Origin of the sequence: Streptomyces sp. NPDC090445, assembly GCF_044769385.1 — a bacterium.
GTDB lineage: Bacteria > Actinomycetota > Actinomycetes > Streptomycetales > Streptomycetaceae > Streptomyces.
Genome location: NZ_JBIVXV010000002.1, coordinates 167,584 through 222,627 on the forward strand (window position 1 = coordinate 167,584; position 55,044 = coordinate 222,627).

Consider the following 55,044-nt stretch of genomic DNA (forward strand, 5'->3'; position numbering starts at 1 on the left):
GCGCGGGCCTCGTCGAAGCGGCGGGCGGTGCGCAGCTCGACGATCCGGTCGGCGTTCTCGACGCCGAAGAGGTCGGGGAAGATGCCGCGGGAGTGGTCGGCGTAGTCGAGGAAGAGGACGAGGTCACCGAGGCAGATCAGCGCGTCGGCGCCGTCCCCGGCGCGTGCGAGCGCCTCGGTGTTGCCGTGGACGTCGCTGACGACGTGGACGCGCGTACCGCTTTTCCTGCCACCTGTGCTGCCACCCATGGGGCCACCCTAGGGGGGCTGCAGGGGGGCGGGTAGAGGGGGTGCCGCCAGGGTCCCTACCTGCGGTTACTTCCGAGTCGTTGACTTGGTCGACTAATGTCGGCAGGGCAGTGCCGCGTCATGTGACGCACGGAACATCTGGCCGGTTCCCTCTATCGGGAACCCACTACCGGTGGGTAACGTCCGGTCGTCCACACGGTGGCGATGGCGCCCAGAGGAGCAGTTGTCTTGCGCGAGTTCAGCCTTCCGGCCCTGTACGAGGTCCCGTCGGACGGGAACCTGACGGATCTCATCCGCCGCAACGCAGCACAGCACCCCGACACCGCTGTCATGGGGCGCAAGGCCGGCGCCCGGTGGGAGGACGTCACGGCGAAGGAGTTCCTCGCCGAGGTCCGCGCCACGGCCAAGGGCCTGATCGCGGCCGGTGTCCGGCCGGGCGACCGGGTCGGTCTCATCTCCCGCACCCGCTACGAGTGGGTGCTGATCGACTTCGCGATCTGGACCGCGGGCGGCGTCACCGTCCCCGTGTACGAGACCAGCTCGCCGGAGCAGATCCAGTGGATCCTCGGCGACTCCGGGGCCGTCGCGGTCATCGTGGAGGGCCCGGGCCACAGCGAGGCCGTGGCCTCGCTGCGCGACCGCCTGCCGGAGCTGCGCGAGGTCTGGGAGATCGAGCAGGGCGCCGCCGAGGCGCTCAAGGCCGCGGGCACCAGGATCTCCGACGCCGAGGTCGACGAGCGCAGCTCGCTGGCGAACGCCGACGACCCGGCCACCATCGTCTACACCTCGGGCACCACCGGCCGCCCCAAGGGCTGTGTGCTGACCCACCGCAACTTCTTCGCCGAGTGCGGCAACGTGGTGGAGCGGCTGAGCCCGCTGTTCCGCACCGGCGAGTGCTCGGTGCTGCTGTTCCTGCCCGCCGCGCACGTCTTCGGGCGCCTGGTGGAGGTGGCGGCCGTACTGGCGCCGATCCGCCTGGGCTGCGTACCGGACATCAAGAACCTGACCGACGAGCTCCAGTCCTTCCGGCCGACGCTGATCCTCGGCGTGCCGCGCGTCTTCGAGAAGGTCTACAACTCGGCGCGCGCCAAGGCCCAGGCCGACGGCAAGGGGAAGATCTTCGACGCGGCGGCGGAGACGGCCATCGCGTACAGCCGGGCGCTGGACACCCCGGGCGGCCCGTCCTTCGGCCTGCGGCTGAAGCACAAGCTGTTCTCGAAGCTGGTCTACCGCAAGCTGCACGCGGTCCTCGGCGGCCGCGGCGAGTACGCGATCTCCGGCGGCGCCCCGCTGGGCGAGCGCCTCGGCCACTTCTTCCGCGGCATCGGCTTCACCGTGCTGGAGGGCTACGGCCTGACGGAGTCCTGCGCGGCGACGGCGTTCAACCCGTGGGACCGGCCGAAGATCGGCTCGGTCGGCCAGCCGCTGCCCGGCTCGGTGGTGCGGATCGCCGACGACGGCGAGGTGCTGCTGCACGGCGAGCAGATCTTCGCCGGCTACTGGCAGAACGAGGCGGCGACCGCCGAGGCGCTCACCGACGGCTGGTTCCACACCGGCGACGTCGGCACCCTCGACGAGGACGGCTACCTCACCATCACCGGCCGCAAGAAGGAGCTCATCGTCACGGCGGGCGGCAAGAACGTCGCCCCCGCGGTGATCGAGGACCGGATCCGGGCGCACGCGCTGGTCGCGGAGTGCATGGTGGTCGGCGACGCGCGGCCCTTCGTGGCGGCGCTGGTCACCATCGACGAGGAGTTCCTCGGCCGCTGGGCCGCGGAGAACGGCAAGCCGGCCGGCTCGACGGCGGCGGACCTGCGCGAGGACGCGGACCTCATCGCCGCCGTCCAGAAGGCCGTGGACGACGGCAATGCGGCGGTCTCCAAGGCGGAATCGGTGCGGAAATTCCGCATTCTGCCCTCCCAGTTCACGGAGGAGTCGGGCCACATCACGCCGTCGCTGAAGCTGAAGCGCAACGTGGTCGCGAAGGACTTCGCGGACGAGATCGAGGCGCTCTACACCTCCTGAGCCCTCGGCCCCGGCCCCGCACTCCGGCCCGGGTCCCCGCCGGTCCGCCCGCTGCGCGTCAGCGGGCGTCCTCGGCGAGGATCCGGGCCATGTTGCGTTCCGCGAGGGCGGTGATGGTGACGAACGGGTTCACGCCGAGCGACCCCGGGATCAGCGAGCCGTCGACGACGTACAGCCCCCGGTGGCCCCTGGCGCGGCCGTGGTCGTCGGTGGCCTCGCCGAGGACGCAGCCGCCGAGCGGGTGGTAGGTGAAGGTGTCGGCGAAGGGCGTGTTCCCGCCGAACAGGTCGTAGCGGTAGATGGTGACGTTGGTCCGGTTGATCCGGTCGAAGAGGCTCTTGGCGGCGGCGGGCGCGTTCTGCTCGCGCCGCCACTGGAGCCGGGCCGAGTCGGTGGCCGCGTCGTACGTGAAGTGGCCGCGCTCGGGGTTGCTGACTGCTGGCGAGTGACTGCGTATGGGTGTGTTCTGGCGCATACGTGTGAGTGTCCGGGCTGCTCAACGTCTGAATCCCTGGAGGGGAACAAGAGTTTCTGTGTCGAATGGGTGACCTTTGCCGGTGGTGGTCGTTGGGTGCGTGGAGGGGTTCTTCGACTGGCGCAGGGGGCGGGGATGGGCGGTCTGCGGGAGGTGGCGGCGCCGTTCGTCGTCCCGGGGCCGTCGGGTGTGGCGGTCCGCGACCGGCTCAAGGACCTGACCGCCGAGGACGAGAAGGTTCTCCGGCTGGTCGGTGCGCTGCTCGGCTCGCTCGCCTCCCGGGATCTGAAGGCGCGGTGCGCGGCGGGACTGGACCACGACACCGGGCAGTGGGCCGAGCGCAAGCGTGTGCTGACGGTGGAGTCCTCGTCGCGGTGGGCGGGGTCGATCACGAAGGCCTCTCACGATCAGTGGGCGCTGGCGCGCCGCTGCCAGCTCGCGCACATCCAGTCCCTGCAAGCGGGCGTGCGCACACTGACGGTCCGGCTGTCGAAGCAGATCGGGGAGAAAGGGACCAAGGGGGCGCCGGGCGGCTACCGCAGCAAGCCGGAGTGGTTCGCCAAGTCCCGCCGCCTGCACGTCCTCGCCGACCGGCTGGAGCGGGAGCAGGCGGACCGTGACGCGGGGCGCGTGCGTGTCGTGCGCGGCGGGAAGCGTCTGCTGAACGCCCGCCACCACCTCGACACCGCGCAGATGACCGAGAGCGCCTGGCGGCAGCGGTGGGAGGCGGAGCGCGGGTTCCTGGCCGCGGACGGCGAGAGCGGCAAGCGGTTCGGGAATGAGACCATCCGCGTCACCCCCGAGGGCGAGATCAGCATCAAACTGCCCGCACCCCTGGCCGGTCACGCGAACGCCGGGAGCGGCCGGTACACGCTCACCGGCCGTGTGCGGTTCCAGCACCGGGGCAGTGAGTGGGCCGACCGCGTCACCGCGCACCGGGCCGTCGCCTACCGCATCCACCACGATCCGGCCCGCGACCGCTGGTACCTCACCGCCGCCTGGCAGCGCCCCACCGTGCAGACGGTCCCGCTGGATGCGGCCCGCGCCCACGGCATGGTGGGGGTGGACACCAACGCCGACCACCTCGCCGCGTGGGAACTGGACCGGCACGGCAACCCCGTCGGCGATCCGCGCCGCTTCTTCTTCGACGCCACCGGTACCGCCGGTCACCGTGACGCCCAGGTCCGGCACGCCATCACCCGCCTGCTGCACTGGGCCAAGCGGCGCGGCACGGCCGCGATCGGCATCGAGGACCTCGACTTCCAGGCAGAGAAGACCCGCGAGAAACACGGACGTCGCAAGAAGTTCCGGCAGCTGATCTCCGGCATGCCCACCGGCAGGCTGAAAGCCCGCCTCGCCTCCATGGCCGCCGAACAGGGACTGGCCATCGTGGCCGTGGACCCCGCCTACACCAGCAAACGGGGCGCCCAGCACTGGCAGAAACCCCTCACCAGCACCAACCGCACCACCACCCGCCACGACGCAGCCGCCGTGGCGATCGGCAGGCGCGCCCTGGGGCACCCGATCCGGCGACGGACGGCACCGCCCCCTGCCCACCAGAGCGATGGGCAGGGGCATCGGACCGTCCAGGCCGCACCGGAAACCCCGGGGCGTGAGGAACCCCGCCCCCGCATCCCCGGACCACGGACACGATCCATGCGCGCCGGACGCGGAGCGAACGCGGGCAACCAGGACACCCAACACCGCTCGGGGCGTCCGGCTGAGCACGAGTCCTGGCACCAGGACCCACTCCCGCTCAGTCCTTAGGAACGGTCCATGCCCGCATGATGGTCGGAATCTGACCTTCCGCCCATGCCCCCCGCAGCCACGATCAACTGTCCCAGTCCCCTCTGTCGACGCCGCCGGTGCCGCTGCCGGTCCGCCACCCGTTCCCGGGGTGGGGGAAAGGCCCGCGCAGCGGCAGCCCGGGCAGGGCTACGGCGGGGTGCGGAACCGCGGGCAGCGGAATGGCTAGAGGAGGGTGCGGAGGCGGTCGGCCAGGAGGTCCCAGCGCCACCGCTCCTCGACCCAGGCGCGGCCCCGCTCCCCCATCCGGCTCCGCAGCTCCGGATCCTGCAGCAGGGCGACGATGCGGTCCGCCGCGTCCCCGGGGTCGCCGCCCCGGACCACCCACCCGGTCTCCCCGTCCAGCACCGCGTCCGGCGCCCCGCCGGAGTCCCCGGCGACCACCGGCAGCCCGGTCGCCGAAGCCTCCAGGTACACGATGCCGAGGCCTTCCACGTCCAGCCCGCCCCGCCGCGTCCGGCAGGGCATGGCGAAGACGTCGCCGGCGCCGTAGTGGGCCGGGAGTTCGGACCACGGGACCGCGCCCGTGAAGACCACCGAGTCCGCGACCCCCGTCTCGGCGGCCAGCTTCCGCAGGTCGGCCTCGTACGGCCCGCCGCCGACGATCAGCAGCACCGCGTCCGGCACGGCCGCGAGGATCCGCGGCATCGCCTCGATCAGGGTGTCCTGCCCCTTCCTCGGCACGAGCCGCGACACGCAGACCACCACCGGCCGGTCGGACAGGCCGAGCCGGGCCCGGATCTCGTCGCCGCCCGACCCGGGGTGGAAGGTCTTCTCGTCCACGCCCGGCGGGAGCTGCACCATCCGGTCCGCCGCCGCACCGGTCAGCGCCGAGGCGATGCGGGAGCGCGTGTACTCGCCCAGGTAGGTCAGGGTGTCGGTGCCTTCGCCGATCCGGCGCAGCAGTTGCCGCGCGGCGGGCAGCTGCGCCCAGCCGGCTTCGTGGCCGTGCGTGGTCGCCACGATCCGCCGCGCCCCGGCCCGCCGCAGGGCCGGCCCCATCAGGCCGAGGGGGGCGGCGGCCCCGAACCACACCGACTCGCAGCCGTGTTCGCGGAGCAGCCCCACCGCGCGGCGGGTGACCCGCGGCGTCGGCAGCAGCATGGTGGTCCGGTCGCGTACGACCTGGAACGGCTGCTCGGCGTCGAAGGCGGCGGTGGCCTCGCGGCCTTCCGCGCTGTGCTTCCAGGTGGAGGCGTAGACGACGATCCGGTCGGGGTCCAGGCGCAGTGCCATGTTGTGCAGGAAGGCCTGGATGCCGCCCGGGCGCGGCGGGAAGTCGTTGGTCACGATCAGCGTCTTGTGCATCGCCTGCCGACAGTACCGGACCGGCCCGCGGGCCCGGCCGCTGCCGTCGGTCAGGGCACCGGGCCGCTGCGCAGGGTGTCGCGCCAGGCCTCGGTCAGGGCGGCCTCGTCCGTGTCGAGGGCTTTCCGCAGGGCGACCGGGAGGGGTTCGCGGCCGGCGAGGGCGTACAGGTCGGCGAGGGCGGCGTCGCCCCACCGCCGTGCGACGAGGCGGCAGGCCAGCCAGGCGCCCTCGTACGCGCGGGCGAGCGCCTCGGGGTCGCCGCCGAAGGCGAAGTCCTCGTTCCGCGGTAGCCGCGCGGGCAGCTCCCCGCGCCGTACCGCCCGGCCGAGGGCGGGCGCGGCCCGGTCGGGGGCGGGGTCGGTGCCGCGGTACGCCGCCCAGTCGGCGAAGCCCTCCGACAGCCACAGCGGGGTCGTGGCCGAGGTCGCCGTGCGGGTGGCCACGTGGGTGGCTTCGTGGGTGAGGACGACGGCCCGGCCTTCCGGGGTGAGTTCGGCGTACCCTTGCGGGTTGACGACGATCCGGTCGGCGGGGGCCGGGCCGCCGCCGACGCTGCCCGTGGTCACCGCGGCCATGCTGCGGTATTCGGCGGCGGGCCGCCCGAGCAGTGCCGCCATGGCGTCGAGCGAGCCGGGCACCAGCACCACGAGCCGTCCGGCCCAGGGCCGCGGCCAGGCGGCGTTCACCGCGGGCACGGCCCGGTCGGCCTCGGCTGCGATCGCGGTCAGGGCGGGCCCGCCCTGACCGGAGCCGAGCACGAGGCTGTGCGCGCCCCGGGCGACGGCGACCGGCCCCTGGTCCCACAGCTGGGGCGGGGCTCCGGGGGCGGGGGCGTCGCCGGTGACCCGCCACTGCCCGCCGGTCAGGCTGAGCCGCACTTCGCGGGCGGAGCCGGCCGCGGCGGTGTCGTACCCGGAGAGCCGGTAGCGCAGTTCGGCGGCGGCGGTGGCGCGGGCCCCGTCCCGCCGGACGCCGGTGACCTCGTACGCCCAGCCGTCCAGGGGGATCCCGGCGAGCGCGGCGGGCGGCCGCTGGGCCCAGGCGGCGACGGCGGCGCGGACGTCCCGGTCGGCGGTGTCGGGCGGCGCGGGCGCGGTGCAGCCGGAGAGCAGCCCGCACACCAGCAGGCACACCACCAGCAGCGGCAGCGGCAGCGGCAGCGGCGAAGCGGCTCGACGGACCGGGGACATCCGCCGATCCTAAGCGGCCGTGCCGAAGCCGGCCGCGGTTCGGCAGCGCCCCGAAGGGGCGCGGGGAACTGCGCGGCCGGCGACAACGGGCCCGCAGGCGTCCGCCGGCCCGGCACCGCACCTCCCCGCGGAGCGCTTGGCTCCGTTCAGGGGCGGGTGACGGAGGACACCGGCATCATGCCGACGGGGTCGTAGCGGACCCGGGCCCCCGGGTGCGGGGCGTGGACCACCTGGCCGTTGCCGACGTACATGCCGACGTGGCTGGCGTCGGAGCGGTAGGTCACCAGGTCCCCCGGCCGGGCCTCGGACAGCGGGACCTGCCGGCCCGCGTGCCGCTGGGCCTGCGAGGTGCGCGGCAGGGAGACGCCGGCGTGCCGGTACGACCACACCATCAGCCCGGAGCAGTCGAAGCCGGAGGGGCCCGTGGCGCCCCAGATGTACGGTCGGCCCACGGCGGAGCGGGCGGCCCGGACGGCCGCCGCGGCGCGGCCCGAGGAAGGCCCGAACGAGGGGCCGAACGAGGGCCCGAACGAGCCGTCGGCGGGCGGGTCGGGCAGTGTGCCGTCGCGGCCGCCGGCGCGGGAGGCCCGTTCGAAGTCGGCCCGTTCCTGCGCGGACATCTCGTTCAGCAGCTGCCGGGCCGCGGCGAGCTTCGCGGTCACGACGCGCTTCTCCCGGGCCACGTCGGCCCGTACGGCCTCCAGTTCGGCGAGTTTCCGCGCGGCCTCGCTGCGCTCCTGGCCCAGCCGCCGCTGCTCTTTGCGCAGTTCGTCGAGCTGCCGGGCCTGGTGGTCGGTGAGCCGGCCGAGGGTGGCGGCCTTGTCGAGGTATTCGTCGGGGTCGTCGGACAGCAGCAGTTCGAAGGCGGGGTCGATGCCGCCGGAGCGGTACTGGGCTCCGGCGAAGGCGCCGAGGAGGCCGCGCATGGTGTTGATGCGGTCCTGGGCGCGGGCGAGCCGGTCCCGGGCGCGGTCGACGTCGGTGCGGAGCCGGTCGGCCCGCTCTCCTGCCTCGTTGTAGCGTTCGGTGGCCCGTTCGGCTTCCTCGAAGAGCCGGTCGACCTGGGCGCGGACGGTCGCCGAGGGCTCCTTCGGCAGGGCGGGTGCGGCGGCGGCGGGCACGACGGTGATGGCGGCGGCGGTGGCCGCTGCGGCGGCCGCGGTCAGCATGCCGACCTTGGTGTTCCGGTCGAGGCTGCCGGGTACGGACCGGCGGTGGGACGCCATGCGGAGCCGCTCCCTTCCGCTGCGCGGGACCGGGTCCGTCCCCCGTGGACGGCCGTGTGCCGGGTTGCGCGCTGGCAGACAGTAGCCGCGCGGCTACCCGCCGGCCAACGACCGCCGCGGGCCGCACATGCCGGCGCCCCGCCTCAGACGCAGGTCATGGGCGGGGCGCGAGGTCAGGGCGGGGCCGTGCAATTCGCCCGGACGGTCGACGCACGGCGCGCCCCGGCGTTCCGCCGGGAGCGGAGGGGGACATCCGGATGATTCGCCTCACGACGGGTCAGATGCGGACGCCGAACTGGGGCGACATGTAGCTGATCTTCTCGTACTTGATGCCGCCGCGCGGGTTCGAGGCGTGCAGGGTCATGCCGTTGCCCGCGTACAGGCCGACGTGGTGCAGGTCGGAGTAGAAGAACACCAGGTCGCCGGGCTGCAGCTCGCTGAGGGGGATGCGGGTGCCCTCCTCGGCCTGGGTCCAGGTGGTGCGGGTGATGCTCACGCCGGCCTGCTTGTACGCCCACTGCGTCAGGCCGGAGCAGTCGAAGGCGCTGGGGCCGGTGGCGCCGGAGACGTACGCGTAGCCCAGCTTGGTCTTGGCGGCCGCCAGGGCGGCGCCGGCCCGGCCGGAGGCCTTGACGCTGCCGAGGTCGGCGCGCTCGGCGTCGCTCCGGCTGGCGCGGCTGTCCTCGTCCTTGAGCTGCTGGCGCTCCTGCGCGGTCAGGGTGTTGAGGAGGGACTGGGCCTCGGCGAGCTTGCCCTGCGAGGCCTTCTTCTTCTCGCCGAGTTCCTTGCGGGTGGCGTCGAGGTCGGCGAGCTTGCCGGCGGCCTCCTGGCGCTGCTGCGCGAGGCTGCGCTGTTTCGCCTGGATCTTCTGGACGGCCTCGACCTGCCTGCCCGTCAGCTGCTGGAGGGTGGAGGCCTTGTCGAGGTAGGTCTCGGGGTCGCCGGAGAGGAAGAGGGCGACGGACTGGTCCATGCCGCCGGTGCGGTACTGGGCGCTGGCCATCGAACCGAGCGTGGAGCGGAGCTGGTTGAGCTCCTCCTGGCCGCGGGCGACCTGGTCCTGGAGGAGGCCGATCTCCTTCTCCAGTTTCTCCTGGCGCTCCTTGGCCTGGTTGGCCTTCTCGGTGGCGTGTTCCGCCTCCTCGTAGAGGGCGTCGACCTTGGCCTTGACCTCGTCCTTGCCCGGCTGGCCCGGCGCGGCGGAGGCGCTGTGCGCGGAGAGGGCGACGGCTGCGGCGGCCGTGGCGGTGAGCACGGTCACCCGTGCGCGGCCCGGCTGTTTGGGTCGACGGTGGGACGCCACGAGCCGGGCTCCTTTGCTTCGCTCCGCCGGCAGAAAGGGGCGCGTCAGGCGCGCACGGGCCGGCGACACCTCCGCCGACACCCCGAATGAGTGACCTACCGCACGAAGGTTTGAGCAGACCCTAGTGACCCCGTGTGATCACTTCAAACCCCCTCGGGAAAAAACCCGGCCCCCGACCAGGTTCTTTACATTCAGCGCACGCTGCGTGCCGACGAGTTGACGGTACGCTTCCCGACGGCATGGCGAAATGGGGCATTCCACCGAGGAGTTAAGAAACGCGCGAAAGCCGCTTCAGGAGCAAAGCGGACGTCACGGGTCGGGCTCCGGCCTTCGCCACCCCGTCGGCCACCTCGCGGTCCGTCGAGACGACGACCACCGGCCGGCCCGGCGGCTCCGCGCGCACCAGCTGGCGGATCAGCTCGTCCGCCGTGACACCCGGCTTGGAGAACAGCACCCGCACCCCGCGCGGCGGCGCGAGCAGCACCGGCGCGGCCAGCTCCGCCCCGTCGAAGACGCAGGTCATCTCCGCGCCGGTCTGGGCGGCCAGCATCGACAGCCCGCCCAGCAGCCGCAGCCGCTGCTTCTCCAGCGGCATCGTCGGATAGCCGGTCTTGGTCACGTTGTAGCCGTCGACGACCAGGTGCACCTGGGGCAGCGCCAGCAGCTGGTCCAGCAGCGCCGGGTCGGTCTCCGACAGCGCCCGCGCCGCGATGTCCTTCGGGCTCATCCGGCCCGGCTCCACCGCGTCCACGGTCTCGGCGGGCCGCGTCGACACCGGCGGCAGCGCCAGCTCCCGGCGCAGCCCCTGGGCCGCGTCCAGCACCGTGTCCAGCAGCAGCCGCAGCCGCATGTCCTCGACGCTGCGGCCCTCGCGGGCGGCCCGGCGGGAGGTCTCCAGTGCCGCCTCGGCCTCCGCCAGACGGGACTTGAGCCGGCGCGTCTCGCTCTCGGCGGACGCCACCTGTGCGGCCGCCTCGGCACGGATGCCCTCGATCTCGGCGGTGACCTTGCGCAGGGCCGCCTCGCCCCGCTTGATGTCGCTCAGGGCGCTGCGCAGCTTGCGCTGAAGCGATTCGGCTTCCTTCCGGGCCGCCTCCAGCTCGCCGCGCACCTGCTCGCCGCCGTGCCGTTGCAGGTCCCGTACGTGGGCCAGCTCCTCGCGGAGCCGGTCCACTTCGCGCCGGGCCTCCTCGTCCGCCCGCTCGGCGTCGGCGCGCTGCGCCTCCTCGCCCGCGGCGGCCACCAGCTTCACCCAGCCCGCCGGCCGCAGGATGTACGCGGCGGCGGCCACGTCCAGCGGGTCGGCGGCCGCGGGCGGGGCGCCGGACTCCAGCGCCCCGGCCAGCTCCGCCTGGGCCTCGCGCACCTTCTCGGCGACGCGCCCGCGGAAGACGGCGTCCGTCTCCACCGCCGCGGCCATGGCGTTGCCCGCGAACTTGGCGCGCCGGCTCGGGGTGAACCGGGCGTACTGGCGCAGCTGTCCCGGGAGGTCCGCGACCGTCAGCCCGCCGAAGGCGTCCGAGACGAGCGCGACGACCCGGCGCCGCACACCCTCCGGCAGCGGGCGGTCGAGCACCTCGGCGGCGTCGACGGCCGCATCGGCCGGGTCAGCGCCGCTTCCTGGCTCCACAATCCGTCACCCCTACCGTGTTCTTCTCGGTGGGGCGCGGCTCCGTCAGGAGTCCGCGCCCGGCCTGTCCACAAGTTCGATCCGGTCCACCGCGTTGCACCAGCGGCAGCGGACCGACTCGATGGTCTCACTGACCACCTCACGCTCCTCGACCTTGGGCTCCCCGGCAAGATCCAGGTGGACGTACTCCACGACCTTCGACGAACGAGTGACGTCGAAACGCGTGAGGTTGCCGCACAGGGTGCAGCGCCACCGGGTGCTGTCGGTCGGCAGGGGAACCGTCATCAGGCCGCACTCTCCTTCGTAGCTCTTTCAATTAAAGCCGCCGTCTGCAGGAATCGGCGGTCCGCAGCACGTAACCCTACGGCCTGCCGAGGCGTGGGAAGGGGCCGGTCGGGTCATGCTCAATCGCATGATCGTAAAGTGGCGGGCGGCCGTGCGCGAGGCCGCCCGGGGGCCGGTGGTCACCCACGCGCTGATCGCCGCCTGCTGCGCGGTGTTCCTGCTCGGTCCGGCCTCCGGCCTGAACCCGGCGTACGGAACCGGCGAGCGGCTGCTGGAGACGGGGACCGCGCACTTCCGGCACTGGGGGGTGGTCCCGGCCGAGCTCTTCGGCGGGTCCGCGCGGGCGCTGCTGACGCCGCTGACCGCCCTGTTCGTCCACGGCAGCTGGCTGCACCTGCTCGGCAACCTCCTCTTCCTCCACGTCTTCGGGGCGATGGCGGAGGAGCGGATGGGCCGCGCCGCCTTCCTCTGCTTCTACGTCTGCACGGGCTACCTGGCGCTGGCGGCGTACGCGGCGGCCAACGCCTCCTCCGGGGAGACGCTCGTCGGGGCGTCCGGCGCGATCTCGGCGGTACTGGGCGCGTTCCTGTACCTGTTCCCGCGGGCCCGGGTGACGAGCCTGTTCCCGTTCCTGTTCTTCCTGCCGCTGCGGTTCCCCGCGTGGCTCGTGCTGCTGTTCTGGTTCGGCCTGCAGTGGGTGGCGGCGCACCGGGCGGGGAGCGGCCCCGGGGTGGCGTACCTGGCGCACCTGGTGGGCTTCTCCCTCGGCTTCGTCCACGCATGGGTGCGCTACCGGCGTGCGACTAGAGTGAGGCGACCAGCGACGGCCACCGAGGGAGACAGCCAGCCATGATCACCGCGATCGTGCTCATCAAGACCAGCGTGGACCGCATCCCCGAGATCGCCGAGTCCATCGCCGCGCTGGAGAGCGTCAGCGAGGTCTACTCCGTCACGGGGACGTACGACCTCATCGCCCTGGTGCGCGTGAACCGCCACGACGACCTGGCGGACATCATCCCGGGCCGCATCAGCAAGATCCCCGGCGTGGAGGCGACGGACACCCACGTGGCGTTCCGCACCTACTCCCAGCACGACCTGGAAGCCGCCTTCGCCATCGGCCTGGACGCCTGAGCGCTCCGCGGGGAGCCCGGTCATGACACCGCGGGCCGGTGGGAGCTGATCGCGCAGTTCCCCGTGCCCGTGCGGGGCGCGGCCGCTCAGCAGCCGGGCCCGGCGCCGGTCATACGGCCGGGACGCAGCGGCCCTCCTGCGTGCGGTACTGCCACTGCGCGCCCTCGGTGACGAGCTCCCGGACCGCGCGGACGAACCGCTCCACGTGCTCGTCGGGGGTCCCGGCGCCGAAGCTCACCCGGATCGCGTTCAGCGACCTCTCTCCCGGCGCCTCCGGGGCCCCGCACGCGCCGGGCTCCTGCGGGGCGCTGCCGAGCAGGGTGCGCACCAGCGGGTGGGCGCAGAACAGGCCGTCGCGGACCCCGATGCCGTACTCGGCCGACAGGGCGGCGGCGAAGTGGGAGCTGTTCCAGCCTTCCACCACGAAGGAGAGGACGCCGACGCGCGGGGCGTCGTCCCCGAACAGGGAGAGGATCCGGACCTCCGGGATGCCGGCGAGGCCCGCGCGGACCTGTGCGGTCAGCTCGTGCTCGCGGGCGACGAGCCGGTCGAAGCCCGCCTCGGTCAGGGCGCGGCAGGCGGAGGCGATGGCGTACACGCCGATGACGTTGGGGGATCCGGCCTCGTGGCGGGCGGCCGTGGTGTGCCACTCGACGTCGACGCCGCCGTCCTCGCGGCGGGCGACGGTCCGCGAGGCGCCGCCGCCGGCCAGGTACGGCTTCGCCTGCTGCAGCCAGTCGGCCCGCCCGGCCAGCACGCCGGAGCCGAAGGGCGCGTACAGCTTGTGCCCGGAGAAGGCCACCCAGTCCACGTCGAGGTCCCGGACGGAGACGGGGTGGTGCGGGGCCAGCTGGGCGGCGTCGAGGACGATCCGGGCGCCGTGGGCGTGCGCGGCGGCGGCGAGCTCCTTCACCGGCCACAGTTCACCGGTGACGTTGGAGGCCCCGGTCACGCAGACCAGCGCCGCGCCGTGGGGGTCCCGTTCGGCCAGGGCCCGCTCCAGGGTGGCCACGGCCTCGTCCGGCGTGCGCGGCGCGTCGAGGTACGTGACCTGCGCGCCGTCCCACGGCAGCAGCGAGGCGTGGTGCTCGGTCTCGAAGACGAAGACCCGGCAGTCGGCGGGGAGGGCGGCGGCGAGCAGGTTGAGGGAGTCGGTGGTGGACCGGGTGAAGACCACCTGGTCGGAGGGGCGGCAGTCCAGGAACGCGGCGACCGCGGCCCGGCTCTGCTCGAAGAGGTCGGTGGAGAGCTGCGAGAGGTGGCCCGCCCCGCGGTGCACGCTGCCGTAGTAGGGGGCGTACGCGGCCACGTCGTCCCAGACGCGCTGGAGGGCGGGGGCGCTGGCGGCGTAGTCGAGGGCCGCGTAGGTGACCTCGCCGCCGGTGACGAGCGGCACGGTGACGTCCCGGCCGAGGACCGGGAGCGGCCCGGCACAGGCGGCGCCGTCGGCATCGGCCGCACAGGCGGCAGAGACAGCAGAGGCGGCAGAGGCAGAGGCAGAGGCAGTGGCGACGGGGGCGGGGGCGGGGGCGGCGACAGCGGTGGCGACGGTGGCGGCGTTCAGGAATGCGGACATGGCGGTATCTCCCGGCGGGCAGGCGGAATCGGCTTCGGATGTCACCCGTCTGCGGGTACGGCGCTGCGGCCGGCCGGGGGACGGGGAAATGCCTCGGAGCACGGGCCGGGGGCGTACGGGGGTGTCCGGGTACGCACGGGGAAGGGGCCTGGTCCGAGGGGTGGAGAAGGGGCGGAGCCGCCCTATCGCATTCGCTTGCTCACGGAAAAAAGCTCCTCGAAGACCAGGACCCCTGGTGTCGAGGGATCCGCGCTTGCCGCGGACCTCGCTGCCCGCGGCCTGGTCATCACCCGGGGCACCCCGCCACGGAAGGAGGGTTGCCGGACAGCAAGCCGGGGCCAAAACGCTGTCACTCGTGACCTTGGTCAGTCATCCTGCCACAGGATGCCGCACGCACAAGACCCCGGTCCGTATGCCGGACCGGGGCCATGGCCGAAAACGATCAGTCAGGTCAGGCGTTGCTGGCGGCCACCCACCGCTCCAGGGCGGCCCGTGCCGCACCCGAGTCGATGGCTTCCGCGGCCCGCTCGATGCCCGCCCGGATCTGCTCCTCCAGGGAGCCGCTGCCCGGGTCCACGGCGACCAGGGCGGCCGCCGAGTTCAGCAGCACCGCGTCCCGCACCGGGCCGGTCTCCCCGGCCAGCAGCCGCCGGGCGACGTCCGCGTTGTACGAGGCGTCGGCGCCCGCCAGCTCCTTGACGTCCACCAGGCCGATGCCCACGTCGCGCGGGTCGAAAGCCTGCTCCTGCACCCGCCCGTCGCGCACCCACCAGACCCGGGAGGTGGCGGTGGTGGTCAGTTCGTCCAGGCCGTCGTCCCCGCGGAACACCAGGGCCGAGGAGCCGCGCTCCGCCAGCACGCCCGCGACGATGGGCGCCATCCGGGGGTCGGCGACGCCGGTGGCCTGCGCCCGGACCCGTGCCGGGTTGGTCAGCGGGCCGAGGATGTTGAAGGTGGTGCGGATGCCGAGCTCGCGGCGGGCCGGGGCCACGTGCCGCAGCGCGGGGTGGAACTTCACGGCGAAGCAGAAGGTGATGCCGGCCTCCTCGGCCACCCGGACCACCCCGGCCGGGGTCAGGTCGAGGTTGACGCCGAGCTTCTCCAGCACGTCGGAGGCCCCGCTCGCCGAGGACGCGGCCCGGTTGCCGTGCTTGACCACCTTGGCGCCGGTGCCGGCGACCACGATGGAGGACATGGTCGAGATGTTCACGGTCTTGGCGCCGTCGCCGCCGGTGCCGACGATGTCCACGGTCCGGCCGGGCACCTCGATCAGGTTGGCGTGCCCGTACATGGCCCGCACCAGGCCGTTGATCTCTGCGACCGTCTCCCCCTTGGCCCGCAGGGCGACCACGAAGCCGGCGATCTGGGCGTCGGTGGCCTCGCCGCGCATGATCCGGTCCATGGCCCACGCCGTGTCGTCGGCGTGCAGGTCCCGGCCCGAGAGCAGCGCTTCCAGTACGGCCGGCCAGGACCGGTCCGCCACGCTGTCGCCGCCTGCCGGGGTCACAACGTTCATGGTCCGCTCCTGAGGGTCCACAGTCGAATGGGAAGGCCTTCAGCCTATCCAGGCCGGGCAGACGGCGAAGAGCCCCGTCCAGACGCTGGACGGGGCTCTTGCCGTGGGCGACACCGGGACTGACCGAAATCAGACCCTCACGCGGGATCAGTGGTGGCCGTGGCCGCTCTGGATCTCCTTGAACTCCTCCACCGTGGGCTTCGGAATCTGGTTGCCTTCGCCGTACATGCCCTGGCTGAGCTTGGCGCGGAGCTTCTCCGCCATCTTGACCTTGCGCTCGACGCCGTTCTCGTCGACCGTCGGGCCGATCTCCCGCGGCTTGTACTGCTCGTGCGCGGTGAGCGTGTGCAGCTTGGCCTGGTCGAGGGTCTCGTGGACCTCGATGAACTCACCGTGCGGGAGCCGCTTGATGACGCCGGTCTCGCGACCGTGCAGCACCTTGTCGTGGTCCCGGCGCTGCAGGCCGAGGCAGATGCGCTTGGTGATGATGAACGCGATCACCGGGACGGCGAAGAAGCCGATCCGCACGAACCAGGTGATGTTGTTGATCGAGAGGTGGAAGTACTGCGCGAACATGTCGTTGCCGCCGCCGATGAGGAGCACGATGTACTCCGCGATCCAGGCGACACCGAAGGCCGTGCGGGTCGGGGCGTTGCGCGGGCGGTCCAGGATGTGGTGCTCGCGCTTGTCGCCGGTGACCCAGGACTCGATGAACGGCCACACCGCGATCGCGCCGAGGACCAGCGGGAAGAGCACCAGCGGGATGAACACGCCCAGGACGAGCGTGTGGCCCCACAGGTTGATCTCCCAGCCGGGCATGGCACGGATCAGGCCTTCCGGCATACCCATGTACCAGTCGGGCTGCGCACCGGTGGACACGTGGTCCGGGCGGTACGGGCCGAGCGCCCAGATCGGGTTGATCGAGGCGATCGCCGCGATGGCCGCGATGACACCGAAGACCAGGAAGAAGAAGCCTCCGGCCTTGGCCATGTAGACCGGCAGCAGCGGCATGCCGACGACGTTGTTGTTCGTCTTGCCGGGACCCGCGAACTGGGTGTGCTTGTGGTAGAAGACCAGGATCAGGTGGGCGACCAGCAGGCCCATCATGATGCCGGGCAGCAGCAGGATGTGGATCGAGTAGAACCGGGCGACGAAGTCGCCGCCGGGGAACTCGCCGCCGAAGAGGAAGAACGAGATGTACGTGCCGACGACCGGCACGGACAGGATCGCGCCCTCCATGAAGCGGACACCGGTGCCCGAGAGCAGGTCGTCCGGCAGGGAGTAACCGGTGAAGCCGGTGAACATGCCGAGGACCAGCAGCAGGAAGCCGAAGACCCAGTTGACCTCACGCGGCTTGCGGAACGCGCCGGTGAAGAAGACGCGCATCATGTGCACGACCATGCCGGCGACGAAGATCAGCGCGGCCCAGTGGTGGATCTGCCGGATGAGCAGGCCACCGCGGACGTCGAAGCTGATCTCCAGCGTCGAGGCGAACGCCTCGGACATCCGGACGCCCTGCATCGGCACGTACGAGCCGTGGTACACGACCTCGTTCATGCTCGGGTGGAAGAACAGCGTCAGGTACACACCCGTGAGGATGATGATGATGAAGCTGTAGAGGCAGACCTCACCCAGCATGAAGGACCAGTGGTCCGGGAAGATCTTGCGCATGTTCGCCTTGGCGAGGCTGTAGATGCCCAGGCGGCCGTCCGCCCAGTCAGCCACGCGCTCGCCGGCGGGCGCCTTGCGCTGTGTGTCAGTGGCGGTACTCATCCGCGCTCCCAGAATGCAGGACCGACGGGCTCTTCGAAGTCGCCGAGCGCCTCAAGGAAGCCTTCGCGGTTCACGCCGATCCGCAGCTGCGGAAGCGCGTGGCCGGCGGGTCCGAAGACGACGCGACCGCCGTCGGAGAGGTCGAAGGTGGACTGGTGGCACGGGCAGAGCACGTGGTGCGTCTGCTGCTCGTACAGGCTGATCGGGCAGCCGACGTGGGTGCAGATCTTCGAGTAGGCGACGATGCCGTCGTGGGACCACTCGAGTTCCTGCTTGTCCTTGATGTCCTCCGGCTGAATGCGGACGATCATCAAGGCGGCCTTGGCGATCTCGTTGTTGAAGTCGTGCGCGTCCTCCTCCAGGCCCTCGGGCATGACGAAGGTGAGCGAACCGACCGGGACGTCCTCGGGACGCAGCGGCTCGAACGTGTTCTGGTTGATGAGCAGCTTGCCCTTGGCCCACAGGGTGTGGCGCAGCTTGTCCTCGGGCAGCGGGCCCAGGTCGCGCATGATCACGACGGCGGACAGCGGCAGCATGGCCAGCGCGCCGAGCATCGTGTTGCGCAGCAGCGGACGGCGGGCGATGCCCGACTCGTTCGCGCCGTCGGCGAAGTCCTGCATGACCTTCGCCTTGACCTCGGGCGAGGCCGCGATCTCGTGGCGGTCGTCGGCGACCTCCACGTCGGACATCAGGGTGCGGGCCCAGTGGACCGCACCGGCGCCGATGCAGAAGAGGGCCGCGCCCAGGCTCATGCCCAGGGCGAAGTTGAGCGCGCTGATCTTCCCGAGGGGGAAGATGAACACGATCTTGTCGACCGGGATGACCACGTACGCCACGATGAACGCGACGGTGGCCAGCATCGACACCGTGAACAGCATCGCCACGGTGCGCTCGGAGCGCCTCGCGGCCCGCTCGTCGATGTCCTGGATGCGCGGCTTGTGAACCGGCAGGCCCGGGTCGGCGAACGGGTCTTCCGCGACCGCCACACCGGCGTGCTGCTCGTCGCCCTGCTCGCTCGGCAGGTGCTTTTCTTCGGGAATGTCTTGGCTACTCATGACTTCTTGGCCTTAGCGGTGTGGGCCGCGACCCAGACGGCGACAGCGATCAGCGCACCCAGACCGAAGATCCAGCCGAACAGGCCCTCCGAGACGGGGCCGAGGCCGCCGAGCTTCAGGCCGCCGGGGTTGACCGACTTCTCGCCGTTCACGTTCTGGAGGTACGCGATGATGTCCTTCTTCTGCTTCTCCGGCATCGTCGTGTCGGGGAAGGAGGGCATGTTCTGCGGGCCGGTGAGCATGGCCTCGTAGATGTGCTTCGGCGAGACGTCCTCGAGGTTCGGGGCGTACTTGCCGTCGGTCAGCGCGCCGCCCTCGCCGGTGAAGTTGTGGCACTGCGCGCAGTTGTTGCGGAACAGCTCGCCACCCTTCGCGACGTCGGCGCCGGCCGGGTCGTACTGCTTCGCGGTCGGCGTGATCGGACCGGCGCCGAGGGAGGCGATGTACGCCGCCAGCTGGTCGATCTGCGCCTGGGTGTAGATGGTGGGCTTCTTCGGCACCTGGGCGCCGGGCTGCTGGGCGGGCATACGGCCCGTGCTCACCTGGAAGTCGACGGCCGCGGAGCCGACGCCGACCAGGCTGGGGCCGTCAGTGGTTCCCTGACCGCCGGTTCCGTGGCAGCTTGCGCAACCCACGGCGTAGAGCTTCTTGCCCTCCTCGATGGCGAGGGACTGGGCGGTTTCATCGGCCTGCGCCTTGCCCGCAGGGGCGAAGGCGGCGTACAGCCCCCCAGTGGCCGCCAGCGCGAGGAGTAGAACGACGACCGCCGCCAGCGGATGGCGTCGTCGTGCGGAGAGCTTTTTCACGGATTACCCCGGTGTCAGGATCTTCTGCGTCGGTGTTTCTGGATGTCGGTGCCGGGTCCGGCCCGGTGACGTGCTCGCTACTTGATCAGGTAGATCGTCGCGAAGAGGCCGATCCAGACGACATCGACGAAGTGCCAGTAGTAGGACACGACGATGGCCGACGTGGCCTGTTCGTGGGTGAACCTCTTCGCGGCGTACGTCCGGCCGAGGACCAGCAGGAAGGCGATGAGACCGCCCGTCACGTGCAGGCCGTGGAAGCCGGTGGTCAGGTAGAAGACCGAGCCGTACGGGCCGGACGAGAGCGACATGCCCTCGTGCTTGACCAGCTCGGTGTACTCGAACACCTGGCCGCCGATGAAGATCGCGCCCATGACGAACGTGATGATGAACCACGTACGGAGCTTCTTCACGTCACCGCGCTCCGCGGCGAAGACGCCGAGCTGGCACGTGAGAGAAGAGAGCACCAGGATCGTGGTGTTCGTTGCCGAGAAGGGCAGATTCAGGGCCGAAGCCTGCTCTGTCCAGTACTCGGTACCCGTCACCGATCGCAGGGTGAAGTACATCGCGAAGAGGGCCGCGAAGAACATCAGCTCGGAACTCAACCAGATGATGGTTCCGACGCTGACGAGGTTCGGTCGATTGACCGTCGGGTGCGCGTGCCCGGTATCTACTGTCGTTGCTGTCGCCACGACCGACATTATGTCGGTCGCTTATCCGGCCCTCACGCCGGGGGGTGCCGTTCGGAGTGTCCGGGCCCCGTGCAGGGCCCGAACGGCCCATCAGCCGACCGTGCGCGAGCGTGTGCGAACCGATGTTGACACCGGGTCGGGAGGAGTAGCATCCCGCGCAACATCAACGTGATTCACGGCACCGTGGAGGAACGAAATGCGGTCGACTGCACGGGTTCTGGTCTACAGCGACGACGCGAACACCCGGCAGCAGGTGCGCCTGGCGGCCGGACGCCGGCCGGCCGCGGACCTGCCGCCGGTGGAGTTCACCGAGTGCGCCACGCTGCCCGCCGTCCTGTCCGAGCTGGACGCGGGCGGGATCGACGTGTGCGTCCTGGACGGCGAGGCCGTTCCGGCCGGCGGCATGGGCGTGTGCCGGCAGATCAAGGACGAGGTCTTCCGCTGCCCGCCCGTGCTGCTGCTGATGGGCCGTCCGCAGGACGCCTGGCTGGCCACCTGGAGCCGCGCGGATGCGGCGGTGACGCTTCCGGTCGACCCGGTGGAGTTCGCGGACGCCCTGGCGCGCCTGCTGCGCGCACGGCTGTCCCTGGACGCGTAGCGGGCGCCGGCGGGCGCGGCAGGCGCGGCGTACGGAGCCGGCGGGTGCGCAGGGCCGCGTACGGGGCCTGCGCACCGGCCGCGGCCCGGCCGCACCGGGGCCGTAGCGGGCCGCCCGAGCCGGGGCCGCCCGAGCCGGGTGCGGGCCTCAGACCCGCGGGCGCAGGCGGGCCTGGTCGACGACACTGCGGCCGTCCTGGGTGTCCTTGAGCAGGGCGCTGCCCTGGCGCCAGTCCTTCCAGTTCATGTTCCAGTCGCCGTAGCCGTTGCCGAAGGCGGGCATGTCCTCGCCGATGCTGTTGACGACCTGCACGAGGTCGCCCTCGGTGATGTTCTCGTAGAACCAGGCCGCGTTGCCCGTGCTCATGCCGGTGCAGCCGTGGCTGACGTTCTCGTAGCCCTGGGAGCCGACGGACCACGGGGCGGCGTGGACGTATTCACCACTCCAGGTGACACGGGTGGCGTAGTAGACGGGCAGGTCGTAGTTCTCGCTGCCGCCGATGCCGACGGTGTCGCCGCGCATCCGGACGAAGTACTGCTTGCCGAGCACCACCTTGACCCCGTTGCGGGTGGAGAAGCCGGGCTTGCCGGTGGTGATCGGAATGGTGTTGATCACTTCTCCGTTGCGCTTGAACGTCATGTGGTGGGTGGCGGCGTCGGTGAGGACCTCGACGCGGTCCCCGATCTGCAGGGTGACCGGCTTGCTGGCGGCCCCGTGCATGTCCTTGGAGATCCTGACCCCCTCCAGATTGCTCCGTACGGAAACGGTGGAGTGGGCGGGCCAGTACTCCTTGGGCCTGAAATGCACGTGCTTGTCGTCCACCCAGTGCCAGGCGCCCTCGACGCCGGGCGGGGTGTCGACGACCAGGCCGCGCTCCACGACAGCGCGGGCGGCCCGGTCCTTGACGGCCTCGTCGAGTTCGGCGGTGATGGGCTGTCCGACGCCGTATTTGCCGTCCAGCGGGCCGAATGCGACCTTCAGGACCTTCTTGGCCGGAGTGGTCTCGAACGTCAGCCTGCGCTGCCCCGGAGCGCCCCGCGCGTTCTCCGTGTTCACGGTGACGGTGTAGCGGGTTCCGGCGGCCATGGCGGTGGTGCTGTGCCAGCGGTCGCCCTTGGCGGTGAGTTCGCCCGCGAGGCGGTGGCCGAGGCTGTCCACGGCGGTGACGTCGGTGATGCGGACGCCCCCGGCGGCCTTGGCGGTGACTTCGAGGGGGCGGTTGTGGTCGACCGGGCGGCCGCCCCGGACCTGGTTGAAAGCGACTTCGTCGCCCGCGTCGTAGGGGCGGGCGGACAGCGGGTTGTCGCCGGGCCCGCATGCGGTGGCGCCGGCACCGACGGACGCGGCCAGGAGGGAGCAGCCGACGACCGTCCAGAGACGCGGTGAGTGCTTCATGGGGCCAAGGCTATGAAAATCAGACAAATAAGGCGCGTGGTGTGACTGCAAAAGAGGGGCCCGGACTCCTCCGTTCGAGGAGTCCGGGCCCCGGACCACCGGCCTTCCGGCCGGGTACTGCAGATACCGCTACTGGTTCTGGTTCTCACCGCGGTAGTACTCGTACACCCAGCCCCACAGGCCGATCAGGATGATCGGGGCCGAGAAGTACATGAGCCACCAGCCGAAGATGACGCCCATGAAGGCGAGCGCACCACCGATGGCCAGCGAGAGCGGCTGCCAGCTGTGCGGGGCGAAGAACCCCAGCTCGCCGGCCTCGTCGGCGACTTCGGCCTCCAGGTTGTCCTGGGCCATCTCGTCGACACGCTTGGCCGTGAAGGCCAGGTAGTAGCCGATCATCACGCTCAGGCCGAAGGCCAGGAAGAGCGCGGTGGTTCCCACGGGCTCCTTCGACCACACGCCGTACACGACGGCCATGATCAGAATGAAGGCGGAGAGCCAGAGGAACATCTTGCCCTGGATCTTCACTTGCCTGCCTCCTTGGCACCGGTGACAGCCTTGGCGCCGTGGTCCTCGAGGTGGTCGAGGGCCGCGATCTCCGGGTGGTGGAGGTCGAAGGCGGGCGACTCACTGCGAATACGCGGCAGCGTGAGGAAGTTGTGCCGCGGCGGCGGGCAGGACGTCGCCCACTCGAGCGAACGGCCGTAGCCCCACGGGTCGTCGACCTCGATCTTCTTGCCGTACTTGGCGGTCTTCCACACGTTGTACATGAACGGCAGCATCGACAGGCCGAGCAGGAACGAGCTGATCGTCGAGATCATGTTCAGGCCGGTGAAGCCGTCGGCGGCGAGGTAGTCCGCGTAACGGCGCGGCATGCCCTCGGCACCCAGCCAGTGCTGCACCAGGAACGTGCCGTGGAAGCCCACGAACAGCGTCCAGAAGGTGATCTTGCCGAGGCGCTCGTCCAGCATCTTGCCCGTGAACTTCGGCCACCAGAAGTGGAAGCCGGAGAACATCGCGAAGACCACGGTGCCGAAGATGACGTAGTGGAAGTGCGCGACGACGAAGTACGAGTCGGAGACGTGGAAGTCCATCGGGGGCGAGGCCAGGATGACGCCGGTCAGACCACCGAAGGTGAAGGTGATCAGGAAGCCGACGGCCCAGAGCATCGGGGTCTCGAAGGACAGCGAGCCCTTCCACATGGTGCCGATCCAGTTGAAGAACTTCACACCGGTCGGTACCGCGATCAGGAAGGTCATGAAGGAGAAGAACGGCAGCAGCACACCGCCGGTGACGTACATGTGGTGCGCCCACACCGTCACGGAGAGGCCGGCGATCGCGATCGTCGCCGCGATCAGACCGATGTAACCGAACATCGGCTTGCGCGAGAAGACCGGGATGACCTCGGAAATGATGCCGAAGAACGGCAGGGCGATGATGTACACCTCTGGGTGTCCGAAGAACCAGAAGAGGTGCTGCCACAGCAGTGCGCCACCGTTGGCCGCGTCGAAGATGTGGCTGCCGAACTTGCGGTCGGACTCCAGCGCGAAGAGCGCGGCGGCCAGGACCGGGAAGGCGAGCAGGACCAGGACACCGGTCAGCAGCACGTTCCAGGTGAAGATCGGCATGCGGAACATCGTCATGCCCGGAGCGCGCATGCAGATGATCGTGGTGATGAAGTTGACCGAGCCGAGGATCGTACCGAAGCCGGAGAAGGCCAGACCCATGATCCACATGTCGGCGCCGATGCCCGGCGAGCGGACCGCGTCCGACAGCGGGGAGTAGGCGAACCAGCCGAAGTCGGCGGCGCCCTGCGGGGTGAGGAAGCCGGCGACCGCGATGGTCGAGCCGAAGAGGTACAGCCAGTACGCGAACATGTTCAGCCGCGGGAACGCCACGTCGGGCGCGCCGATCTGCAGCGGCATGATCCAGTTCGCGAAGCCGGCGAACAGCGGCGTGGCGAACATCAGCAGCATGATCGTGCCATGCATGGTGAACGCCTGGTTGAACTGCTCGTTCGACATGATCTGCGTGCCCGGACGGGCCAGCTCGGCGCGCATGAAGAGCGCCATCACGCCGCCGATCAGGAAGAACACGAACGACGTGACCAGGTACAGCGTACCGATGGTCTTGTGGTCGGTCGTGGTCAGCCATTTCACGACCACGCTGCCGGGCTGCCTGCGCCGCACCGGCAGCTCGTTTTCATACGAGTCGGCGGCGGCACCCTGGGATTCGTTGAGGATGCTCACAGTTTGTTCGTCTCCGCATTCCGGGCCGGGTCAGTCTGCTTGATGCCGGCCGGGAGGAAGCCGGTCTGCCCCTTCTCGGCCAGTTCCTTCAGGTGCGCCCGGTATTCCTCGGGCGAGACGACCTTGACGTTGAAGAGCATCCGGGAGTGGTCGACACCGCAGAGCTCGGCGCACTTGCCCATGAAGACGCCCTCCTGGGAAGGCGTGACCTCGAAGACGTTGGTGTGGCCCGGGATGACGTCCTGCTTGAAGAGGAACGGAACCACCCAGAAGGAGTGGATGACGTCGTTCGAGGACAGGATGAAGCGGACCTTCTCGCCCTTGGGGAGCCAGAGGGTCGGACCCGGGTTGCCCGTCTCCAGGTTCTTGTCGCCGGGGATGCCCTTGTCGTAGACGCCTTCGGCGCCCGCCGGGAAGTCCTTGGTGAAGCGGTCCGGAATGGAGGCCAGCTCCTTGGGAGCCTTGCCGCCCTTCGGGGTCGCCCCGTCGCCGTCGACGTTCTCGATGTAGTTGAAGCCCCAGCTCCACTGGAAACCGACCACGTTGATGGTGTGCGCCGGCTTCGAGAGGGCGAGGAGCTTGGACTCGTCACGCGCGGTGAAGTAGAACAGCACCGAGACGATGATGAGCGGGACCACGGTGTACAGCGCCTCGATGGGCATGTTGTACCGGGTCTGCGGGGGGACCTCCACCTTGGTCCGGCTGCGCCGGTGGAACATGACGCTCCACAGGATCAGGCCCCACACCAGGATGCCGGTGACAAGAGCAGCCGCCCAGGACCCCTGCCACAGGGAAAGGATGCGAGGCGCCTCCTCCGTGACGGGGTAGGGCATTCCGAGGCGGGGGAAGTCTTCCCAGTTGTACGAGCAACCAGTGGCGGTCGCCAGAACAACGCCCGCAGTCAGCGCCTGCAGCAGCTTCCGCCGCATCGGGCGCCGCGGCGAGCGGTCGGAGCCGTAGGGACTCACGTAGCGCCTTCCCGAGAGTCTCGGCCCGCGCGGCCGGCCGCGGCCGTGTTCGGGTCGGTCGCCGGCCCTGACGCAGGCAGGGGTTTGGATGTTTATGCGGACCAAACCCTACTGGACGCTATTTGGGGTCGCGCGGGGAGGGTGCCCAACGCGCCGCTACTGCCCCCGAAGGGATGGATCCGCCGTACGGGGGACGGCGCAACACCCGCTGAATGGCGGGCTCCGGGGCGTATCTGACGCCCCCTGACCTCCCCTTCCCGCGGGCTGACGTTAGCGTGACCGGATGCCGTACTTCGACACCGCGTCCGCCGCCCCGCTGCACCCCGTGGCCCGGCAGGCGCTGCAGGCCTCGCTGGACGAGGGCTGGGCGGACCCCGCCCGGCTGTACCGGGAGGGCCGGCGCGCGCGGCTCCTGCTGGACGCGGCGCGCGAGGCCGCCGCCGAGGCGGTGGGCTGCCGCCCCGACGAGCTCGTCTTCACCCCATCGGGGACGCATGCGGTTCACTCGGGCATTGCGGGCGCACTCGCCGGGCGCCGGCGCATCGGCCGGCATGCGGTCGTGTCGGCCGTCGAACACAGTTCCGTGCTCCACGCCGCCGAGGCGCACGAGGCGGCCGGCGGCACCGCGGCCCGGGTGGAGGTGGACCGGACCGGCGCGGTCTCGGCGGCGGGATACGCCTCCGCGCTGACCCCCTCGACCGCGCTGGCCTGCCTGCAGTCGGCCAACCACGAGGTGGGCACGGTGCAGCCGGTGGCGGAGGTGGCAGAGGTGTGCGCGGCGGCCGGGGTGCCGCTGTTCGTGGACGCCGCCCAGTCGCTGGGCTGGGGCCCGGTCGAGGGCGGCTGGTCGCTGCTGGCCGCGAGCGCCCACAAGTGGGGCGGCCCGGCGGGCGTCGGCCTGCTGGCCGTCCGCAAAGGTGTCCGGTTCTCGCCCCAAGGCCCCGCCGACGAGCGGGAGTCGGGCCGCTCCCCCGGCTTCACCAACCTCCCGGCGATCGTCGCGGCCGCCGCGTCGCTGCGGGCGGTGCGGGCCGAGGCGGAGGCGGAGGCGGCCCGGCTGCGGGTGCTGGTGGACCGGATCCGGCGGCGGGTGGCCCGGCTGGTGCCGGACGTGGAGGTGGTCGGCGACCCCGTACGGCGGCTGCCGCACCTGGTCACCTTCTCCTGCCTGTACGTCGACGGCGAGACCCTGCTGCACGAGCTGGACCGGGCGGGCTACTCGGTCTCCTCCGGCTCCTCCTGTACCAGCTCCACCCTGACCCCGAGTCATGTGCTGCGGGCGATGGGCGTGCTGTCGGAGGGCAACGTACGGGTCTCCCTGCCGCGGGGGACGACCGCCGAGGAGGTCAACGGCTTCCTGGACGTACTGCCGGGCCTGGTCGCCGGGGTGCGGGCCACGCTCGGCGTGGCCGAGCCGGAGCTGCAGGCCCCGGTCGCCAGGTCCTCGGACAGCGGCGCCCTGGAGATCGACGCCCTGGGCCTGCGCTGCCCGCAGCCGGTGATCGAGCTGGCCCGGGCCATCGGCACCGTCCCGGTCGGCGGGACGGTCACGGTCCTGTCGGACGACGAGGTGGCCCGGCTGGACATCCCGGCGTGGTGCTCGATGCGCGGCCACACCTACCTGGGCGAGTCCCCCCGCCCGGCGGGGACGGCGTACGCGGTCCGCCGGGAGCTGTGAACCGGGCGGGGCTCGGCGCCCCGCCCGGTCCAGGGTGGCCGACGGGCGGGTGGCCGACCGGTGGCCGGGCGGGTGGCCGGGCGGGTGGCCGGCCGGCCGGGTGGCCGGAACTACGCGGCCAGGTGCTCGCGGACCTCGGCGGCGGCGTCCTCGCCGTACGCCTTGGTGAAGCGCTCCATGAAGTGGGCGCGGGCCAGGGTGTACTCCTGGGTGCCCAGCGTCTCGATCACGAGGGTGGCCAGCATGCAGCCGACCTGCGCGGCGCGCTCCAGGCCGACGCCCCAGCCGAGGCCGGCCAGGAAGCCGGCGCGGAAGGCGTCGCCGACGCCGGTCGGGTCGACCTTGGCGGTCTCCTCCGGGCAGCCGACCGTGATGGTCTCCTCGCCGGCCCGCTCGATCCGGACGCCGCGGGAGCCGAGGGTGGTGACGCGGGTGCCGACCTTGGCGAGGATCTCCTCGTCGGTCCAGCCGGACTTCGTCTCGATGAGGCCCTTCTCGTACTCGTTGGAGAAGAGGAAGGTCGCACCGTCCATCAGGGTGCGGATGTTCTCGCCGTCCATGCGGGCGATCTGCTGGGAGAAGTCCGCGGCGAAGGGGATGCCGCGTGTACGGCACTCCTCGGTGTGGCGGAGCATCGCCTCGGGGTCGTCGGCGCCGATGAGGACGAGGTCGAGGCCGCCGATGCGGTCGGCGACGGCCTTCAGCTCGATGAGGCGGGCCTCGCTCATCGCGCCCGTGTAGAAGGAGCCGATCTGGTTGTGGTCGGCGTCCGTGGTGCAGACGAAGCGCGCGGTGTGCAGCATCTCGGAGATCCGCACGGAGGAGGTGTCGACGCCGTGCCGGTCCAGCCAGGCGCGGTACTCGTCGAAGTCCGAGCCGGCCGCGCCGACCAGGATCGGGCGGAGGCCGAGCTGGCCCATGCCGAAGCAGATGTTCGGGCCGACACCGCCCCGCCGGACGTCGAGGTTGTCGACGAGGAAGGAGAGGGAGACCGTGTGCAGCTGGTCCGCGACGAACTGGTCGGCGAAGCGGCCGGGGAAGGTCATGAGGTGGTCGGTGGCGATGGAGCCGGTGACTGCGATACGCACGGCGTGGATGCTCCTGCAAGGACGGCAAGGGTGACAGTCAACGCTACCCGCTAACGGCCCGGACGCCGACCGCACGAAACTACCCCGTAGTAGGCCTTTCTTCGCCCGGCAGCCCGCGCCTACCGTGCCCCCATGACCTCTACCGATGGATTCGGCTACGGAGAGTACGCATCCGACACGCGGCCGGGTTTTGCGCGGCTGCTCGGCGACTGCGCCAGGATGGCCCCGCACTGGGCGGTCCCCGCGGACCCGCGTCCGGCCAGGGTGGCGCCCTCGCAGATCCACGGGATCAGCGTTCCGCCCGCCTCGGCCCGGCTCATCGCCGCCACCGCCGAGTACGGCGATTAGGGCGCGGCGGAACCGGTTTCGCCTCTGTTCCGTCACACCCGCATCAGCCAGCCACGGCGGTACGGGCGAAGGAGCATGCGGTGACCACCGAACAACCCGACACATCACGCGGCACACGGCGGCGGCCGGCCTGGGCCATCGGCTCGATCGCGGCCGCCGTCCTGCTCGCGGGCGGCGGCACGGCGTACTGGGCGTCGACGGCGTACGGCGACGGCGGGCGGGGCGGCGGTACGGCGGACAGCACGGCCTCCGCGCCGCGCGTCGCGCCGAGCCCCTCCGGGCCGGGCATCGCCCCCGGGGAACCCGACCCGCGGGGCAGCGGAGTGACGTACCGGGCGGAGGGCGGGCTGCCGTCCGCCCCGGCGGCCGCACCCTCGTACGCCGCCACCGGCGAGGTCACCGCGGAGGAGGCGGCCCGGCTCGCGGCGGCCCTCGGCATCGCGGGCAGCCCGCAGCTCAGCGGTGAGACCTGGCAGGCCGGGGAGGGCGCCGACGGCTTCGGGCCGCGCCTCACGATCAGCCGGAAGGCGCCGGGCAGCTGGACCTTCACCCGCTTCCACTCGGGCGGCGGCGCGGGCGACGACTGCCGGCGCGGCAAGGACACCTGCGGACCCGCCACCCTCCCCCAGGGCGCGGACGGCGGCAGCGGCAAGCCCCCCGCCGGAGGCGGCGGCAACCCGGTGTCCGAGGAGGCCGCCAAGACCGCGGCCGCCCCGGTCCTGGCTGCGGTCGGCCAGAGCGGGGCCCGGCTGGACGCCCGCCTCACGCAGGGCTCCGTACGGGTGGTGACCGCCGACCCGGTGATCGGCGGGCTGCCCACCCAGGGCTGGGCCACCAAGGTCAGCGTGGGCGCGGACGGCCAGGTCGTGGCGGGCAGCGGCGAACTGAAGGAGCCGGTCCGCGCGGGCGAGCAGCCGGTGGTGAGTGCGTCCGAGGCCCTGGAGCGCCTGAACCGGGCTTCGGGCGGGGGCGGCGCGGACCGCGGCCCGAGCGGCTGCGCGACGTCCGTCCCGCTGACCCCGGACGTCCCCGGCCCGTCGGACCCGCTGCCCTGCAACCCCGAGCCGCGGCCCATCAAGCCGCCGCGGACGGAGACGGTGAAGGGCGCGGTGCTGGGGCTCGCCCCCGGGACCGTGAACGGGGCCCGCGGCCTGGTCCCGGCCTGGCACTTCGAGGTGGCGGGCAAGGACGGCGCGCCCGGCCACACGGTGGTCCAGCCGGCCGCGGCGAACGGCCCCGGCAACGACGCCCCGCCCCAGCCGGCCCCGACGACGGGCGCGGGCCGTACGGTGCCCGGGTTCTCGTACACGGAGGCCGACCGGAAGCTGACGGTGAACTTCTGGGGCGGGGTGTGCAGCACCTACGCACTGGAGGCCCGCGAGGAGGCGGGCTCGGTCATGGTCCGCATCACGGACACCCCGAACGACCCGGCCCGGGCCTGCATCATGATCGCCCAGGAGATGACGGTCACGGCAACCCTGAACCAGCCCCTGGGCACCCGCAAGGTAGTGGACGCCACCACAGGCAAGCCCCTCCCCCACCAGTAACCACGACGCATACGGCGAAGGCCCCCTGGCCCAACGGCGCTTGCCGGCCCCAGGGGGCCTTCGCACACCCGCCCCGTCCTCAGCCCTTCTCGCCCATGGCTGTCCGCAGCCAGTCCAGCGTGCCCTGGCCGAGCAGTTCCCCGGCCAGCCGCTTCCCGGTCTCCGTCGTGAGCCTGGCGCGGCTGTTGTCGATCCACCGTTGGGCGGCCTCGTATCCCTGGGCCTTGTACTCGATGCCCTGGAGCAGGCACTCCAGCTTGTCGGCGTCGCGGGCGCAGACCGCCTCGGGGGAGTCCTGGGCCTCGTACTCGGCGACCAGGTCCCGGATCGCCGACGCCAGCGCCTCGGGCATGCCCGCGGTCTGGTCGGCCGTGACGGCCCGCGGGTCGGCGCCGGCCGCGTACTTCTTCCCCAGGTGGTTGACGTCCCCGGTGCGGGTCTCCTGGGTGTCGTGCCAGACGGCGAGGAACGCCGCCCGCGCAGGGTCGGCGCCCTCCAGCTCGGCGATGACGGACGCGATGACCGAGGTGCGCCACGAGTGCTCGGCGACGCTCTCGGGGTCGTTGACGCCCGCCATCCACCAGCCCGTGCGGCGGGCGTGCTTGAGCGTCCCCGCTTCGTACAGGAAACGGGCCACCGCGGACAGGTCGTCAGCCACTGGTTCTCCTCCTCACACCCCGGCAAGGCGAATCACGTGCCGGCTTCGGTCCGGGCAGGCGGGATTGTGCGATCTGGATCACACGGATGAGGCCCTGCCCCCCACCCTGACATGACGAGCTGCGAGGAGAGGGGCAAGCCCGCCATGTCCACCGACGCTACCCCGGACCCGTACGCCGACCCGCTGGTGTTCGGCCAGAGAATGCAGATCCTCCGCCAACGCCGCGGGCTCACCCGGGAACAGCTCGGCGGTCTCGTGGCCCGGTCCGGGTCGTGGGTCAAGGCAGTCGAGACCGGCCGGCTGAAGACACCCGCCCTGCCGGTCATCCTGCGGATCGCCGAAGTGCTGCGCGTTCGGGACCTGTCCGACCTCACGGGGAACCAGTCCCTGCGCGCCGACCTCTTCACCGGCCCCGGGCACCCGCGGTTCGCGGCCGTCCGCGAGGCCTTGAACGCGTTCCCGGTTGCCGGTGGCCGGGAGGCGCCCCCCACCGCCCACCTTGAGGCGCGTCTCGCCCGGGCGTGGTCCGCCCGGCATTCGGCGCCGAACCACCGTGAGGTGGTGGGCGCGCTGCTGCCCGATCTGATCCGGGACGCGCAGGCAGCCGTCCGGCAGGCCGGGACGATCGCCGACCGGAAGGCCGCCCAGGCCCGACTGGCCGAGGTGTACGCCCTCGCGCAGTTCTTCTGCGCCTACCAGCCCGACGCGCCGCTCCTTTGGCGGGTCGCCGAGCGGGGCATGACGGCCGCCCAGGACTCCGAGGACCCGCATGCGCTGGGCCTGGCCGCCTGGCTCAGCACCCACGCCCACCGCGACAGCGGGGCGTACGACGCCGCGGACGCGATCACCCTGGAGACCCTCCGGTACCTGGAGCCGCTGCTCCCCGATGCCGGCACGGACGTACGGGCCGTGGCCGGCGCCCTGACCGTCGAGGCCGGCCTGACGGCCGCAAAGCGCGGGGAGACCGGCACGGCATGGCGGTACTGGGATGAGGCCCGCTCGCTCGCGGAGTCGCTGCCGGAGGCGTACTACCACCCGGTGACGTCGTTCTCGCGGGCGGTCATCGGCGCCCACGCCGTCACGGTGGCGGTCGAACTGCGCGCGGGCCGGGAGTCGGCCCGGCAGGCCGCCCGCGCAGAGGCCGCAGCGATTCCGTCCCGGCCGCGGCGGGCCCGCCACCGGATCGAGCAGGCGCGCGCCTACCACCTCGACGCCCAGCCCGACGAGGCGCTGGCCACGCTGGCGCAGGCCCACGAGACCGCCCCGGAGACCGTGCAGTACAACGGCTATGCCCGCCGCATCATCCTGGAAGAGGCCGAGGCGAAGAGCCCGTCCCGCCGCCGGGCGTCCGAACTGGCGCACCGCCTCGGTCTCCTGACGGCCTGAGGCAAGGGGGCGCAATCCGTGCCCCTGCGGTTACCCACCGCCGCCTACCGTCGTCGCACCACCACCCGCTGACGACGGCAGGGAGCACCGGCATGGGTATGCCGCAGGATCACGTGGACGCGACCGCTCTGATCGCCCGGGCGCTCGCCCCGTACGAGGAGCGGCCCGCCGCGGAGGGCGTCGCGGCGCTCATCGGCGACCTGATCGCCTGCGGGCAGAAGCTGCACGGCGCTCTGACCGGGACGCCTTCGCGGCAGCGCCCCGCCGGGGCGTTCGAGGCCCTCGCCGAATGGGAGTACTTCACGGCGGTCGGCCCGCTGGGGTCCGGCCCCCACGCGAACTGGAACCACGCCCGCGGCCTCGCCAGGATCATCCGACAGCTCATGCGCGCACTGGAGCACGCGGCCGAGGCGAGCACACCGTGACCCGGCCGTCGCACGTACCTGAGGCCCCAACCCCACCCCTCACCCGTGCGGGGCTGGGTTGGGCCCGGTCCTCCAGCGTCGGTGATGCAGCGGTCGTACGGGGGCGGTGCGGGGCGGTCGAGGTCAGGGGGCTGCGGCAGCAGTGCTTCGGTCGGCGGCTACTTCGAGGACCATCGCCTCGTAGAACGGGGCGCCCTCCCACGGATGGGACGTGCCGACCGCGTGGTACCCCCACGCGGCATAGGCCATCCGGGCGGGGGCGGCCTCGGGCTCGGGCCTCACGGTGAGCGTGACCCGCTCCACGTCGAGGCCGTCGAGCAGAGCGGCGTGCAAGGCCGCGGCGATGCCCCGGCGGCGCCACGGCTTGCGGACGGCCAGCTCCAGGATCACCCACGTACGGGCGCCGTCCTCGCGCGTGAAGTCTGCCGGCAGCTCCCTGTCCACGTTGCTCCACCACCCGGTGTCAGCGGGGAGCAGGTATCCGTACGTGAAGCCGATGACGTCCGCGCCGTCGCGGGCGACGATCAGACGCATCCCGGCCCGCTGGACGTGCCGGAGGTAGTGGTCGATGAACTGCGCGACGTCGGAAGGGCCCTCGCTGTACGGGAGCTCGGCGTAGACCTCTTCGTAGGCCGGGAGGAACACGTCGAGCGCGCCTGCGGCCTCCTGCCCGTCGAATCGCTCGTACGTCACATCGGACATCACGCAGCCCTCCTTGCCTGCACGTACTCGGCCAACTCTCCGGCGGCCTCCCGGGCGGAGGCGGCTTCCACGGTGCCGAGCGTGCCGGCCACTTCGGCCAGCCGCTTCGTGACGCGCCCGGACTCGACCTCTTCCAGGTGCTCCAGGCTGCCCACCGCATGCGCGGCCCCCTCGTCCACCTCACCCGCGGCGATGAGGTTCTTGGCCAGGGTGATCCTGTAGAGCGCGCGGTTGCGCCCGTACGTGGTCTCCTGGTGGGCGAGGGCCGCGCTGAGGAACCGGGTCGCCGCACGGTGATGTCCCAGTTCGCTGTAGAGCAGGCCTTGGGCGTATTCCAGTTCCGCCGACCCGTGGAACATGGCCCACTCGGGGGAGGGCCGGCCCTTGCGGTTCAGGAGCTTCAACGCCTCGCCGAGGCGGCGGTTGGCCGTCGTGCCGTCACCCATCAGGGCGAGGGCGCGCGTTTCCCGGGCGGCGATGAGCGACTGGAGTGTGGGCGAGCCGAGGTGCGTTGCGCGGTCCTGGGCGGCGCGAGCGAGGTCCAGGCCGTCCCGGGCACGGCCCTCGTGGCACGCCTGGAGGCTCATGGAGGAGAACACGAGGATCTCCAGGTTCACGTCCCTCAGCATCGTGGCCGTGGTGAGGGCCTCACCGAAGTAGCGCCGCGCACTCTCCTGGTCGTCGGCGTCGTAGTAGAGCCAGCCGCAGTGTTCGGCGATCTCGCCCGCGAGGAGCTGGAGCTGACGGCCGATCGTGTCCGGGTACCGGCCCGTGTTGATCACGCGGCGGACCCGGCTCAGGTGCCGGACGGCGAGGGAGCGGACGTCTCCGCCTCCGTACGCGTCGTCCAGGTGGATCAGCGAGCGGAGGCCGGCGCGCAGTTCCGTGAGGTGGGCGGTACCGACGGCTCCGGACGCCCCGAGCGGGGTCATCGGCCGGGTAGGGGCGGGCATGCCCAAGGCGGCTGTGACGCCGACGGAGTCAGCGAGGAAGGCGCGTCGGTGCACGGCCACGGGAATGCCTTTCTGTGCGGGGTGTGCTGCTACCCCCACGTTGGCACTCGGCGGCGGCCCCGGAAACCCCAGCTCGGTCGGGCAAAGGCCGAACATGGCGTGCAACGTCCGCCATGACTTCGCGCGTGGGGCCGGAGGGTTGGGCTGCCGCCATCGTCGGACCTGGCGGTCGGTCAGCGTGACCGGCTCGCCGAGGGTGTCCGCCGTCATCTGGAACGCCCGCAGGAAGTCCGCAGGCTTCTCCCAGCCGTGGACGATGCACGCGTGCGCAAAGGCTGTCGGATCGGGTTGCACCGTCACCTCCGGTGATCTGGATGTTCCTGACGGTAGCGACTTCCGGACGCGGAAGGCCTCTCGGGCTGAAAAGTCCGGCCAAAAGTCCGGCCGAAGGTCCGGCCGCCCCGGTCCAGGAGGAGTTGGCTCATACGTGAAGGAGCCGACGCGCGACGCCCGTCGGCCGCCTACCTACTGACGACGGCAGGGAGCACCGGCATGGGTATGCCGCAGGATCACGTGGACGCGACCGCTCTGATCGCCCGGGCGCTCGCCCCGTACGAGGAGCGGCCCGCCGCGGAGGGCGTCGCGGCGCTCATCGGCGACCTGATCGCCTGCGGGCAGAAGCTGCACGGCGCTCTGACCGGGACGCCTTCGCGGCAGCGCCCCGCCGGGGCGTTCGAGGCCCTCGCCGAATGGGAGTACTTCACGGCGGTCGGCCCGCTGGGGTCCGGCCCCCACGCGAACTGGAACCACGCCCGCGGCCTCGCCAGGATCATCCGACAGCTCGTGCGCGCACTGGAGCACGAGGACGGTTGCCGCCGGGCCGGGCCGTGGGACCCCGTCGCCGTCCGGCCGCGCCGGGAGGCCCCGTGACCGGTTCCGCGGCCGGCCAGGGAGGCCGGTCCGCTCGATCCGGTGGTGGTTGGAGCTCCTTTGCCCGGCGCGAGCTGGGTCAGGTCGTGCTGCCAGTTGTCGAGGTCCTGCTGGAACAGGTAGAGCTCAAGTCGGGCATCGACGAAGCTCGCGGAGACCAGGGCATCGGCTTCCAGAATGTCGTGGCCGGTGGGCTCTCCGGGCTTGTGGCGGCCGGTCACGCGGACGACGCAGCGGTTGCCGTCCGCGTGGTCTCGCTCTCTCCTGGTCGCCGATCGGGGTGCGGGGCGCGTCAAGCCGTCCCCCGGCGGCAGCCCGCATGCGCACGCCTGTATCCGCACATGGCGAAGGCTCCCGACACGGCACGGTGCCGGGAGCCTTTTGCTGCCGCCGCGCGGGTCCCCGGCCGGGCCGGGGCCGCCGCTCGGGCCGGGGTTTAGCTGAAGGAGTCGCCGCAGGCGCAGGAGCCCGTGGCGTTCGGGTTGTCGATGGTGAAGCCCTGCTTCTCGATGGTGTCGACGAAGTCGATCGAGGCGCCCTGGAGGTAGGGGGAGCTCATCCGGTCCGTGACGACCTTCACGCCGTCGAAGTCCTTGACGACGTCCCCGTCGAGGGAGCGCTCGTCGAAGAAGAGCTGGTAGCGCAGGCCGGAGCAGCCACCGGGCTGGACCGCGACGCGGAGCGCGAGGTCGTCGCGGCCCTCCTGCTCCAGCAGGGTCCTGACCTTCTCGGCGGCGGCGTCGGACAGGAGGATGCCGTCGCTCACGGTGGTCTTGTCGTCCTGTACGGACATCTGCATTCACTCCCGAAGTGGGGCGGCTCCCCGCCTCAGGCAGGGAAACGTCGGACTCTTGCCGTCGATGGCAACGAGCGGGGCCGCGGATTCATTCCGGACCCGACGCGTGTTTCAGTCATTCATGCTCGCACACCGGGGCGGACCGGAGGACCGGGCGCAGCGACGGGTTCGTCACGCGCGGATGTGTCGCGGCGAATGCGTCACATCGACACTATGGCCATCGTCAAAGTGACGTGAACCGGCTATCATAGATAGCGTCAAATAGACGAGAAGTCGAATCTGAAGTCTCGTAGTCGCAGAACAGAAAGGGTGCGTGTCGTGACCACCGCCCAGCCTTTGGACGTCCAGCCGACGCCCCTTGCCCTGCTGCTGCTCGGCCGCGAAGCCGACCCCAAGAGCGAGCGCGGGGTGGAGTGCCCCGGCGACCTGCCCTCGCCGTCGGACCCGGACCTGGTGGCACGCGCCCGCGCGGCCAAGGAGAAGCTCGGCGACAAGGTCTTCATCCTCGGCCACCACTACCAGCGGGACGAGGTCATCGAGTTCGCCGACGTCACCGGCGACTCCTTCAAGCTGGCCCGTGACGCGGCCGCCAAGCCGGAGGCCGAGTACATCGTCTTCTGCGGCGTCCACTTCATGGCCGAGTCCGCGGACATCCTGACCGGCGACGACCAGAAGGTCGTCCTGCCGGACCTGGCGGCGGGCTGCTCGATGGCCGACATGGCCACCGCCGAGCAGGTCGCCGAGTGCTGGGACGTGCTGGCCGAGGCGGGCATCGCCGACATGACGGTCCCCGTCTCCTACATGAACTCCTCCGCCGACATCAAGGCCTTCACCGGCAAGCACGGCGGCCTGATCTGCACCTCGTCCAACGCCAAGCGGGCCCTGGACTGGGCGTTCGAGCAGGGCGAGAAGGTGCTCTTCCTCCCGGACCAGCACCTGGGCCGCAACACCGCCGTCCGCGACATGGGCATGTCCCTGGACGACTGCGTGGTCTACAACCCGCACAAGCCGAACGGCGGCCTGACCGCCGAGGAGCTGCGCGGCGCGAAGATGATCCTGTGGCGCGGGCACTGCTCGGTCCACGGCCGTTTCTCGCTGGACTCGGTGAACGACGTCCGCGAGCGCATCCCGGGCGTGAACGTGCTGGTCCACCCCGAGTGCAAGCACGAGGTCGTGGCAGCCGCGGACTACGTCGGCTCGACGGAGTACATCATCAACACGCTGGAGGCGGCCCCGGCCGGCTCCAAGTGGGCCATCGGCACCGAGCTGAACCTGGTCAAGCGACTGGCGAATCGTTTCGGTCCGGAGGGCAAGGAGGTCGTCTTCCTCGACCGGACGGTCTGCTTCTGCTCGACGATGAACCGCATCGACCTGCCGCACCTGGTCTGGACCCTGGAGTCCCTCGCCGAGGGCACCCTGGTCAACCAGATCCAGGTCGACAAGGAGACGGAGAGCTTCGCCAAGCTCGCCCTGGAGCGGATGCTCGCCCTCCCGTAACCACCGCCCATCGCGGGACCCCGCGTACGTACGACCGAAGGGCCGCCCCTCCGTGAGGGGCGGCCCTTCGGCTTACCGCTTTACCGCTTTACCGCTGCACCGCTTCGGCGCGGTCGGTCAGACCCCCGCCGGGGTCTGCTCGTCGGCCTCGGCCTGCTGCGGGGCCGGGGCCGGGACGGCCTCACGGCGGGCCGCGCGCTTGGCGCGGCGGCGCTCCTTGCGCAGCTCGATCATCGTGTACAGGGTCGGCACGAGCAGCAGCGTCAGCAGGGTCGAGGAGACCAGGCCGCCGATCACGACGACCGCCAGCGGCTGCGAGATGAACCCGCCCTCGCCGGTGACGCCGAGCGCCATCGGGAGCAGCGCGAAGATCGTCGCCAGGGCCGTCATGAGGATCGGCCGCAGGCGGTGCCGGCCGCCCTCGACGACGGCTTCGATGACGCCCATGCCCTGGGCCCGGTACTGGTTGACCAGGTCGATCAGGACGATCGCGTTGGTGACGACGATGCCGATGAGCATCAGCATGCCGATCATCGCGGGGACGCCCATCGGGGTCCCGGTGGCCAGCAGCAGGCCCAGGGCGCCGGTCGCCGCGAACGGGATCGAGACGAGCAGGATCAGCGGCTGGATCAGCGACCGGAAGGTGGCCACCAGCAGCATGAACACGATCGCGATGGCCGCGAGCATGGCCAGGCCGAGCTGGGCGAAGGCCTCGCCCTGGTCCTCGGAGACGCCGCCGATGGTGGCGGTGGCGCCCTCGGGCAGCTTCAGCGCGCTGATCTTCGTCTGGAGCTCGGCGCCGATGGCGCCGGTGTTGTCGCCGACGGGCTTGGCGGTGACGGTCGCGGCGCGGGCGCCGTCGATGCGGGTCATCGACACCGGGCCGGGCACGACCTTGACCTCGGCGATGTCGCCGAGCCGGGCCGGGCCGACCGGGAGCGCCTGCAGCTGGGCCAGGGTGGTGGCCGGCTGCGCGGACTTGATGACGATGTCCCGCTCGGTGTTGTCCAGGACGGCCTTGCCGGCCGGGGTGCCGCGTACGGCCTGGGCGACGAGCCCGCCGAGCGCGGCCTGGTTCAGGCCGGCCTCGGCGGTCTTCGGGGTGGCGGTCACCGAGATGCGGGGCACGGACTGGGAGAGGTCGCTCTGGACGTCGGTGACGTCGTCGAGGGTGGCCATCTCGGCCCGGACCTGCTCGGCGGCCTTGGCGAGGACGCCGGCGTCGCCCGCCTTGACGACGACGCTGAGGTTCTGGCTGCCGAAGCCGCCGCCCGCGGATATGCCGGTGTCGCCGATGCCGTCGAGCTTGCCGAGGGCCTCCTCGATGCGCTTCTTGACGGCTTCGCTGTCGCCGGCGTCGTCCAGCACGACCTGGTAGGTGGCCTGGTTGGAGCCGGTGCCGCCGCCGAAGGCGGCCAGGAAGCCGGAGGAGCCGACGGTGACCTGGTAGTCCTTGACGCCCTTGACCCCGGTCAGGGCCTTCTCCACCGTGCGGCTCGCCGCGTCGGCGGCGGCCAGCGAGGCGCCGGCGGGGAGCTGCTGCTTGACGGTCAGGACGGCCTGCTCGCCCTGGTCGAAGAAGTTCGTCTTCAGCAGGGGGGTCATGCCGAGGGTGCCGACGAACAGCACGGCGGCCAGTACGAGGGTGGTCGCCCGGCGGCGGGTGACCACGCCGAGGGCCCGGACGTAGCCGCGCTGCATGCGGCTCTTCGCCTCCTTCTCCTCGGCCTCGCGGCGCGCCTTCTCGGCGCTCTCGGCGTCCCCGGCGGTGATGCCCTTCGGGGCCCGCAGGAACCAGTACGAGAGCACCGGCACGACCGTGAGGGACACCAGCAGCGAGGCCAGCAGGGCCGCGGCGACGGTGAGGGAGAACGGTCCGAAGAACTCGCCGACCATGCCGCCGACGAAGCCGATCGGCAGGAAGACGGCCACGGTGGTGAGCGTCGAGGAGGTGACCGCGCCGGAGACCTCCTTGACGGCGGTGAGGATGGCGGCCTCGCGCTCCTCGCCGTAGCCGAGGTGGCGCTTGATGTTCTCCAGGACCACGATCGAGTCGTCGACGACGCGGCCGATCGCGATGGTGAGGGCGCCCAGGGTCAGCATGTTGAGCGACAGGTCCTCGACCCACAGCACGATCAGCGCGAGGACGACGGACAGCGGGATGGAGACCGCGGTGACCAGCGTCGAGCGCAGCGAGGCGAGGAAGACCAGGATCACGATCACCGCGAAGAGCAGGCCGAGCATGCCCTCGGTGGTGAGGCTGGAGATGGACTTGGCGACCGGCGGGCCCTGGTCGGCGACGACGGTGAGCTCGGCGCCGGAGCCGAGCGCGGTGCGCAGCTCGGGCAGCTTGTCCTTGACCGTGTCCGAGATGGCGACGGCGCTGCCGTCCTTGTCCATGGTCAGGGCGAGGGAGAGGCTGGGCTTGCCGTTGGTGCGGGTGACCGAGACGGGCTTGGCGGCCTCCTGCTTGACGGCGGCCACGTCGCCGAGGCGGACGGCCTTCTTGCCGGGGCCGGGGCTCAGGCGGAGGTCCTCCAGCTGGGCGAGGGAGGTGTAGCCGGCGCCGACGCGGACGGTCCGGTTCTTGCCCTCCTCGTCGAAGGAGCCGGCGGGGACGGCCGCGCCGCCCGCCTGGAGGCCCTCGGCGAGGGCGGCGCCGTCGAGGCCGGCCGCGGCGAGCTTCGCGTCGTCCGGGGTGACGGTGACCTGGAGCTCCTGGGCGCCGTCGACGGTGACCCGGCCGACGCCCTTGATGTCCTCCAGGACGGGGACGACGGTGCGGTTCAGCTGGTCGGCGAGGGCCTGCTGGTCCTTGTCGGAGGTGACGGCGAGGACGACGGTGGGGATGTCGTCGGTGGAGCCGGCGATGACCTGCGGGTCGACCTCGGCGGGCAGCCGGACGCGGGCCCGGTTCACGGCCTGCTGGACGTCGGCGACGAGCTGCTTGGTGCTGCTGTCGCCGTAGTCGAACGTCGCCATGATCAGGGCATTGCCCTCGCTGGCGGTGGACGTGATGCCGGTGATGCCGTCCACGCCCTTGAGGTTGGCCTCGATCGGCTCGATGACCTGCTTCTCCACCACGTCGGGGGAAGCGCCCTGGTACGGGGCGAGCACGGAGACCATCGGAAGTTCGATGGACGGCAGCAGCTGCTGTTTGAGCTGCGGGATGGCCATGGCGCCGAAGAGCAGCGCGGTGATCGAGACGAGGCCGATCAGCGCTCTTTGGGCCAGGCTGAAGCGGGACAGCCAGGACATGGGCGTCGGTATCTCTCTGCAGTCGGTCTGGGCAGGGCCGGCCGAGAGGGCCGCGACAGCCGCGGCCGGCACCCAAGCCTCGCCCATGCCGGGAGGCCGATGCGTCGCCCCCAGGTCCCGTCCTTATCCGTGGCATACCGCGTCTGTAGTAGACCCGCCGGTACGAAGGAGTAGACCCGCCGGTACGAAGGTGTACGCCGGGCCGGGCCGGCCCGGTTTCGACGGCGGGTCGGCGCGCTACTCGGAGCGCGGCCGGACCAGCCCCGACTCGTAGGCGATGACGACGAGTTGGGCCCGGTCGCGGGCGCCGAGCTTGGCCATGGCCCGGTTCACGTGCGTTTTGACGGTGAGCGGGCTGACCTGGAGCAGCCCGGCGATCTGGTCGTTGGACAGGCCCCCGGCGACCTGGACGAGGACCTCGCGCTCCCGGCCGGTCAGCGCGGCGAGCCGGTCGGCGTCCTCCGCGGCCGGCCCGGCGGTGCCGGAGGAGCCGCCGCCCTGGGCGAGGAAGGTGGCGATGAGCCCCTTGGTGGCGGCCGGGGACAGCAGGGCCTCGCCGGCGGCGGCGACCCGGATGGCGTTGAGCAGCTCCTCGGGCTCGGCGCCCTTGCCGAGGAAGCCGGAGGCGCCGGCCCGCAGCGCGGCGGCCACGTACTCGTCGACCTCGAAGGTCGTCAGCATGACCACCCGGACCGCGGCGAGCGACGGGTCCTGGCCGATCGTGCGCGTGGCGGCGAGGCCGTCGGTGCCGGGCATCCGGATGTCCATGAGGACCACGTCGGGCAGGGTCCGCCGGGTGAGCTCGACGGCCTGCGCCCCGTCGCAGGCCTCGCCCACGACCTCCATGTCGGGCTCGGAGTCGACGAGCACCTTGAAGGCGCTGCGGAGCAGGGCCTGGTCGTCGGCGAGCAGCACCCTGATGGGCGTCGGCGTCTCTTCCGCGGCGATGGGCGTCGGCGTCTCTTCCACGGCCCGACCCTACGTGTCCCGGGCGGCCCGCCGGGCACCCGGGGCCGCTCAGCCCAGGGCGAGGACGATCAGCGCGGCGGCCGCGGAGGCCTCGGCCAGGGCGCCGAAGACGTCCCCCGTGACCCCGCCGAAGCGGCGCACGCAGCGGCGCAGCAGCAGCTCGGCCGCCGCCAGGGCCACCAGGACCGCGGCCGCCTGCCGGGCCGCGGCGAGCGGGCCCAGCGGCAGGGCGGCGGCCGCGGCCAGGACGGTGACGGCGGCGGCCGCCACCGCGGCCGCGGTCCGCGGGACCACCCCGGCGACCGCCGCGCCCAGCCCTTCGAGGCGGGCCGGCGGTACGCCGTCCCGGGAGGCCAGCGTCATGGCGAGCCGGGCGGTGACGGCCGCCACGACGGCGGCGGACGCGCCGCGGACCCAGCCGTCGGCGTAGGCGTCGGCCAGCGCCCCCACCTGGATCAGCAGCAGCAGGAGCAGGGCGACCACGCCGAAGGGGCCGATGTCGGACCGCTTCATGATGCGCAGGGCCTCGGCGGCCGGTTTGGCGCAGCCCAGCCCGTCGGCGGTGTCGGCGAGGCCGTCCAGGTGCAGGCCCCGGGTCAGGGCGGCCGGTACGGCCACGGTGACGGCGGCGGCCAGCAGCGGGCCCCCGCCGAGCAGCAGCAGGAGGGTGCCCGCGGCGGCGGCGAGCACGCCGACGACGAGTCCGGCGAGCGGCGCACAGGACATGCCGGTGCGGGCCGCGGGCCGGTCCCAGCGGGTGATGCGGGCGGGCAGCACGGTGAGCGTGCCGAAGGCGAAGCGGATCCCGTCGGGCAGCGAGGCCCGCTCCGCGGGCGGGACCAGGCGCGAGGGCGGGGGCTGGTCGTCGTACGTATCTGTCATCGGCGCGAACGCTACCTGTTCACCCGCCCCGGTAAATTTCCCGATACGGGGCAAACGGGACGCTGTCACGACGAAGCCGTCACAACGAAGCGGCCACAGCGAGGAGCCGGCGGTATGGGTCACTGGTGGTATCGGAACATCGTCGAGCCGGGGAAGCTCCCGCTGCTCCTCGCCCTGCTGTCGTTCGTGACGTCGTTCCTGGTCACCCGCGTCATCACCCGCCTGATCCGGGCCGGCCGGGGCCCGTTCAGGAACGTCACGCCGGGCGGCCTGCACGTCCACCACGTGGTGCCCGGGGTGGTCCTCGTGATCATCGGCGGGTTCGGCGCCGTCGCCAGCGGCGCGCACGGTGTCGGCTCGCTGATCTCCGCGGTGCTCTTCGGGCTGGGCGCGGGCCTGGTCCTGGACGAGTTCGCGCTGATCCTGCACCTCGACGACGTCTATTGGAGCGAGCAGGGCCGCAAGAGCGTCGAGATCGTGGTGCTGACGGCCGCGCTGGTGGCGCTGGTGCTGGGCGGGTTCCTGCCGTTCGGGGTCAACGACCTGACGGCGGACGAGCGGCAGAACCGCGGCCTGGTGGCGATGAACACCGCCCTGAACTTCTTCCTGGCCCTGGTCGCCCTGTGGAAGGGCAAGGCGCGGACCGCGCTCTTCGGGGTCGTCATCCCGTTCGTGGCGCTGATCGGCGCGATCCGGCTGGCCCGGCCGGGCTCCCCGTACGCGAAGCGCTTCTACGCGAACCGGCCGCAGGCCCGCGCCAAGGCGGGCCTGCGGGCCTTCCACCACGACCGGCGGTGGGCGGCCAAGCGCCGCCGGTTCGAGAACTTCATCGGGGGCACCCCCGACCCGGAGCGGACGGCGGCCCCGAAGGAACCGCCGCCGCACTGACCCCGTGCCGCCGTCGGCCCGGGACGAGCCCGGGCCAAGCCGCCGTCAGCCCGGGATGAGCCCGTCGTCGCTCAGCATCTCCCGGACCTCGGCGAGCGAGGCGTCGGGCGCGGGCAGGATCAGCTCGGACGGCTCCAGCGCGTCGTCGGGCAGCGGCACGCCGAGCCGCCGTACGGCGGCGAGCAGCGCGTGCAGCGTGCGCCGGAAGCCCGCCTCGTCGCCGCCCTCCATCTCCTGGAGCAGCTCGTCGTCCAGCGCGTTGAGCTCGGCGAAGTGGCTGTCGGCCACCGTCACCTGGCCTTCCCCCATGATGCGGACAATCATGACGGGCCCCGTCCTACTGCTTGTCGAAGCGGTGCTGGTTCTGCGGCTGCTGGGCGTTGCCGGGGGCGCCGCCCTCGATGGCCTGCTGCTGCGCGGACGGGCCGCCGGCCAGCTCGGCCTTCATCCGCTGGAGCTCCAGCTCCACGTCCGTACCGCCCGAGAGGCGGTCGAGCTCGGCCTGGATGTCGTCCTTGGCGCCGAGGCCGCTCTGGTCGTCGAGGGCGCCGGAGGCCAGCAGCTCGTCGATCGCGCCCGCGCGGGCCTGCAGCTGGGCGGTCTTGTCCTCAGCCCGCTGGATGGCCACGCCGACGTCGCTCATCTCCTCGGAGATGCCGGAGAACGACTCGGCGATCCGGGTCTGCGCCTGGGCGGCGGTGTAGGTGGCCTTGATGGTCTCCTTCTTCGTGCGGAAGGCGTCCACCTTGGCCTGGAGGCGCTGCGCGGCCAGGGTCAGCTTCTCCTCCTCGCCCTGCAGCGTCTCGTGCTGCACCTGCAGGTCGCTGACCTGCTGCTGGAGCGAGGCACGGCGGGACAGCGCCTCGCGCGCCAGGTCCTCGCGGCCGAGCGCCAGCGCCTTGCGGCCCTGGTCCTCCAGCTTCGCGGACTGGGTCTGCAGCTGGTTGAGCTGCAGCTCCAGGCGCTTGCGCGAGGTGGCGACGTCCGCGACGCCGCGGCGCACCTTCTGCAGCAGCTCCAGCTGCTTCTGGTACGAGTAGTCGAGGGTCTCGCGCGGGTCCTCGGCCCGGTCAAGGGCCTTGTTCGCCTTCGCGCGGAAGATCATCCCCATACGCTTCATGACACCGCTCATGGGCTTCGCGCGCCCCCTTCTGACGGACTTCGCTCCAGGTCACCAACGCTTGCGGTCCCCGGTTTCCCGAGTGACCGCCAACAGAACCCACAGTACGGGCCCTGTCTCCATTACCGCACTGTTCGTGAACGGATGCGCTCCTCCTCCAGGACGACTGTGCACCCGCCTCTGTCAGGCGCAAGGAGGAGACGGTTCCCCGACCCCACCCCGACGCCCTGCCACGAACCCTGCACAGGTTCCAGACGCCCGCCGTTGCCGGATCGTTCCCCGACGGGGTGGGGTACCGGTGCGCAACCACGTAGGCTTGGGTTTTGTGTTTGGTAGCCGCTCCTCCAAGGAAGAGAAGGCCGCAGCCACCGACAAGGTGAGCGCCGACCTCTCGAAGCCCCGTGACCCGCAGGCCCCCAAGGGCCGCCCGACGCCGAAGCGCGCCGTGGCCCAGTCGCAGCGCAAGGCTGCGGTGGTCTCCACCGGCGACCGCAAGGAGGACGCCAAGCGCGCCCGTGAGCGGCGCCGCGTCGAGCTGGCCAAGCAGCGCGAGGCGCTCGCCAGCGGTGACGAGCGCTACCTGCCGGCCCGCGACAAGGGCCCGGTGCGCCGCTTCGTCCGCGACTTCGTCGACTCCCGCTTCTCCGTCGCCGAGATGTTCCTGCCGCTGGCCGTGGTCATCCTCGTGCTGAGCATGATCCGGCAGCCGCAGATCCAGAACGCGGCCCTGCTGCTCTGGCTCGCCGTGATCGCCCTGATCATCCTCGACTCGGTCGCTCTGGCCTTCCGCCTGCGCAAGGCCCTGAACGAGCGCTTCGCCGACCAGCCGCGCCGCGGCGCCGTCGCGTACGGCCTGATGCGAACCCTCCAGATGCGCCGCCTGCGCCTGCCGAAGCCGCAGGTCAAGCGCGGGGAACGGCCCTGAGCGCAGACAGGCCCGGGGGGACGGGGGACGGATTCGCACAGGGCGCCAGGCTGTGGCTCGAAGGCCTGGGCGGTCTGCGCAACGCCGTCCGCCAAGAACTCGTGGGCCGGCAGGTCGATGAGCAGATCGCGCAGCGCTTCCCGGTCGGGCAGCGGCTGCGCGTCCTCGACGTGGGCATGGGCCAGGGCACCCAGGCGCTGCGGCTCGCCCGCGCCGGGCACCGGGTGACCGGGCTGGAGCAGGACCCGGGGATGCTGGCCGTGGCCCGCGCGGCGCTGGAGGCCGAGCCTCCCGGCATCCAGGACCGGGTCGAGCTGCTGGAGGGGGACGGGCGCGAGACCGGCGCCCACTTCACCCCGGGCAGCTTCGACATCGTGCTCTGCCACGGCGTACTGATGTACGTGTCCGAGCCGGACGGGATGCTGGCCGGGCTGGCCCGGATGCTCGCCCCGGGCGGGCTGCTGTCCCTGCTGGTGCGCAACGGCGACGCGCTCGCGATGCGGCCCGGGCTGGACGGCAACTGGCAGGGCGCGCTGGCCGCGTTCGAATCCGTCGACTACACGAACCGCCTGGGCCTTGAGGTACGGGCCGACCGGCTCTCCGACCTCACGGCCACGCTGTCCGGGATCGGCGCACCGCTGCACACCTGGTACGGCGTACGCGTCTTCACCGACGGCACCGAGGCCGGCGAGACCCTCCCCCCGGACGAGGACCTGGAGCGGCTCCTGGCCGCCGAGGACCGCGCCGGGCGGACCGACCCCTACCGCAGCGTGGCGGCCCTGCTGCACCTGTGCGGCGTCCGCGGCTGACCGTTCCCGGAGACAGAGGACGGTCGTCCTGGGCGACCTCGGCGCGGTCGAAGCCGCTGCCGGGCAGCCGGAGGCCGCCGCCGGGCCGGGGGGGCGGTGGTCAGCTCGCCCGCGTGTTGAACCCGGCGATCAAACCCGGCAGCTCGGCCGGCGATTCCCCCCGGAACGCCGGCAGCGTACGTGGGCCCGGACTGGCTCTGTTCACAGGCATACGCCGGCTCGATCGGCCGTATGACCCCCGAGGTAATCGACCGCTCCGCCCTCCACCGGCAGGATCAAGCACATCGACGCATCCCGTCGGGATCCGGCCGCAGTCACGAGGAGCGCCATGGCCATCAAGCCCCCCGCCATCACCACCGCGGGTTCCGTAGCCGAGGCCACCCGGGCCGTGGTGCAAGAGTTCCTTGCCGCCCGACTCGCCGGCGACACCGGGCGGCTCACCGCGCTCTTCGCGGACAAGGTCGACTGGCTGCTCGCCGAGAACCCCACCGTCCCGTGGATCCATCCGCGCTCCACCGCCGCCGAATGCGCCGGCCAGTTCACAGAGCTGATGGAACACACCGTGCCCGAGGACGCGCGCGCCTCCGTCGACACCTTCCTCGTCGACGGCACTGACGCCGTCCTGATGGGACACCTGTCGGGGACCGTACGCGCCACGGGAAAATCCTTCGAGGGCCCCTTCGCGCTGCGCCTCACCGTCGAGAACGGCCGGATCACCCGGCACCACCTCTACGAGAACAGCCTGTCGATAGCCGATGCCTGCGCCCCGTGAGGGCGGGGCCGGCGGATCTCGAAGGTTCGACAGAGAAGCCCGGCAGTCACCAGCAGCGCAGCCGCATCACAGAACTCGATCCAGAACCCCACCTCGTGCACGAAGCCACCGGACGCACGAAAACGCCTCCTCCCGGCCTGCTTGAGAGGCCGAGAGGAGGCGAGGCAAGCGCCCCCGTCGCGCTGCGGGGCGTGCGCGCCGGGCCGGGTCAGGCGTCCAGTGCCTCGCGCAGGCTCATCGCGTACAGCTCGGTGCCGCTGTCGTCGGACAGCTTCACCCGCTCGGTTCCGCCCTCCAGCAGTTCCTTCCAGTACTCACCGATCCAGGACTCCGCGTCGCCCTGCGTGGTGAACTCCTCCGGGGTGACCGCAGGGGTCGTCTCGCTGCCGTCGGCCGTCTCGAACCGCCACGTCCACGCCATGTCCGCCTCCGTTGCTCGTCCGCTGCTCGCCTTGAGTCTGCCCGCAGATTAGCCGGGCGCGCACCACTCCCGGCGACGCGGGAGGATCTTCTTGTGGAACTCACTCTGCTCGGCACCGGAACACCCGAAGGACTGCCCCGCCCCGGCTGTCCCTGCGCGGCCTGCGCGGTCTCCGTCGGCCCCCGGGCGCGCGCCGCGACGTCCCTGCTCGTCGACGGGGCCCTGCTGCTCGACCTGACCCCCGGGGCGGTCCTGGCCGGGGCCCGCGCCGGGCACTCGCTGGCCGGCGTACGGCAGGTCCTGCTGACCCACCCGCACGACGGGCCCTCGGTGGAGCTGCCGCCCGGGCTGCCCGCGGCCGTACGGGTCCCCGACGGGCGTGAGCTCGCGGTGATCAGCGGCCACCGGGTGCGGGCGGTGCCGATGGACGCGCCGGGCACCGGGTACGAGGTGACCGGCCCGGACGGCAGCCGGCTGCTGTACCTGCCGCCGGGCGCGGCGCCGGCCGGACAGGAGCCGGGCGGGCCCGGGTTCCCGCAGCGCCCGTACGACATGGTCCTCGCGGACGTGCTCGGCCGGCCGGAGGCGCTGGCCCGGCTCCGGGCCACGGGCGCGGCCGGGCCCACCACGGACGTGATCGCCGTGCACCTGGACCACGACACCCCGCCGGGGCGCGAGCTGGAGCGGCGGTGCGCGGCGGCCGGGGCGCGCGCGGTCCCGGACGGGACGACGGTGACGGTGGGCGAGTACCACGCGGTGCCGGACCTGCCGCGCCGGACGCTCGTGCTGGGTGGCGCCCGCTCGGGGAAGTCCCTGGAGGCGGAGCGGCGGCTGGCGGGCTTCCCGGAGGTCGTGTACGTGGCCACCTCCGGGACGCGCGAGGGCGACCCGGAGTGGGCGGTGCGGGTCGGGCTGCACCGGGATCGGCGGCCCGGCAGCTGGCGGACGGTGGAGACCTGCGAGCTGGCGCCGCTGCTCGCGGAGGGCGGGCCGCCGCTGCTGATCGACTGCCTGGCGCTGTGGCTGACGGACGCCATGGACCGGGTCGGCGCCTGGGACGACGCCGTCTGGGCGGGCCGGGGCCGCAAGGAGCTGCAGGAGCGGATGGCGGAGCTGGTGGCGGCCCTGCGGGCGACCCGCCGCACGGTGGTGGCCGTCAGCAACGAGGTCGGCTCGGGCATCGTCCCCGCGACGGCTTCGGGGCGCCGCTTCCGCGACGAACTCGGGCGGCTGAACAGCGCGGTGGCCGCCGAGTGCGAACACGTACTGCTGGTGGTCGCCGGCCAGGCCCTGGTCCTCAAGGAATGACCCCGGGCCCGCGATGCCCGGGCGAACCGGAACAGCCCCGAGGACGCGAACGGGGCCGCCTGGGCCGGACCGGAAACCGGGCTCGGACCGGGCCGCGAACCGGGCTGCGAACCGGGCCGCGGGGAGGTCTGGAGCGGGGCTTGGGGAGGGCCTTACCGGCTGTACGCTCTGGCAGATGACCACCCTGAATCTCGACGACTTCTCCGATCTGATCGAGCGCCCCGACGGCGGCGTCCGCCGCGATGCCGAGGAGCGCCGTGCGCGGCTGGCCGTGCCGGCCGGGGCGCTGGGGCGGCTCGACGAGCTCGCCGAGTGGCTGGCCGCCGCGCAGGGGCGGGTTCCGGTCAAGCCGATCGAGCGGCCCCGGGTCGTGCTGTTCGCCGCCGACCACGGGATCGCCACCGCCGGGGTCTCCGCGCGGGCCGCCGGCAGCGCGCACGAGCTGGTGCGCTCCGTGCTGGACGGGACCGGCCCCGTCTCGATCCTCGCCGGGCGGTTCGGGGCCTCGGTGCGGATCGTGGACGCCGGACTGGACTGCGAGCCCGGCCTGCTGCCCGAGGACGTGGTCCGGCACCGCGTGCGTCGCGGCAGCGGCCGGATCGACACCGGGGACGCCCTCACCCGCGAGGAGGCCGAGGAGGCGATCCGGCTCGGCATGCGGATCGCCGACGAGGAGGCCGACTCCGGCACCGACCTCGTCGTCCTCGGGGACCTGAGCGTCGGCGGCACCACCGTCGCCGCCGTGCTCGTCGCCGCCCTGTGCGGCACCGACGCCTCGGTGGTCACCGGGCGCGGCGGGCAGCCCATCGACGACCTGACCTGGATGCGCAAGTGCGCGGCGATCCGGGACGCGCTGCGCCGGGCCCGCCCGGTCCTCGGCGACCAGGTGGCCCTGCTCGCGGCGGTCGGCGGGGCGGACGTCGCCGCGATCACCGGCTTCCTGCTGCAGTGCGCGGTGCGCCGTACGCCGGTCATCCTCGACGGGGTCGTCTCCGCGGCCTGCGGACTGGTGGCCCAGCGGGCCGCGTTCCGCTCCCCGGACTGGTGGCTGGCCGGCCAGGCGAGCGGCGAACCCGGCCAGACCAAGGCCCTGGACCGGATGGCACTCAACCCCGTGCTCTCCCACGGCGTCACCGTAGGGGAAGGAACCGGGGCTTTGCTGGCGCTTCCCCTGGTCCAGGCGGCCGCCGCACTCGCGGCGGAGCTGCCGGAGCAGGCAGAGCCGGAGCCGGAGGACTGAACCGCCGGGGAGCCGCGGCCGCAACTGGCCACGGCCCCCCGGCTCGCCCAGCCGTGGTCGGCAACGCGACCCATATGATCGCGTTTCGTGACTCCGCCCACCGCTGAAGCGGCGGGCTTCCAACCCGAGGGTTGCGGTCCAGCCCGAACCGACCCCATTACGGGGCGTGACAAGACTACTACAGGCCGGGGAAGCGATCCCCCCGCTGGAGACTGATGGGAGAGGCGCGCTTGACCAGCGCAGATATCGACCGGAATGCCGTAAGGACGGCACAGGCCCCGCAAGCCCGACGGGCTCAGCAGGACGAGGGCGGCGGCCGCGGATCCGTCCGCTCGCGCCGCAGCGCCGCCTTCGCGGTCTGGTACCTGCGCGCCGTCACCTTCGTGAACTTCCTCAGCGCGGTGTGGGTTTCCCTCGGCCAGGACCTGCGCCGCCACAACACCGAGGACTTCTACACCCCGTACCTGCTCACGGCGGGCTTCGCGTCCGGCCTGTTCTCGCTGCTGCTCGCCGTCACCATGGGCCGGCGCAAGCGGGCCGCGTGGATCCTGAACCTGGTCCTGGCCGGGCTGCTCCTGCTGGCCTTCGCCGTCGCCGCCTTCGCCCCGTGCACCGGCGGCGAGTTCGACGTCTGCTACCCGGAGTTCCGCGACCACACCCAGAACTGGGTCTCGCTCGCCTTGACCGCGGCGTTCGTCGGCGCCCTGCTGCTGGGCCGCAAGGAGTTCTACGCCAAGGGCGACCGCTCCAACCCCAAGCTGGCCACCGCCGTCGCCGCCGTCGGCCTGCTGGTCACCTCGCTGCTCGCCGCGCTGATCGTCGGCGCCGCCAACACCGACCCGGACGCCTCGCAGGCCACGTTCCTCGGCCGGTGGCGCTACGGCGCGATGCGGCTGATCACCCTGGACCCCGACGCCCGCGACTACGCGTCGATCACCACCCCCGCCTGGGTGGACGTCGTCATCAACGTCATGTCGATGGTGCTGCTGCTCGCCGTGCTGCTCGCCGCGTTCCGCTCCCGCCGGGCCGTGGACCCGCTCACCGAGGAGGACGAGGAGAAGCTGCGCGCGCTGCTGGCCAGGCAGGGCGACCGCGACTCGCTCGGCTACTTCGCGCTGCGCCGCGAGAAGTCCGTCATCTGGTCCCCCACCGGCAAGGCGGCCGTCACCTACCGTGTCGTCGGCGGCGTCTCCCTGGCCTCCGGCGACCCGATCGGCGACCCCGAGGCCTGGCCGGGCGCCATCGACCCGTGGCTGGCCGAGGCCCGCGAGCACGGCTGGGTGCCCGCGGTCATGGGCGCGAGCGAGGAGGCCGGGCAGATCTACGCCCGGCACGGCCTGGACGCCCTGGAGCTGGGCGACGAGGCGATCGTCGAGACCTCCGAGTTCACCCTGGAGGGCCGCGCCATGCGGACCGTCCGGCAGGCGTTCAACCGCGTCAAGCGGGCCGGCTACAGCGTCCGCATCCGTCGGCACGCCGACATCCCCGCCGAGGAGATGGCCGAGCTGGTGCGCCGCGCCGACGACTGGCGCGACGGCGCCACCGAGCGCGGGTTCTCCATGGCGCTGGGCCGGCTGGGCGACCCGGCCGACGGCCAGTGCGTGATGCTGGAGTGCACCGACGGCAACGGCGACCTGCGGGCGGTGCTGTCCTTCGTGCCGTGGGGCCCCAAGGGCCTGTCGCTGGACCTGATGCGCCGTGACCGCGATTCCGAGAACGGCCTGATGGAGTTCATGGTCATCGAACTCCTGGAGCGCTCGAAGGAGATCGGCGTCACACAGGTCTCGCTCAACTTCGCGATGTTCCGCTCGGTTTTCGAGCGGGGGTCCAAGCTGGGCGCCGGTCCGGTGCTGCGGATGTGGCGCTCGATGCTGAGCTTCTTCTCCCGCTGGTGGCAGATCGAGTCCCTCTACCGGGCCAACGCCAAATACCGGCCGATCTGGGAACCGCGGTTCATGCTCTTCGAGAAGAGCTCCGACCTGCTGCGGATCGGCATCGCCGCGGGCCGGGCCGAGGGCTTCCTGGAGGCTCCCGGGCTGCCGAAGTGGCTCAACCGCAGACATCTGGAGACCAATCGTTGACAGCGTGGACGACGACCCCACTGCGGCGGTTCGCCCGCCGTGAGTGGGGGCCCCTGTCCGGGACCGTCCGGGGGGCCCTCGTCCGCGACCGCTTACGGGCCGCCCCGATGACCCTGGGGGCCGTCTGCCTGACCTCGCTGTTCCAGATCGTCCAGAACACGCCCTGGGGGTTCCTGCCCGTCCAGAACCTCGGGTCGGTGAGGGCCGCCGACCCCTTCTGGCTGGCCCTGCTGCGGACCCCGCTGTCCCTGTTCGTCCCCGCCCTCGACCTGCCCGTGTGGGGGGCCCTCGCCCAGATCCTGCTGGTGTTCGGGATCGCCGAGATCTGCATCGGCTGGTGGCGCACCCTGGCCATCGGCTACGGCGCCACCCTCGCCGGGACCACGTACGCCCGGCTCGGGCTCGCGCTGGGGCCCGACCGTCCGCTCGGCCTGCCGCTGTCCGACCGGGTCGTGGGAGACACCGGCCCGTCGGCGGCGGTCGTCGGCCTCGCCCTCTACCTGTGCTGGCGCCACCGGGCGTACCTGACGGGCGGCCTGCTGACCGCCGCCATGATCGGCGAGGTGCTGGTCAAGGACAACCTGGCCGGCAAGGAACACCTCGCGGCCCTCGCCGCCGTCCTCGGCCTGTGCCTCGCCGTCGCCGCGCGGGACCAGCGGCACACCGCCGCCCCGCTGCGGCAGCACCCTCCCCGGCCGGCGGCCGCGGCCCCGCGGCGGCCCCACCCGCACCACCCGCACCACCCGCACCGCTGACCCCGTTCCGCGGCCGCCGGGCCGCCCGCGCCGGAGCAGGCCGTACCGTATCGGGGTGACGACAGACCTCGGGCCGTTCCCCGCCACCCGGACGTGGCTGCGGGCCCATCCGCTGGCCACCGACGCCGTGCTCGCGCTCGGGGCGCTCGTCGCGATGGTCCTCGGCTCCTTCGTCGACCCCCGCGGCCCCCACGGCCCGACCTTCGGCACCCGCACCCCCGATCCGCTGTCGCTCGTGCTGATGCTGCTGGCCGCGGCGGCCCTCGTCTTCCGGCGGCGGCACACCCCCGCCGTGCTCGCCGCGACCATCGGGCTGTCCGTGGTGGAGCTCTCCTCGGGCGGGCCCCGGGTGCCCGTCGCCATGTCCGCCGTGATCGCCCTGTACACGCTGGCCTCCCGCACCGACCGGCCCACCACCTGGCGGGTCGGCCTGCTCACCATGGCCGGCCTGACCGGTGTGGCCATGCTGGCCGCCGGGCCGCTGCCCTGGTACGCGCAGGAGAACATCGGCATCTTCGCCTGGACCGGGATGGCCGCGGCCGGCGGCGACGCGGTCCGCAGCCGGCGCGCCTTCGTCGACGCCATCCGGGAGCGGGCCGAGCGGGCCGAGCGGACCCGCGAGGAGGAGGCCCGGCGGCGGGTCGCCGAGGAGCGGCTGCGGATCGCCCGCGACCTGCACGACGTGGTGGCCCACCACATAGCCCTGGTCAACGTGCAGGCCGGGGTGGCCGCGCACGTCATGGACAGGCGTCCCGACCAGGCCAAGGAGGCCCTGGCCCACGTACGGGACGCCAGCCGCTCCGCGCTGAACGAGCTGCGGGCCACGGTCGGCCTGCTGCGCCAGTCCGGGGACCCGGAGGCGCCGACCGAGCCGGCGCCGGGGCTGGCCCGGCTCGACGAGCTGGTGGACACCTTCCGCAACGCCGGGCTGCCGGTGAAGGTGATGGTGGAGCTCGACGGGGACAGCGGGCCGCTGCCGGCCGCCGTGGACCTGGCGGCGTACCGGGTCATCCAGGAGGCGCTGACCAACGTGCGCAAGCACGCGGGCCCGGGCGCCAGCGCCGAGGTCAGCGTGGTCCGGGTCGGCGTCTCCACCGAGGTCACCGTCCTCGACGACGGCGGCGCCGACAGCGCGGGCAGCGCCGCCGCCGACCCCTCCGCGGCCGCCGCGGAGGGCGGCGGGCACGGGCTCCTCGGGATGCGGGAGCGGGCCGGAGCCCTGGGCGGCTCCTGCTTCGCCGGGCCCCGCTACGGCGGCGGCTACCGGGTCCACGTCATCCTGCCCGTGAAATGAGGCGGGGCGGGGCGGGCGCCGGGCTCAGCAGGGCTTCCGCCAGGCCCCCAGCTCGTACTCCTTCTGCATGGAGCTGAGTTTCAGCTTGCGCGCGAGGCCGCAGAACCGGCTCGTCGGAAGCTCGTACTCGACGTGGAAGACGGCCTTCCCCGCCGTGACGAACGGGGTCAGCCGCTCGCACTCCCCGTACTGGGCGCACTGCTCGTTGACCGCGAAGTCGAAGTCCCCCACCAGCTGCGGGATCTGGTCCAGGTCGTTCTTCAGGCCGACCGCGAGCCCCCGGTCGTGGGCGAGCCGCGCGATCAGCCGGTTGTAGAGCAGCTGGTCCCCGGCGGTCAGCGGGAAGCCGGAGTCGTTGGTGTAGCCGTCCATGTTGTCCGGCTCCACCGCGTCGAAGCCCTTGTCTCGGCACATGTCGAACCGCTTGGCCATCAGCGGCTCCAGCTCGGTGCGGCGCCGGATGTCCAGCCAGCGCTCGCCCTCCCAGCCGTTGCCCTTGCCGAGGAGCTCCGGGGGGAAGGCCGCCGCGTCGGGCCGGAAGTCCTCCCAGGCGCCGGTGGACACGTAGCAGATGGTCCGGCGCCCGGCCTTCTTCAGCGTCTCGACCTGCTCCGCGGTCGTGGTGAAGCCGTCGACGTCGTACACCGGCACCTTCACGGAGGTGTCGAGCTTCCCGGTGAGCTGCCACTGCCATGCGGTGCCGGGCCGCGGCTGCCAGCGCCCCTCCGGCGCGGGGGCGAGGCCCGGGTCCGGCTCGCCGCCGTCCGGCCCGGCGGTGCAGGCCGCCAGGAGCAGCAGCGGTACGAGCAGCAGTGCCGCCCCGCGCCGCCGCGGCGGCCGCCTCCGCGCCGGGTTCGTCGGCCGCGCCGCCGGGGCCGTCACCGGGCGTCCCGGATCGCGAGCGGGAGGGTGCCCCAGGGGTGCGCGCCGGTCCCGGGGACCGCGCAGTGCACGGCGGCCCGGCGCTGCAGGGCGAGCTCCGCGGCGGGCGCGCCCGGCGGGACGGCGTACACGAGGTGGCAGAACCGGCCGGCGGGGTGGTCGGCGGTCCAGGAGGGC

Annotated in this window: 51 protein-coding genes, 2 pseudogenes and 1 riboswitch (2 of these 54 cut by a window edge); of the genes and pseudogenes, 21 read left to right on the forward strand and 32 right to left on the reverse strand. The window is 72.3% G+C overall.

From position 1 onward, the window contains the following. A protein-coding gene (locus tag ACIQUT_RS05475) for a metallophosphoesterase (protein WP_403559724.1) crosses the window boundary here: on the reverse strand, positions 1 to 248 show its 5' end (the start). It extends 547 nt beyond the left edge of the window; the window shows 248 of its 795 coding nt (coding positions 1–248); the start codon lies at positions 246 to 248; its stop codon lies off the left edge, out of view. A gap of 228 nt (positions 249 to 476) precedes the next feature. Between ACIQUT_RS05475 and ACIQUT_RS05480 the strand changes: the two genes are divergently transcribed. Next, positions 477 to 2,273 carry an AMP-dependent synthetase/ligase gene (locus ACIQUT_RS05480; protein ID WP_403559726.1) on the forward strand — a complete coding sequence of 599 codons (1,797 nt, stop codon included), beginning with the start codon at positions 477 to 479 and terminating at the stop codon, positions 2,271 to 2,273. Positions 2,274 to 2,331: 58 nt separating this feature from the next. Here ACIQUT_RS05480 and ACIQUT_RS05485 read toward each other — a convergent pair. Beyond that, positions 2,332 to 2,703: pseudogene (locus ACIQUT_RS05485) on the reverse strand (GMC oxidoreductase); the annotation flags it as partial. 180 nt (positions 2,704 to 2,883) lie between these two features. On the opposite strand from ACIQUT_RS05485, the gene ACIQUT_RS05490 reads away from it, so the two are divergent. Beyond that, on the forward strand, positions 2,884 to 4,515 hold the full coding sequence (locus ACIQUT_RS05490) for an IS200/IS605 family accessory protein TnpB-related protein (RefSeq protein ID WP_403559728.1): 1,632 nt from the start codon (positions 2,884 to 2,886) through the stop codon (positions 4,513 to 4,515). 204 nt (positions 4,516 to 4,719) lie between these two features. Here ACIQUT_RS05490 and ACIQUT_RS05495 read toward each other — a convergent pair whose 3' ends face one another. From ACIQUT_RS05495 to ACIQUT_RS05520, 6 genes are all read right to left on the reverse strand, one after another. Next, entirely contained in the window at positions 4,720 to 5,862 is a 1,143-nt protein-coding gene (locus tag ACIQUT_RS05495; protein ID WP_403559731.1) for a glycosyltransferase family 4 protein, read from the reverse strand. Positions 5,863 to 5,912: 50 nt separating this feature from the next. Next, a complete protein-coding gene (locus ACIQUT_RS05500) occupies positions 5,913 to 7,055 on the reverse strand; it encodes a hypothetical protein (protein WP_403559734.1) in 1,143 nt (380 codons plus the stop codon). A 146-nt stretch (positions 7,056 to 7,201) separates the two neighbouring features. Beyond that, entirely contained in the window at positions 7,202 to 8,281 is a 1,080-nt protein-coding gene (locus tag ACIQUT_RS05505) for an NlpC/P60 family protein (RefSeq protein ID WP_403559737.1), read from the reverse strand. A 277-nt stretch (positions 8,282 to 8,558) separates the two neighbouring features. After that, positions 8,559 to 9,584: an NlpC/P60 family protein gene (locus tag ACIQUT_RS05510; RefSeq protein ID WP_403559740.1), complete on the reverse strand. Its 1,026-nt coding sequence runs from the start codon at positions 9,582 to 9,584 to the stop codon at positions 8,559 to 8,561. Positions 9,585 to 9,852: 268 nt separating this feature from the next. Next, on the reverse strand, positions 9,853 to 11,217 hold the full coding sequence (locus ACIQUT_RS05515; RefSeq protein WP_403560587.1) for an NYN domain-containing protein: 1,365 nt from the start codon (positions 11,215 to 11,217) through the stop codon (positions 9,853 to 9,855). A gap of 42 nt (positions 11,218 to 11,259) precedes the next feature. Beyond that, a complete protein-coding gene (locus ACIQUT_RS05520) occupies positions 11,260 to 11,499 on the reverse strand; it encodes a hypothetical protein (RefSeq protein WP_403559743.1) in 240 nt (79 codons plus the stop codon). A 115-nt stretch (positions 11,500 to 11,614) separates the two neighbouring features. Between ACIQUT_RS05520 and ACIQUT_RS05525 the strand changes: the two genes are divergently transcribed. Together ACIQUT_RS05525 and ACIQUT_RS05530 are read left to right on the forward strand one after the other, a co-directional pair. Further along, positions 11,615 to 12,352 carry a rhomboid family intramembrane serine protease gene (locus ACIQUT_RS05525; RefSeq protein ID WP_403559746.1) on the forward strand — a complete coding sequence of 246 codons (738 nt, stop codon included), beginning with the start codon at positions 11,615 to 11,617 and terminating at the stop codon, positions 12,350 to 12,352. Continuing rightward, the gene (locus tag ACIQUT_RS05530; protein WP_403559749.1) at positions 12,349 to 12,630 is read left to right on the forward strand and encodes an Lrp/AsnC family transcriptional regulator; all 282 of its coding nucleotides are present in this window, start codon (positions 12,349 to 12,351) and stop codon (positions 12,628 to 12,630) included. Before ACIQUT_RS05525 ends, ACIQUT_RS05530 begins: the two co-directional genes overlap by 4 nt. A 109-nt stretch (positions 12,631 to 12,739) precedes the next feature. Here the strand turns inward: ACIQUT_RS05530 and ACIQUT_RS05535 are convergent, their stop codons facing one another. The 6 genes from ACIQUT_RS05535 to ACIQUT_RS05560 all read right to left on the reverse strand — a co-directional run bounded on the left by ACIQUT_RS05535 (position 12,740) and on the right by ACIQUT_RS05560 (position 20,054). Further along, positions 12,740 to 14,206, reverse strand: a complete 1,467-nt coding sequence (locus ACIQUT_RS05535) for an aminotransferase class V-fold PLP-dependent enzyme (RefSeq protein ID WP_403559752.1) — start codon at positions 14,204 to 14,206, stop codon at positions 12,740 to 12,742. A 244-nt stretch (positions 14,207 to 14,450) separates the two neighbouring features. Continuing rightward, positions 14,451 to 14,567: riboswitch (SAM riboswitch) on the reverse strand. Positions 14,568 to 14,657: 90 nt separating this feature from the next. Continuing rightward, positions 14,658 to 15,722, reverse strand: a complete 1,065-nt coding sequence (gene trpD, locus ACIQUT_RS05540) for an anthranilate phosphoribosyltransferase (protein ID WP_403559755.1) — start codon at positions 15,720 to 15,722, stop codon at positions 14,658 to 14,660. A 147-nt stretch (positions 15,723 to 15,869) separates the two neighbouring features. After that, positions 15,870 to 17,495, reverse strand: coding sequence for a cytochrome bc complex cytochrome b subunit (locus ACIQUT_RS05545; protein WP_403559756.1), 1,626 nt, complete (start codon positions 17,493 to 17,495; stop codon positions 15,870 to 15,872). Next, entirely contained in the window at positions 17,492 to 18,550 is a 1,059-nt protein-coding gene (locus ACIQUT_RS05550) for a Rieske 2Fe-2S domain-containing protein (RefSeq protein WP_403559759.1), read from the reverse strand. The genes ACIQUT_RS05545 and ACIQUT_RS05550 overlap by 4 nt, the downstream gene beginning before the upstream one ends. Beyond that, positions 18,547 to 19,356 carry a c-type cytochrome gene (locus ACIQUT_RS05555; protein ID WP_403559761.1) on the reverse strand — a complete coding sequence of 270 codons (810 nt, stop codon included), beginning with the start codon at positions 19,354 to 19,356 and terminating at the stop codon, positions 18,547 to 18,549. The genes ACIQUT_RS05550 and ACIQUT_RS05555 overlap by 4 nt, the downstream gene beginning before the upstream one ends. 77 nt (positions 19,357 to 19,433) lie before the next feature. Further along, positions 19,434 to 20,054: a heme-copper oxidase subunit III gene (locus tag ACIQUT_RS05560; protein ID WP_179172919.1), complete on the reverse strand. Its 621-nt coding sequence runs from the start codon at positions 20,052 to 20,054 to the stop codon at positions 19,434 to 19,436. Positions 20,055 to 20,241: 187 nt separating this feature from the next. Here ACIQUT_RS05560 and ACIQUT_RS05565 point away from each other — a divergent pair, with 187 nt between their 5' ends. Further along, complete coding sequence (locus tag ACIQUT_RS05565; protein WP_360632573.1) at positions 20,242 to 20,643, forward strand: hypothetical protein; 402 nt, start codon at positions 20,242 to 20,244, stop codon at positions 20,641 to 20,643. 147 nt (positions 20,644 to 20,790) lie between these two features. Here the strand turns inward: ACIQUT_RS05565 and ACIQUT_RS05570 are convergent, their stop codons facing one another. The 4 genes from ACIQUT_RS05570 to coxB form a co-directional block, all read right to left on the reverse strand. Beyond that, entirely contained in the window at positions 20,791 to 22,038 is a 1,248-nt protein-coding gene (locus ACIQUT_RS05570; protein ID WP_403559765.1) for an Ig-like domain-containing protein, read from the reverse strand. Between the two features lie 129 nt (positions 22,039 to 22,167). Next, complete coding sequence (locus ACIQUT_RS05575; RefSeq protein ID WP_403559768.1) at positions 22,168 to 22,566, reverse strand: cytochrome c oxidase subunit 4; 399 nt, start codon at positions 22,564 to 22,566, stop codon at positions 22,168 to 22,170. Further along, positions 22,563 to 24,287, reverse strand: a complete 1,725-nt coding sequence (gene ctaD, locus ACIQUT_RS05580; protein ID WP_403559770.1) for a cytochrome c oxidase subunit I — start codon at positions 24,285 to 24,287, stop codon at positions 22,563 to 22,565. The genes ACIQUT_RS05575 and ctaD overlap by 4 nt, the downstream gene beginning before the upstream one ends. Beyond that, positions 24,284 to 25,255 (reverse strand): cytochrome c oxidase subunit II, encoded by a 972-nt coding sequence (coxB, locus tag ACIQUT_RS05585; RefSeq protein WP_403559773.1) that lies wholly within the window; start codon positions 25,253 to 25,255, stop codon positions 24,284 to 24,286. The genes ctaD and coxB overlap by 4 nt, the downstream gene beginning before the upstream one ends. A 283-nt stretch (positions 25,256 to 25,538) precedes the next feature. On the opposite strand from coxB, the gene ACIQUT_RS05590 reads away from it, so the two are divergent. Next, positions 25,539 to 26,933 carry a cysteine desulfurase/sulfurtransferase TusA family protein gene (locus ACIQUT_RS05590; RefSeq protein WP_403559775.1) on the forward strand — a complete coding sequence of 465 codons (1,395 nt, stop codon included), beginning with the start codon at positions 25,539 to 25,541 and terminating at the stop codon, positions 26,931 to 26,933. 110 nt (positions 26,934 to 27,043) lie between these two features. Here the strand turns inward: ACIQUT_RS05590 and ACIQUT_RS05595 are convergent, their stop codons facing one another. Next, a complete protein-coding gene (locus ACIQUT_RS05595; protein ID WP_403559778.1) occupies positions 27,044 to 28,021 on the reverse strand; it encodes a carbohydrate kinase family protein in 978 nt (325 codons plus the stop codon). A gap of 132 nt (positions 28,022 to 28,153) precedes the next feature. On the opposite strand from ACIQUT_RS05595, the gene ACIQUT_RS05600 reads away from it, so the two are divergent. Both ACIQUT_RS05600 and ACIQUT_RS05605 read left to right on the forward strand, forming a co-directional pair. After that, complete coding sequence (locus ACIQUT_RS05600; RefSeq protein WP_403559781.1) at positions 28,154 to 28,369, forward strand: hypothetical protein; 216 nt, start codon at positions 28,154 to 28,156, stop codon at positions 28,367 to 28,369. Between the two features lie 80 nt (positions 28,370 to 28,449). Then, a complete protein-coding gene (locus ACIQUT_RS05605) occupies positions 28,450 to 29,916 on the forward strand; it encodes a hypothetical protein (RefSeq protein WP_403559784.1) in 1,467 nt (488 codons plus the stop codon). 79 nt (positions 29,917 to 29,995) lie between these two features. Here the strand turns inward: ACIQUT_RS05605 and ACIQUT_RS05610 are convergent, their stop codons facing one another. Next, the gene (locus ACIQUT_RS05610) at positions 29,996 to 30,574 is read right to left on the reverse strand and encodes an HD family hydrolase (RefSeq protein ID WP_403559787.1); all 579 of its coding nucleotides are present in this window, start codon (positions 30,572 to 30,574) and stop codon (positions 29,996 to 29,998) included. Positions 30,575 to 30,718: 144 nt separating this feature from the next. Between ACIQUT_RS05610 and ACIQUT_RS05615 the strand changes: the two genes are divergently transcribed. Both ACIQUT_RS05615 and ACIQUT_RS05620 read left to right on the forward strand, forming a co-directional pair. Further along, positions 30,719 to 31,960 (forward strand): helix-turn-helix domain-containing protein, encoded by a 1,242-nt coding sequence (locus ACIQUT_RS05615; RefSeq protein WP_403559789.1) that lies wholly within the window; start codon positions 30,719 to 30,721, stop codon positions 31,958 to 31,960. 92 nt (positions 31,961 to 32,052) lie between these two features. Continuing rightward, positions 32,053 to 32,385, forward strand: coding sequence for a DUF6415 family natural product biosynthesis protein (locus ACIQUT_RS05620; protein WP_403559792.1), 333 nt, complete (start codon positions 32,053 to 32,055; stop codon positions 32,383 to 32,385). 123 nt (positions 32,386 to 32,508) lie between these two features. On the opposite strand, the gene ACIQUT_RS05625 is transcribed toward ACIQUT_RS05620, so the two are convergent. Both ACIQUT_RS05625 and ACIQUT_RS05630 read right to left on the reverse strand, forming a co-directional pair. Further along, entirely contained in the window at positions 32,509 to 33,087 is a 579-nt protein-coding gene (locus ACIQUT_RS05625) for a GNAT family N-acetyltransferase (protein WP_403559795.1), read from the reverse strand. Next, positions 33,087 to 34,100 (reverse strand): hypothetical protein, encoded by a 1,014-nt coding sequence (locus ACIQUT_RS05630; RefSeq protein WP_403559797.1) that lies wholly within the window; start codon positions 34,098 to 34,100, stop codon positions 33,087 to 33,089. Before ACIQUT_RS05630 ends, ACIQUT_RS05625 begins: the two co-directional genes overlap by 1 nt. 492 nt (positions 34,101 to 34,592) lie before the next feature. Between ACIQUT_RS05630 and ACIQUT_RS05635 the strand changes: the two genes are divergently transcribed. Next, positions 34,593 to 34,970: a DUF6415 family natural product biosynthesis protein gene (locus tag ACIQUT_RS05635; protein WP_403559799.1), complete on the forward strand. Its 378-nt coding sequence runs from the start codon at positions 34,593 to 34,595 to the stop codon at positions 34,968 to 34,970. A 65-nt stretch (positions 34,971 to 35,035) separates the two neighbouring features. On the opposite strand, the pseudogene ACIQUT_RS05640 reads toward ACIQUT_RS05635, so the two are convergent. Beyond that, positions 35,036 to 35,311: pseudogene (locus ACIQUT_RS05640) on the reverse strand (DUF5959 family protein); the annotation flags it as partial. A gap of 95 nt (positions 35,312 to 35,406) precedes the next feature. After that, positions 35,407 to 35,763 carry an iron-sulfur cluster insertion protein ErpA gene (erpA, locus tag ACIQUT_RS05645; protein ID WP_403559801.1) on the reverse strand — a complete coding sequence of 119 codons (357 nt, stop codon included), beginning with the start codon at positions 35,761 to 35,763 and terminating at the stop codon, positions 35,407 to 35,409. A 312-nt stretch (positions 35,764 to 36,075) separates the two neighbouring features. Between erpA and nadA the strand changes: the two genes are divergently transcribed. Continuing rightward, entirely contained in the window at positions 36,076 to 37,263 is a 1,188-nt protein-coding gene (nadA, locus tag ACIQUT_RS05650; RefSeq protein ID WP_403559803.1) for a quinolinate synthase NadA, read from the forward strand. Positions 37,264 to 37,380: 117 nt separating this feature from the next. Here the strand turns inward: nadA and ACIQUT_RS05655 are convergent, their stop codons facing one another. The 3 genes from ACIQUT_RS05655 to ACIQUT_RS05665 form a co-directional block, all read right to left on the reverse strand. Then, positions 37,381 to 40,521 (reverse strand): efflux RND transporter permease subunit, encoded by a 3,141-nt coding sequence (locus ACIQUT_RS05655; protein ID WP_403559805.1) that lies wholly within the window; start codon positions 40,519 to 40,521, stop codon positions 37,381 to 37,383. 237 nt (positions 40,522 to 40,758) lie between these two features. Further along, positions 40,759 to 41,490: a response regulator gene (locus ACIQUT_RS05660; RefSeq protein WP_403559807.1), complete on the reverse strand. Its 732-nt coding sequence runs from the start codon at positions 41,488 to 41,490 to the stop codon at positions 40,759 to 40,761. Positions 41,491 to 41,538: 48 nt separating this feature from the next. Then, a complete protein-coding gene (locus ACIQUT_RS05665; protein WP_403559809.1) occupies positions 41,539 to 42,372 on the reverse strand; it encodes an adenosylcobinamide-GDP ribazoletransferase in 834 nt (277 codons plus the stop codon). 114 nt (positions 42,373 to 42,486) lie between these two features. On the opposite strand from ACIQUT_RS05665, the gene ACIQUT_RS05670 reads away from it, so the two are divergent. After that, on the forward strand, positions 42,487 to 43,260 hold the full coding sequence (locus tag ACIQUT_RS05670) for a hypothetical protein (RefSeq protein ID WP_403559811.1): 774 nt from the start codon (positions 42,487 to 42,489) through the stop codon (positions 43,258 to 43,260). 45 nt (positions 43,261 to 43,305) lie between these two features. Here ACIQUT_RS05670 and ACIQUT_RS05675 read toward each other — a convergent pair whose 3' ends face one another. Together ACIQUT_RS05675 and ACIQUT_RS05680 are read right to left on the reverse strand one after the other, a co-directional pair. Further along, on the reverse strand, positions 43,306 to 43,584 hold the full coding sequence (locus ACIQUT_RS05675; protein ID WP_403559813.1) for a hypothetical protein: 279 nt from the start codon (positions 43,582 to 43,584) through the stop codon (positions 43,306 to 43,308). Between the two features lie 13 nt (positions 43,585 to 43,597). Beyond that, a complete protein-coding gene (locus tag ACIQUT_RS05680; protein ID WP_403559814.1) occupies positions 43,598 to 44,392 on the reverse strand; it encodes a PspA/IM30 family protein in 795 nt (264 codons plus the stop codon). A 304-nt stretch (positions 44,393 to 44,696) separates the two neighbouring features. Here ACIQUT_RS05680 and ACIQUT_RS05685 point away from each other — a divergent pair, with 304 nt between their 5' ends. The 3 genes from ACIQUT_RS05685 to ACIQUT_RS05695 all read left to right on the forward strand — a co-directional run bounded on the left by ACIQUT_RS05685 (position 44,697) and on the right by ACIQUT_RS05695 (position 46,886). Beyond that, on the forward strand, positions 44,697 to 45,305 hold the full coding sequence (locus tag ACIQUT_RS05685) for a DUF3043 domain-containing protein (protein WP_403559816.1): 609 nt from the start codon (positions 44,697 to 44,699) through the stop codon (positions 45,303 to 45,305). A 101-nt stretch (positions 45,306 to 45,406) separates the two neighbouring features. Beyond that, complete coding sequence (locus ACIQUT_RS05690) at positions 45,407 to 46,114, forward strand: class I SAM-dependent methyltransferase (RefSeq protein ID WP_403559818.1); 708 nt, start codon at positions 45,407 to 45,409, stop codon at positions 46,112 to 46,114. A 328-nt stretch (positions 46,115 to 46,442) separates the two neighbouring features. After that, a complete protein-coding gene (locus tag ACIQUT_RS05695; RefSeq protein WP_403559819.1) occupies positions 46,443 to 46,886 on the forward strand; it encodes a nuclear transport factor 2 family protein in 444 nt (147 codons plus the stop codon). 208 nt (positions 46,887 to 47,094) lie between these two features. On the opposite strand, the gene ACIQUT_RS05700 is transcribed toward ACIQUT_RS05695, so the two are convergent. Continuing rightward, on the reverse strand, positions 47,095 to 47,307 hold the full coding sequence (locus tag ACIQUT_RS05700; protein ID WP_179172899.1) for a hypothetical protein: 213 nt from the start codon (positions 47,305 to 47,307) through the stop codon (positions 47,095 to 47,097). Between the two features lie 93 nt (positions 47,308 to 47,400). Between ACIQUT_RS05700 and ACIQUT_RS05705 the strand changes: the two genes are divergently transcribed. The 5 genes from ACIQUT_RS05705 (at position 47,401) to ACIQUT_RS05725 (ending at position 53,985) form a co-directional block, all read left to right on the forward strand. Beyond that, entirely contained in the window at positions 47,401 to 48,615 is a 1,215-nt protein-coding gene (locus tag ACIQUT_RS05705) for a bifunctional adenosylcobinamide kinase/adenosylcobinamide-phosphate guanylyltransferase (protein ID WP_403559822.1), read from the forward strand. 175 nt (positions 48,616 to 48,790) lie between these two features. Beyond that, complete coding sequence (cobT, locus tag ACIQUT_RS05710; protein WP_403559823.1) at positions 48,791 to 49,855, forward strand: nicotinate-nucleotide--dimethylbenzimidazole phosphoribosyltransferase; 1,065 nt, start codon at positions 48,791 to 48,793, stop codon at positions 49,853 to 49,855. Positions 49,856 to 50,220: 365 nt separating this feature from the next. After that, positions 50,221 to 51,936: a phosphatidylglycerol lysyltransferase domain-containing protein gene (locus ACIQUT_RS05715; RefSeq protein ID WP_403560589.1), complete on the forward strand. Its 1,716-nt coding sequence runs from the start codon at positions 50,221 to 50,223 to the stop codon at positions 51,934 to 51,936. Further along, complete coding sequence (locus ACIQUT_RS05720; RefSeq protein WP_403559825.1) at positions 51,933 to 52,691, forward strand: hypothetical protein; 759 nt, start codon at positions 51,933 to 51,935, stop codon at positions 52,689 to 52,691. The genes ACIQUT_RS05715 and ACIQUT_RS05720 overlap by 4 nt, the downstream gene beginning before the upstream one ends. 55 nt (positions 52,692 to 52,746) lie before the next feature. Next, the gene (locus ACIQUT_RS05725; RefSeq protein WP_403559827.1) at positions 52,747 to 53,985 is read left to right on the forward strand and encodes a sensor histidine kinase; all 1,239 of its coding nucleotides are present in this window, start codon (positions 52,747 to 52,749) and stop codon (positions 53,983 to 53,985) included. A gap of 24 nt (positions 53,986 to 54,009) precedes the next feature. Here the strand turns inward: ACIQUT_RS05725 and ACIQUT_RS05730 are convergent, their stop codons facing one another. Together ACIQUT_RS05730 and ACIQUT_RS05735 are read right to left on the reverse strand one after the other, a co-directional pair. Further along, positions 54,010 to 54,867: an endo alpha-1,4 polygalactosaminidase gene (locus tag ACIQUT_RS05730; RefSeq protein ID WP_403559829.1), complete on the reverse strand. Its 858-nt coding sequence runs from the start codon at positions 54,865 to 54,867 to the stop codon at positions 54,010 to 54,012. Further along, a protein-coding gene (locus tag ACIQUT_RS05735) for a spherulation-specific family 4 protein (protein WP_403559831.1) crosses the window boundary here: on the reverse strand, positions 54,864 to 55,044 show its 3' end. Its footprint extends 467 nt past the window's final position; the window shows 181 of its 648 coding nt (coding positions 468–648); the start codon falls outside the window, past its right edge; it ends in the stop codon at positions 54,864 to 54,866. Before ACIQUT_RS05735 ends, ACIQUT_RS05730 begins: the two co-directional genes overlap by 4 nt.

What these genes read in the sequence shown, in the direction of transcription:
- ACIQUT_RS05490 (WP_403559728.1), top strand. Translation starts at nt 2,884, where the DNA reads ATGGGCGGTCTGCGGGAGGTGGCGGCGCCGTTCGTCGTCCCGGGGCCG.
- ACIQUT_RS05495 (WP_403559731.1), bottom strand. Translation starts at nt 5,862, where the DNA reads ATGCACAAGACGCTGATCGTGACCAACGACTTCCCGCCGCGCCCGGGC.
- ACIQUT_RS05500 (WP_403559734.1), bottom strand. Translation starts at nt 7,055, where the DNA reads ATGTCCCCGGTCCGTCGAGCCGCTTCGCCGCTGCCGCTGCCGCTGCCG.
- ACIQUT_RS05505 (WP_403559737.1), bottom strand. Translation starts at nt 8,281, where the DNA reads ATGGCGTCCCACCGCCGGTCCGTACCCGGCAGCCTCGACCGGAACACC.
- ACIQUT_RS05520 (WP_403559743.1), bottom strand. Translation starts at nt 11,499, where the DNA reads ATGACGGTTCCCCTGCCGACCGACAGCACCCGGTGGCGCTGCACCCTG.
- ACIQUT_RS05525 (WP_403559746.1), top strand. Translation starts at nt 11,615, where the DNA reads ATGCTCAATCGCATGATCGTAAAGTGGCGGGCGGCCGTGCGCGAGGCC.
- ACIQUT_RS05530 (WP_403559749.1), top strand. Translation starts at nt 12,349, where the DNA reads ATGATCACCGCGATCGTGCTCATCAAGACCAGCGTGGACCGCATCCCC.
- ACIQUT_RS05535 (WP_403559752.1), bottom strand. Translation starts at nt 14,206, where the DNA reads ATGTCCGCATTCCTGAACGCCGCCACCGTCGCCACCGCTGTCGCCGCC.
- trpD (WP_403559755.1), bottom strand. Translation starts at nt 15,722, where the DNA reads ATGAACGTTGTGACCCCGGCAGGCGGCGACAGCGTGGCGGACCGGTCC.
- ACIQUT_RS05545 (WP_403559756.1), bottom strand. Translation starts at nt 17,495, where the DNA reads ATGAGTACCGCCACTGACACACAGCGCAAGGCGCCCGCCGGCGAGCGC.
- ACIQUT_RS05550 (WP_403559759.1), bottom strand. Translation starts at nt 18,550, where the DNA reads ATGAGTAGCCAAGACATTCCCGAAGAAAAGCACCTGCCGAGCGAGCAG.
- ACIQUT_RS05560 (WP_179172919.1), bottom strand. Translation starts at nt 20,054, where the DNA reads ATGTCGGTCGTGGCGACAGCAACGACAGTAGATACCGGGCACGCGCAC.
- ACIQUT_RS05565 (WP_360632573.1), top strand. Translation starts at nt 20,242, where the DNA reads ATGCGGTCGACTGCACGGGTTCTGGTCTACAGCGACGACGCGAACACC.
- ACIQUT_RS05570 (WP_403559765.1), bottom strand. Translation starts at nt 22,038, where the DNA reads ATGAAGCACTCACCGCGTCTCTGGACGGTCGTCGGCTGCTCCCTCCTG.
- ACIQUT_RS05590 (WP_403559775.1), top strand. Translation starts at nt 25,539, where the DNA reads ATGCCGTACTTCGACACCGCGTCCGCCGCCCCGCTGCACCCCGTGGCC.
- ACIQUT_RS05600 (WP_403559781.1), top strand. Translation starts at nt 28,154, where the DNA reads ATGACCTCTACCGATGGATTCGGCTACGGAGAGTACGCATCCGACACG.
- ACIQUT_RS05615 (WP_403559789.1), top strand. Translation starts at nt 30,719, where the DNA reads ATGTCCACCGACGCTACCCCGGACCCGTACGCCGACCCGCTGGTGTTC.
- ACIQUT_RS05620 (WP_403559792.1), top strand. Translation starts at nt 32,053, where the DNA reads ATGGGTATGCCGCAGGATCACGTGGACGCGACCGCTCTGATCGCCCGG.
- ACIQUT_RS05625 (WP_403559795.1), bottom strand. Translation starts at nt 33,087, where the DNA reads ATGTCCGATGTGACGTACGAGCGATTCGACGGGCAGGAGGCCGCAGGC.
- ACIQUT_RS05635 (WP_403559799.1), top strand. Translation starts at nt 34,593, where the DNA reads ATGGGTATGCCGCAGGATCACGTGGACGCGACCGCTCTGATCGCCCGG.
- erpA (WP_403559801.1), bottom strand. Translation starts at nt 35,763, where the DNA reads ATGTCCGTACAGGACGACAAGACCACCGTGAGCGACGGCATCCTCCTG.
- ACIQUT_RS05655 (WP_403559805.1), bottom strand. Translation starts at nt 40,521, where the DNA reads ATGTCCTGGCTGTCCCGCTTCAGCCTGGCCCAAAGAGCGCTGATCGGC.
- ACIQUT_RS05665 (WP_403559809.1), bottom strand. Translation starts at nt 42,372, where the DNA reads ATGACAGATACGTACGACGACCAGCCCCCGCCCTCGCGCCTGGTCCCG.
- ACIQUT_RS05670 (WP_403559811.1), top strand. Translation starts at nt 42,487, where the DNA reads ATGGGTCACTGGTGGTATCGGAACATCGTCGAGCCGGGGAAGCTCCCG.
- ACIQUT_RS05675 (WP_403559813.1), bottom strand. Translation starts at nt 43,584, where the DNA reads ATGATTGTCCGCATCATGGGGGAAGGCCAGGTGACGGTGGCCGACAGC.
- ACIQUT_RS05680 (WP_403559814.1), bottom strand. Translation starts at nt 44,392, where the DNA reads ATGAGCGGTGTCATGAAGCGTATGGGGATGATCTTCCGCGCGAAGGCG.
- ACIQUT_RS05695 (WP_403559819.1), top strand. Translation starts at nt 46,443, where the DNA reads ATGGCCATCAAGCCCCCCGCCATCACCACCGCGGGTTCCGTAGCCGAG.
- ACIQUT_RS05700 (WP_179172899.1), bottom strand. Translation starts at nt 47,307, where the DNA reads ATGGCGTGGACGTGGCGGTTCGAGACGGCCGACGGCAGCGAGACGACC.
- cobT (WP_403559823.1), top strand. Translation starts at nt 48,791, where the DNA reads ATGACCACCCTGAATCTCGACGACTTCTCCGATCTGATCGAGCGCCCC.